We start from the raw sequence: 57,671 nt of genomic DNA on the forward strand, positions 1-57,671 counted from the left end.
GGTCTGCCCAGGGGTGATGCGCCATCCACAACTGGATGAGGACTTCCTGTTCAACCAGGCACATCTGTTCCATCCCTCGGCCCTGAGCGAGGAATTGCTGCAACACCTGCTCGATGCCTTTGGTGAAGACATGCTTCCGCGCAATGCCCGCTATGGCAACGGCGAGCCGATCGAGGCACAGACACTGCAAGCCTTGCGCGCTGCATATGCCGATAGCGCGGTGGATCTGCCCTGGCAGGCCGGTGACGTCGCCTTGATCGACAACGTCCAGGCAGCGCACGGGCGACGCAGCTACCAGGGTGAACGACTGGTGCTGACTTCGCTCCTGGAGCCCCATGTGCAAACGGTCACCAGCGAGGCCAGCCTTGAACGAGTGGCATGATCTGCCACTGCGCGAGTTGGCCGTCGCGGTAAGCCGCGGCCAGCTCGATGCGCTTGAAATCACGAGGGACTGCCTCGCGCGCATCGACGCTTGCGAAGACGATGTCCAGGCCTGGGCGGCGCAATCCCACGATTTCGCACTCGCACAGGCCAGCGTGGTTCAAAACTCACCGGGCAAGGCGCTATGCGGCGTTCCGTTCGGCGCGAAGGACATCATCGATACGGTCGATCTGCCCACCGCATACGGCTCGGGCTTGTATGAAGGCTTCCGGCCCGGGGCCGACGCCTCATGCATCACCCTGGCACGCCGCGCGGGCGCCTTGCTGATCGGCAAGACAGTCACCGCGGAATTTGCGCTCTCCGCGCCAGGGGCAACACGCAATCCCCATGCGCTGGAACACACGCCAGGTGGATCGTCGAGTGGCTCGGCCGCCGCCGTGGCAGCGGGCATGGTCCCCGTGGCGCTGGCGACGCAAACCGGCGGATCGATCATACGGCCAGCCGCGTATTGTGGTGTCGTGGGCTTCAAGCCCAGCTTTGGCCTGATCGACCGCACCGGCATCAAGCCCCTGTCGCCAAGCCTGGACACCGTCGGGGTGATCGCCCGACGGGTGGATGATGCGGCCTGTTTCAGCGAAATCCTGGCACGCCGTCCATGGCGCTCACAGGCATCGACGCGTTCCGTACGCATCGGTCGCTATGACACGGCGAACTGGGGTCGCCTGGCGCCCGCGGTCAACGAGGCCTTGCGTGAATCGTCGCAAGTGTTGACGCAACTTGGCTTCGCGCTCGACGACGTGAAGGCTTCCACGAATGAAAGCCAGCTCAAGGATGCGTACCAGACCATCGTGCTGTGGGAAATCGCTGCAACACTTGCGTATGAGCATGCCCGGGGATTCGATCGCCTGCGCGAACAGACCCGTGCCGTGCTCACCCATCCCGGCCCGACCCTCTACGAGTACGACACCGCGCAGGCACAGGCACAGATGGCTCGTACCCGACTGGATGCGTTGTTCGGCACCTGCGATGTGTTGCTGGCGCCTGCCGTACCGGACATCGCCCCCGCAGGTATCGCGCAATCGGGCGACCCATCTCATTGCCTGCTATGGAGCCTGTTGCACACACCGGCCATCACGTTGCCCGTGACAACAGGTCCCCTCGGGCTACCGGTCGGCGTACAGCTGATCGCCCGTGTTGGCAACGATGCCCTGCTGCTGGCCGTCGCCAACCGCCTGGAACAGGCATTGCCGCGCATCGGTGAAGCACGCGTCCAGGGCAACGGCGCAACGAAGGCCGCAGCCGGATGAACAGCCTGCCACCCACCATGCGAAACGCTTTCCTTCGGCTGCTTGGCGGCGATGCCTTGACCCAACTGGCCATGATGACAGGCCAGGTGGCCTTGCCATGGTGGATCACCGTACGCAACGGCGCGCACGACCTGGCCGTCTATGCCACGGTTTCGGCTGCGGTGGCCTGCGTTGCCATCCCCCTGCTGGCTCCGCTGGGTGACCGTCTCGACAAACGTCGCCTTATCGTGGGCGGCCTGATCACTTACGCCATCGGTGCATTGGCACTCGCCCTGCTGGCCACGCGCGACCACTACGACATCCGCTGGATTGCGCCATTCCAGGCACTGTCCATCGGCGCGCTGGCCGTGGTGACGCCATTGACCAGTACCGTCGCCGCCGAATTGTTGCCAGCCGCCCGGCTATCCCAGGGCCTGCAACGGCAAAAGCTGTTCCAGTCGGCTGGACAATTGCTTGGGCCAATCGTCGGTGGCGGCGCGCTGGCGATCGCCAATGTGGCACTCGCACTCTGGTTGCAACTGGCGCTTTCATTGGCCGCGATCGCGTGCCTGCTGCACCTGCCGGCCTGCACTGCGACACACAGGCGTGCACGCGGCCCATGGCTGACCGAACTGACCGCAGGTATGCGTGCGAAGTGGCACATCGGATTGGAGCGTTACTGGACGTTGATCAGTTTCCTGGTCGGCATATGCCTGCTTCCGTCGCTGGGCATGTTGCTACCGCTGAAAGTGCACTCGCTGGGCCTGGATGGACGCTGGCTCGGCATCTGCGAAACCACCGTTTCCTGCGGCCTGCTGGCGGGCGCCTGGTATGCCTCTGACGAAGCACGAGTGGATCGCCTGGGCCGTTATACCCTGCGCTTTGCCGCCATGAGCCTGCTCGGCCCCATGCTGGTGCTGGTCGGCTTCAGCGCGAAGCCATGGCTGCTGGCGCTTTCCCTGGCCATCGTTGGCGCCCTCAATTCACTGGTGGTCATGATGGGCTATTCGCGTCGCATCATCGCCACGCCGCATGCGTTTCGTACGCGCATGACGGCGGCCAACATCATGCTCACCCAACTGGCCGGATTGATCGGTCCAGCCCTCGCCGGCATGGGTTTGCGCCAGTGGCCGGTGGAATCGATCTATCTCGGTTTCGGTATCGCGCTGGCTCTATGCAGCCTGGGCTATCTCGTGACGCCGGATTTTCGTCTGTTCTTCCAACTGGATGATGCAGGCCTGGAGGGCTGGTATGCCCGTCGCTACCCCCAGGCATTCGGCGGCGGAGAATCGACAGTCCCGGACTGAGCGGGACTCCTTGCTTGACCATGTCGGCGCGAGGCCAGCAGCAAGTAGAACGCTGGCAGCACGAACAAGGTAAACAAGGTGCCGATGCCCAGCCCCGTGGCGATGACCAGGCCCATGACGAAACGCGACTGCGCACCGGCTCCGGTGGCAAACAGCAAGGGCAATACACCCAGCACCATCGCTGCCGTAGTCATCAGGATGGGGCGCAGGCGAACAGCACAGGCATGCTCGATCGCTTCGCGACGCGACATGCCCTGCGCGAGACCGTGATTGGCTACTTCCACGATCAGGATGCCATGCTTGCTGATCAGACCCATCAGCGTCACCAGGCCCACCTTGGTAAAGAGGTTCATGCTTGCCCCGCCCACACCCCAGCGCACGAAGATCAGCGCACCGGCGATCGACATCGGCACGGAGACCAGGATGATCAGGGGATCGATGAAACTCTCGAACAACGCCGCGAGCGCCAGATAGGCAATCACCATCGCCAGCACGAAAGTCGCGACGAAGCTTTCGCTCTCCTGCACATACTGCCGCAGGGGGCCCACCGTGTCGGTCGCAAAGCCCGAAGGCAGCAATAGCTCAGCCTGTCGTTGCAGGAACTGATAAGCCTGCGCCTGCGTAACACCACGCTTGGGCAGCGCGCTGATGGTGGTGGCATTCAACTGTTGGAAATGATTGATCGACTCCGGTGTTACCGTGTTGACCACGTGTGCCACCGCGCGCAACGGCACCACGGTGCCATGCACCGTGGTGATCGGATAGTCGAGCACCTGGTCGGCGTTGAGCCGGAACCTGCGTGCCGCCATCGGCTCAACCTTGTACGAGCGCTGGTCCGCGGAAAAGAAGCCGACAAAACCACCACCAAGCAAGGTGTTGAGGGAACTGCCCAGATCGTCCATGGTGAGTCCCAGCGCGGCGACCTTGGCGCGATCGATCACGAAGGTCGATTGCGGTTGATCGATGCGCAAATCCTTTTCCGCATAGGAAAACAACCCGCTGGCCTTGACCTTTGCCAACAATCTGTCCGACACCGCGTCGAGTTGCCGGTAGTCACCCGATCCCTGCAACACGAACCCGATGGGCAACCCTTGGGCACCGGGCAGGTACGGTGGCTCGTATACGGCAATATCCGCGCCGGCTACGTTACCTAGCGCGTGCTGCAACTGCTGGGCGATATCGAATACGCTACGTTTGCGATCGCTCCAATCCCGCAGCACGAGACCGCCATCGATCTCGGGGGATTCAACGATATGCCAGTAGTTCTCCTTTTCGCTCACAGCACGATAAGCCGCCTGGATCTGGTCGCTGTAAATCGCCAGACCGTCGGACGTGGCATTGGGACCACCCTGGCCGCTGGTCAGCAGGATGCCCTTATCCTCTTGCGGGGACAGCTCACTGCGAACACCTGCGTAAAGAACGCCGATGCTTGCCAGCACCAGCAGGCCAAACGCGAGCAACCATGCTTGCGCACGCAATGCGCGTTTGAGCAGTTCGACATAAACGTGTCGCAAGCGCGCCAAGTACCGCTCGATGCTGCGGCTCATCACACCCCGGCCAGTGGCCGGTGCCGTATCGAGCAGGCGTGACGACATCATCGGCGACAAGGTCAACGCCAACAGCGCCGAGATAACCACCGATCCGGCCAGCGTAAACGCAAACTGGGTAAAGAGCGCTCCGGTCAAGCCACCCTGCACTCCCAGCGGCACATACACCGCGACCAGCACTACGGTCATGGCCAGGATGGGCTGCAACAGCTCCTTGGCGGCCAGTGACGCCGCCGCGAACGCCGCCATGCCATCGGCCAGGTGGCGATTGACGTCTTCCACCACGATGATGGCGTCGTCGACGACCAGGCCGATGGCCAGCACCATGGCCAGCAAAGTCAGCAGATTGATCGAAAATCCCAGGGCCGCCATCAACGCCAGCGTGCCGATCAATGACAGCGGAATCGTTACCAGAGGCACCAGCATGGAACGCACCGAGCCGAGAAAGGCAAACACCACCAGCGAAACAATGACCAAGGCCTCGCCCAGCGTTTCCAGGACCTCCCTGATGGAGGCACGGATAAAACCGCCAGTGTCGTGCAGCACGGCGATATGCAGCGTATCGGGCATCTCCTTGCGCAGCATGTCCACCTGCTCGCTCAGTGCATGCGTCAGCGTAAGTGCATTGGCCGACGGTGTCGGCTTGATCTGGATGAATACCCCAGGTCGACCATTGTTCATGACCACCAACCCCGCCGGGTCGCGCCCCAGTTCCACGCGGGCGACATCGCCCAGCCGCACGATACGGCCGTTGTCATGCCGTAGTAACAGTTCGCGAAATTGTTCGGCCGTATGCAATCCCGATGTCATGTCCAGGTTGACGAAGGTCATGCTGCCCTCGGTCTGGCCCGCGCCGGAAACAAAATTGTTCGCCGCCAGCGCTGTCTGCAACTGCGTCGGTGACATGCCGATCGCGGCCAGCTTTTCCGGATCGATCCACACGCGCATCACCACGTGCGGCGCACCCTGGATGTTGACCACCTGCACACCGGGTACCGCCTGAAGACGCGGTGCCACGAAGCGCTCCACGTAGTCGCTGACTTGTCCTGGACTCAGTACGTCGCTATCCACGGTGACATTCATGACGCCGGCACCCGAGCTGAGCGTGATGCTCGACGCCTGCACGCCAGCCGGAAACTGCGAAGTCGCTGCCGTGACGTAGGACTGGATCTGCGCCAGCGCGCGCGCGGGATCGACATTGAGCTTGAGGTACACGGTAATCGACGACACCCCGGGACTCGAACTGGATGTCATGTAGTCAATGCCTTCGGCCTGGCTGATCTTTCCCTCCAGTGGCGTCGTGACGAATCCAGCCACGGTCGCCGGATCGGCACCGTAATACTGTGTAGTGACCTCGATGGTGCCACTGACGGTATGTGGAAATTGCTCGATGGGCAGGGATTGCCAGGCGCGCAGGCCCGCCACCAGCACCAGCAGCGAGAAAACACAGGACAACACCGGGCGTTCGATGAACAAATCGGTCAGGCGCATGCGGTATCTACTCGTCAGCGGGTTCGGGTTGCCAGTGCGATGCGGTCGGCACGTCGTTGTTGATGCGAACGACAGCGCCGTTGCGCAACTTGATCTGGCCAGCCGTCACCACTTGCTCACCATCGGCAAGGCCATCGAGCACCACCACCATGTCGCCCTCGTGCGTGCCCAGCCTGACAGCACGCATGGTTGCTTTGGATCGGCCCTGCGCTGCGCCGTCAGGCTTGAGCACATAGACATAATCACCGTGCGGGCTATAGCTGACCGCCGACAATGGCACAGCCAACACGTTGCCCGGCTTCGCCACGGGTACTTGCACAACCACGAACATGCCCGGCAGCCATCCTTGGACAGGGTGCTCGATCAAGGCGCGTGCAGCTCCCATGCGACTGGCGGCATCCACGCGATTATCGACAGCCAGAATTGTTGCAGTCGCCTTGCGATCGGGAGCTCCCGCCAGCTGCACCTGCACGGATTGGCCTGTCGCGAGCCGTCCGAGCTGTTGCTGCGAAAGATTGAAATCGATGTACAACCGGTCCAACGCCTGCACACTGGTGATCGGCGTCCCTGGCACGAGGTATTGACCACGATCCACCTGACGGATGCCCACAGTCCCATCGAATGGTGCGCGTATGATCTTCTCTTCCATCAGGGCGCGCTGTGCGTCAACCTGGGCCTGGAAACCATGCAGATTGGCCAGGTCCTGGTCCAAGGTCGCGCGACTGACAGCTTGCAACGCAAATTGCTGGCGATCACGGTCAACGTTGGCTTTCCAAAGATCGACACTACTGCGCAACGCGGCCAGCTTGGCCGCATCATCGTCACCACGCAGGCGAACCAGTACCGTGCCAGCTTTGACCTGCTGCCCGGACTCAAAGGCAATCTCGTCGACGATCCCCGCCACCTCCGAGGAAAGGTCCGCGCCTTGCACGGCGCGGACTTGTCCAAACGCCTTGACTCGCTCCTGCCAGGACACGGCATGCACGGGCGCCGCCGAGACTACGGGCACATCATCATCGTCGGCGGCAGCCTCCTGGGATGCCTTCTCGTCGGTGCGATGGGCGGCATGCCACCAAAGCAAAGCCGCCAGCACGGTGACCAGAATACTCAGCGCAATCAGTCGCCGCGGCGTCATCGTGCCTCCTCCCTGTCGCGGCCGGCCTGCGCGACGTCCGCGTCGGCGCGGTTCCACCAACCGCCGCCCAATGCCTGATACAAGGCCACCGAATCGATGTAACGGGATGCCTGTGCGCGAACCAGCCCGATCACCGCCGTCTGATAGGTCTGCTGCGCGGCGAGCACACTGAGGTACGACACACCGCCAAGCCTGAATTGTCCGCTCGCCAGCGACAAGCTTCGGCCAGCGGCCTCCTTCGCCTCGATGGCGTAGTGGAGATTGTCGGCATCATCGCGCACGGCGCTAAGCACATCGGACACATTCTGGAATGCAGCGACGACCTGCGTTCTCCAGGCGGCATCCGCGGCCTCCATCTGGTGACGTTGCGCAGTTTCGGCATGCTTGAGCTGGCCGCCATCGAAGAGGGATTGCATGGCCTTCCCGGCGACCGACCACAGCACATTCGTCGGGCTGAACAATCCACTCGGTCGACTGGCATCCGAGCCATACGCGGCGCTCAAGGTGATATTGGGCAGCCGCTGGGCCACGCTGACACCCAGTGCCGCCGTCTGCGCATGCCACAACGCCTCGGCTGCACGAACATCGGGGCGCTGCGCGATCAGCGCGGAAGGCAGGCTGAGTGGCAAATCACCAGGAAGGCTGAGCGTGTCGAAATGAATATCCGGGATTGTCGCTTCCGCGGGTGTCACTCCCAGATAGGCGGCCAGTTGATGTCGCTGGACATCGCGCTGCGTGCGCAATGGCATCAGCACGGTATAGGCCTGTGCCACCTGCGCTTGCTGGGTAGCCACATCCGAGCCGGTAGCCGCGCCGAGCTCGAATTGACGCTGTACTGTATCGAGCTGCTTCTGCTCGAAGGCAATCAATTGCTCCTGCGCCTGGACCTGCTGCTGTGTGGAGGCCAGTTGGATGGCTGTGGTCACGACACCGGCACTGATGGCCAGATAAGCCGCCTCGAGCTGGAAATGCTGGTAATCGACCTGGGCGCGAGCCTGTTCCACCGAACGGCGATACGCGCCCCAGAAATCCGGCGTATAGGATAAATCCAACTGCGCGGACTGATCGTCGTAAAGAAGCGCCGGCGTGCGGCTGCCCACCTGGTAACTCTGCGGCTGCTTCTGCCGGCTGCTGCCAAGCGTGGCGGTGAGCGCGGGCAGACCACGACCGTGTTCAGCCTGTGCCAGCTCCTGTGCCTGACGCAACGTGGCCTGTGCCGCGTCGATATCAGGATTGTTGCGCAACGCGCGTTGCACAAGATCGTTGATGACTGGCGAATGGAACAGGGTCCACCACTCGCCGGGAATATCGCGCTCGATCCCCACCGACTGCGCCGCGACGCCGGGCGACGCGGCGAGCCTGCCAGCCTGCGATACGGCGGAAGGATCATATCCCTGCTCCATTTTCACGCCAGGGCGCTGCCAATCCGGCCCAACTGCCGCGCATCCGGCGACGGCCGGAAGCACCAGACAAATACACAGGCAAAGCCTGCCCATGGCCGCCCTCGCAGGCAGTCCTCGTTCAATGGGATACATGGCACACCTCAAGGCTGGCGCGGACCCAAAGGGCGCGCGTCATGGTCATTCATGCAAGCAGTACGCTACGCGGCGGCGTGATCAACCAGCCTTGCGCAGTTCTTCCTCGACGTCATCGGGCGTGTATTCGAGAATGTCACCCGGTTGGCAGTTCAGGTGTCGACAAATGGCTTCCAGCGTTGCAAAGCGCAATCCCTTGACCTTTCCGCTCTTGAGCAAGGAAAGATTGGCTTCGGTAATGCCGATCGCGGCAGCGAGTTCATTCGAACGCATCTTGCGCCGGGCCAGCATGATGTCCAGTCGCACCATGATCGCCATCAGACAAATCCTTCGCGATCACTTTCAATTTCATGGCCGAACTTCATTACTTGGGCGATGGTAAACAACACCAGCCCCAATACCAGCGCATCCACCTGGCGAATTTCCATCTTGAAGGCCGTGGTGGCCATGTCGGCGAAAAACAACGCGCCATGCGTCACGAACGGCACGACCGCATAGATCAATAGCGCGAACGCGATGCGTCGCATTTGCTGCGCGTTCCTGCGGGCAAACACCTGGCCGCACGAATAAAGTCGAAATAGCACGTGCAGGTGCCAGAGAATGAACAGGCCCGGCAACAATCGCAGCGTGACGAGGAAAGCGGCCAAGGTCGACTTCCACACAGGCAATTGCGAAATGGGCACGAATGCGGCACCGGCATCGCCCGAGAAAAACGCACTGGGCAGCATGAAGGCAAAGCCGCCTCCCTGCATACCGGCCACCGTACCTATTCGAAGCAGCATGGCGAGAAACGCGATGAAGATCTCCGCGCCCGCGACCACCAGGGCAGCAAGAAACAATCGCGACAACCAGCGACTCTGCCATTTCAGGCGCCGATCGGGCGTTGACGTGGGAACTTCCTCGCTGGCTTTGCGCCCCGCGAAAGCCAGCGTCGCATCAATGATGTTTGGCATGCACTACGCCCGGAAGATTGGCATGGACTTACTGTATCACGACCATTTTTTATCGTGCAACGATAATTTTGATAAATCCGTCCGTTTACGAACGTCCGTCTTCGCCTGGCCGCTTCTACCGGCGCGGCGGCGAGTATTGGCCACCGTCCGGACCCACCTGTGCATCCGGCTTACCGGGGCCATGCCCATGAATGGCGGGTGCGATGACGCGCACGGTCACGCGCCGTCTTCAGATGACTAACCTACGTGCCCATGGCGCCCGTTGCCCTACGAGTGATTCCTGGAAATGGACGCGCAACACTGAAAAATCCTACTGATCACCTGCCAATCAAGCATGCAACCATGGATCGGAGAACCACTATGATCGATCGCTTGAGGAGAATGCCTGGCATTCACGAGCAATGCCAGGATAGGCAGGGAATCGATCATGAACATCCGTGGACATCACGCGTCTTTTTTTTTAGGTTGCCTCATCATCATGGGGGTCGTGCTCACCGCCCCCGCCAGCCGGGCAGCCGAAGTTGACTTCTCCGTTGACTCGTTGCACGCAAGTGGCGCAGAACCGCATTTGCGCAATCTTCTTGGCTCACATTATCAAGCCTTTGCCGACAACATGACCTCACTGGCCTATGCCGTGAGATTAAAAGACGGTGGCCTTTTTCTAGATGGCTGGCGTGACGATCAGCAAAAACACGCTGCGGCATTTGTTCACTACGACGATGGCCGCACGATTGCCGCCTATTACAACCAGGAAGAGGGCAAGATCGTTTACGCTGGCGAAGGCACCATCCATCCCGCCATGAGAGTTTGGATACACCGGTTCGCTCCGCCTCTGTATGTTCTTCCTTCCTCGTCCGAACCGCTGTCACCTCACGAACATAACGAATCCACTGGATCACTGACACCTGAAGACAAGATCGAATTAAAAAAGGTCGCCATGTCCATTTGGCCAGGAGAAGTCTCCAAGAACTGGGAGATGAACGAGGCCGCAGGAGATATTCTGGGCACCGTAACAAAGCACATCATGGATTGTTCATCAGCATTCAGTTTGGTGCCAAAACCAGTTGGCTGGGTGCCCGGCTGGCTATACGTAGCAAAAACATCTGCCGCCATTGTGGCCTATGTTGCAGGGGTTTCTAAAAATCGCGTTTACAGCATTTGCGTAACCACCGCCGCCAGCAAATGGCGAACAGATATCGAACTTGCGGCCATAGGAATCTGACACCCGTTTTAAATGCATGTGGCAATCAGAGGTCGATCCAGATGATCGTCACACCACAAGCGAGCTATCCCATAGAAGAAAAGTCAGACAGACACTGCATCGCGTTCGATCAGGCCGAGAATCAGCAAATGATGGCCAGAGACCCGGCCACTTTCCACGGATCGGGCTTCAACGCAAATAGCTCCGCAAAACAGCCATGACTGGCTCAAGTTCACATAACGCCGCGGGATTGCTCGCAGCCACATGCTCGCGCAGGTGCCCCTCCAGAAGCTGACTCATCAGGCCCTGTACCGCACCACGAATCGAGGCGGCCTGTTGCAGCACGGTATCGCAGTCCACATCGCTTTCCAGCGCCTTTTCCAGTGAAGCGACCTGGCCGCCGATGCGGCGATCAGCGACCTGCATGTGTGGCGCGTCGGCAAGGGACGCTACGCCTGTATCCTGAGCCTGGTTAGCAGCAAGCCGCTGACGCCGGCGATCGTGCGCGGCTATCTGGCCATCCATGAGGAACTGGCGCACGTCACCGTTGAGATCGTGCAGGCCGGTGCGCCACAAATGGTGTTTTTCCCGCGCACGCAAGGCGCGTCGTAAGGAGCTGGAGATTCTTTCATCGAGGTCATCTCGCGGTACGGACCGGCGCGCAAAGCCCCAACCGCCTGGCCAAGGCGTGGTGGCATGCGCCATTTCTCAGTGCCGAAGGCTTGCTGCCCCGTATCTTCGGCATCGTGCTGATGGTCGCGACCGCCAACACGGCGTAGCCTTGCAGGATGATCGATTCACAAAACATGTGCGCCTTGGTGGTCATGGGCGTTTCCGGCTGCGGAAAATCCAGCGTGGCCCGTGCCGTGAGCCAGCGCACCGGTGCCTACTTCATCGAGGGTGATGCATGGCACCCCGATGCGAACATTCGCAAGATGAGCGCAGCTATCCCGCTGGATGACGATGACCGCCAGGGCTGGCTGCAACGCCTGGGTGAAGAAACCGCGCATCGGGTCGCCGCTGGGACGCCCGTCATCCTGGCGTGCTCAGCACTCAAACATCGTTATCGCGAACTGCTGCGCCGGGCAGTATCCCGGTTGGGCTTCGTCTACCTGGATATCGCGCCCGCCGCCGCCACGGCACGTGTCACCCATCGTCCTGGCCATTTCATGCCCGCGACCCTGATAGAAAGTCAGTTCCACGATCTGGAGCCACCTTCAGGCGAGCCGCGCGTATTGACCTTGACGGCCACCGATCCGCTCAACAGCCTTGCCGACCAGATCACTGCCTGGTGGCAACTACCCGATTTTGATTATCCGGTTTGTCACAAGTAGCATGATTCAGGCTTCCGTATGGGTCCATGCGGCCCCATCCAGCGTTCGGTCAAGCGACTAGGGGACAATCATGGAAAAGACCCAGGCATCACCAGGCCAGGCACAACACCAGGTTGCCGCGGCCGATGGAATGGGAGTCGCGATCGCCTCCCCGGCAGGCGGCCAGATCGCTCAATTGCAGAGCCTCGCCGACCGCCATCCACAGGCACAGCGATTCGATCACGTACGCGGGCAGGCGAACAACAGTACCCAGGCCATTGCCCAGCGCCAGGCAATGCACGCCATTGAGCACAGCCCGCGCATGGTCGCCCAGGCCAAGGCCGCACCTGGCATGCCCCAAGGCCACGGTGTGATCATGATGAAAAAGACGCTGCGCTTGCCGAACTCAAACCCAAGGAAGCAGGCTGGACCGCCACCAAGATCATCAAGCCCAAGAATGGCAGCAAGGGAATCTTCCGGTTTCCCATGAAAGGCGACAACATCGATACGTTCGTCGGCGCGAACAGCGTGCCATCGGGGCTCACCATTCCCTCGGAACACGCCGATGCCCAGAACCCAGGGAATCTGCATGTTGCGGTGGGTGATCATGACCTGTCAGGTAGCAAGTCCGGCGTCGATGCACTAAGCGCCTCCGACATTGCAAGTGGTAGTCGCGCACTGCATTTCCGACATGGTGATCAGTCCAATGGCAATCCTTCTCGTACAAATAGCCTGACCTGGCATCACAAGGCCAAGTTTGGTCACATGGAACTCATCGACATGAATGTGCACGGCGCGTTCTGGCATTACGGAGGCATCGCAGGCTGGAGCGCCAGCGAGCACAAGACCACCGATGGCGATGACGACGGCGAGACTTCTTGATCCGCTTTTTTGCTCCTGACCAGAGAGTGGTGCCACAAAACCGTGGCGTCCAAGCGTGGCAAAAGGTCGCTCTCATGGTCTCGAACTCTCCGGCAACGAGGCAGGCGAGCTCTGGCCAGCGCTTGATGCTTGCGGTGACCCATGAGGCATCAAATGTCATGTCTTGTAACCGGTGACTTTGCAGGTTGATTACGGAGACCGCCCCGCCACTTGATTGATTAGTGGATGATTTAAATAAAAAAATGCCAATCGCTGCACATCGTCAGTCAACAGGCTATTGCGATTGATTCTCATTTTTATATGATGTGCGCTCCTTGTCTGTCGATCGCACACGATGTCCTGCCAAGTCGGGCTACTGAACTCAGTACCCTCGCCCCTGCTCTGCGAGATGATCGGTGCTGCCGGCTACCAGTTCGTCATACTGGATCTGGAGCATGTGCTGGTATCACCGTCCGACCTTCAGCACTGCATCCGTGCATGTGAGCTGGGCGGCTGCGAAGCATGGGTCCGCGTTCCGGAAGCCGATGCGAAACTGATCGGCCGGGTACTGGATGCTGGAGCGCGAGGCGTCGTGCTGCCACAGGTGGAAAGCGCCGACACGGTGCGCCGCGCGGTTGCAGCGGCACACTTTCCGCCGTTCGGCAAACGTGGCATCACGGGTGGCCGAGTCACCGGTTTCGGCCGCGTGCCACTCACCGACTACATCGCTCAATCGCGTGACTCCATTCGCGTCGTTGCAATGATTGAAAGCCGTGCCGGCCTGGAGGCCCTGCCGCAGATCCTGGCGGTGCCGGGTCTCAGCCTGATCCTGGAAGGCGCGCTCGATCTCGCGCTCGACCTGAACCTGGGACCGCAACCGCTGCACTCGCGGGTGTGGGATGCCCTGCTCGAGATGGCCGCGCTCTGCGACAGCGTCGGCATCCCGTTCTGTGCCAATCCTCGTACACCCGAGCAACGCACCTACTGGCTGGGGCGCGATCCACGCTGGCTGCTTGCCGGTGAGGATCGTGGGCTTTTGCTTGCCGCGCTGCGTGAACGCCGACGCGAATTACAGATTTCGTTGCAACCTTGACTGCCTGAAGGATCCATCCGTGCGTGCGACACCCCGTCCCCTTTTGTTGAGCCTTGCCATCGGCTGCGCGTTGCTCACTGCCAGCCTCCATGCCGAGGATGCCGACCAGAAGAACCCGCATGACCTGCAGGCGATCACTGTGCAGGGCAATGTGCTGGGCGCTTCGAAAACCGGAGACGTGCGCACCTATGCCGGTAGCCGGCAGGTCATCTCGCGCAAGGACCTTGATACAAGCGCCTATCGATCCATCGATGATGCACTCCAGCATGTACCGGGCATCAAGATTTTTGACGAAACCGGCACCGGCGTACTGCCACAGATCATGCTGCGCGGCCTATACGAAAGCCGCTCAGGTCGCGTGCAGGTGCTTGAAGATGGCATTCCCATGTCGCTGGCGCCTTATGGACAGACCAGCCTCTCGCTTTTCCCTGTCACCATGAACCAGATCGACCGCATCGACATCGTGCGCGGCGGCGCGGCAGTGCAATACGGACCGAACAACGTCGGCGGCGTGATCAATCTGGTCAGCAAGCCCATCCCCGACATCTGGACCACCACACTGGGTGAAAAGATCACGGCTGGCGGTGCCGGCAAATTCCTCAAGGACACCACGGTCAGCACCGGCGGCTATCTCACCGCCAATTTCGGCATGCAACTGGATGCCGATTGGCTCAAGGGCCAGTACTGGCGCGACCACAGCGACACCGACGTGAAGAACGTGCGCCTGCGCACCGAATGGTGGCTCTCCGAAGACAAGGTACTGAAGGCTCAAATCGGCCGCTACGTGGCAAACATGGACCTGGCCGGCGCCTTGTCCGTACACGACTATCAGGTCGACCCACGCCAGGCCACGCGTCCGCTCGATCAATTTACCGGTCGCAGCACACGCAGCGCGCTCACCTATCAGCAGGACCTGGGAGCCTGGGGCCCGTTCGATCGGTCCCAGTTCGACTGGACCAGCTTCGGCTCGGAGAGCTCGCGCAACTTCATCGTCGGCATGCGCCGTGCCTCGACCGAAACCTGGCGCTCGGACCTGCCACCCCAACTGCTGCAGAGCGCTCCGCGTGGCTTCAGTGTCTACGGCACGGAACCGAAGCTGTCCCTGCACATCGATAACGGCACCGTGTCGCAGCAATGGATGCTCGGCATGCGTGCCGAGCGCGAGGACATCGACTTCCTGGTCGGCAACACCGGCCTGGATAACGGCCTGTATACCCTCGTGCGCGACTGGAAGTTCAAGGACCGCGCCTACGCCGCTTATGTCAGCGACGCCATCGGCCTGTTCGACAATCGCCTTACCATTACACCAGGCGTACGCTACGAACACCTGGACTCCAGCTATCACGACCTGGTCAGCGGCAAGACCACGCAGAACAATATTCGCAACGGCCTGCCGGGCCTGACCATCGGTTACAAGCTGACTCCCCAATGGTATATCTATGCCGACGCGCAGCGCTCGCTACGTGCGCCGCAGGTGACGCAGATCGTCTTTGGCGACAACCTCGATTCGGAGCTGGCCTGGAACTACGAAGCCGGCTTCCGCTTCCTGCCAAGTGAAGGAACCAGCCTGAACATCGATGCGTATCGCATCGACTTCGACAACCAGATCGCCCTGGACAACACCACGCGCACCTACGGTAATCTGGGTAAAACGCGCCACCAGGGTGTGGAAGCGCAATTCGAATGGAGCCCGCTGGCTGGACTGAAGCTCGATGCCGGCTATGCCTACCTGGACGCCACCCAGGAATCAGGGCAATACGAAGGGCTGCGCGTGCCCTATACCTCGCGCAACCAGTACAACCTCTCCGCTTCCTACGAGTTGGGCCAGACCACCTTCGTCGCCAACGGTTACTACTTCAGCAAGGCCTTCACCGATGCGGCCAATACGCCGGTGGAAAACGCCATCGCCTCGGTCGGCCCGCTGCCTTCGTACACGGTCTGGAATGCACAGGTCACCCACACGTTCATGCACGTCAACGGCAGCACGCTCAAAGGCTCGCTGGCGGTCAACAACCTGTTTGACCATCGCTATTACTTCCGCGGCATCGATACCAGTCCATGGGGCCGCGAACCGGCGCCGGGACGCACTTTCTCGGCAGGTGTCGAACTGACGTTCTGATGCCCGGCCTCCGTGCCGCGCGCGTCCCCGGCGCGCGGCACGGAGCACAACGTGAATCCCCCTCACAAGGTGAAACTGGTCATGGATACTTCCCCGCTGGTCATCCTCACCCACGTGTGTCATCCCGCCGTCACCGACGGCTTTCTCCCGGCAGCCCACCGCCTGGGCCTGCCCACCGTGATCCTTACCGATCATCGCTTCGATCACCTGAAATATTTCGACGCGCATCCGGACGACGCGCCGCGGCAAGTCATCGAGTGCGACGTATTCAATCCACTGGCCGTGATCGACGCCGTACGCAGTGCCGGTATCAGGCCTGCCGGGGTATTTTCCAACAGCGATCATTTGCAGACATCCACTGCACTGGTGGCCGAAGCGTTCGGCCTGCCAGGCAAGGATTGGCATGTCTGCTATGCCGCCAAGAACAAGGCCGTCATGCGCGAGCGCATGCGTGAACGCGGTTTGCCTACGCCCTGGTTCCACAGCCTGGCCACGGGCGACGATCTGCCTGCGGACATCCCCTGGCCCGTGGTTGCCAAACCGCGCGAAGGCGTGGCGAGCATGGATGTCAGCCTCTGCATGGATCAAATCGCGCTGGAAGACCATCTTTCTGGTTTCTGGCAACGGCACCCGGGACGAGCCGTACTGTTGGAGGCGTTTCTTGATGGCCCGTTGTTCACGCTCGAAACGATCGGCGATGGCGAACACGTCCAGGCTATCGGCGGTTTCGACGTCACGCTCTGCGATCCGCCACATTTCATCGAACTGGAAGCGCGCTGGAACGGTTCCGCCGTCATCCAGGGACGCATCGAGGCGCTGGCGCAGATACGCGCGTTCGGCATAGGCCTCGGCATCTGCCACAGCGAATTCATCCTTACGGCCCATGGCCCCGTCCTGGTTGAAATCAACTATCGCAGCATCGGTGACGGACGCGAATTCATGCTCGACCGCATGCATGGCGGCCGCTGGTTCGAAACCATCCTCGCTCCGCACCTGGGCCGGCCTTTGGACCTGCCCGATGCACTGCGACCGCATGCGATGGTTCGCTACATGGTGGCTCGTGAAGAAGGCCGGTTGGCGACGGCAAGCGGAAGTCAATCAGACATCGACACGCGCTGGTCCGCCGACTATCGCGCGCTTCGGCACCCAGGTGATGAGATAAAGCTGTCCTTCTCGAACAAGGACTACCTGGGCATGCTCAACATCGTCGCCGACGACGAGCACGCGTTGTTCGAAGGCCTGGATCGCCTGCAATCGGGCCTGCGCTGGGAGTGGGCGAACGGGGCTGGCGCATGAATCTTCGCCCCCAGGTCACGCGCGCCGACGAGGCCTATATCACCCGGCGCATCATCGACTGCTGCCTACGCGAAAACCTGCACGGATTGATCGATGCCGGTGCATGGGCAGAGCCCGATAAGGCAGGACTCGATGCCTGGCCTCATCCGCTTCCATCACGCTGGTGGCGTACCCGCCTGCCAGGCGGCACGCTGTGGCTTCCCGCCGAGCAGCGAGACTACATGCAGTCGGTCGGTGCAGCCAGCCACGCGTGGCTGGTACGCGACGATGAGGGCATGCATTACGAGGAAGGTGTACGCTCCTGGTTGCACCGGCTTGCCAGGGGCCAGGACGAAGATACCGTTACGCTTCACCACCAGTACGCCGACGAAGCCGAATGCGCGATCGTGCATCGCAATCTGGCTCGCGAGGGCTACGCAATCAACAGCGCATCGCTGGAGTGTCTGTTTGATCAGGCCGATCCATTCGAACGCGCCTTGCGCTGCGATCAGCTGGCCAGCTACCTTGATCATCCGTACTACCCTACCGCACGCGCCAAGTCCGGTTTCGCCGAGAGCGACCTGCGTGACTATGCTCCCGAGTTCGCGCCGACGTTTGCCTTGCGCTGGCTGGCAGTGCCTCGTGCAAGCCTGACCTTGACCACGAGGCAACCGGCGTTCTGGCCATCGATGGTCCAGGTTGGCCTGCCCCATGCGCTTGAATCCTCGCACCAGTTGCTACCCGTGCACCCATTGACCTGGGAACGGCTGGACAACTTCGAATGTCCGCAAGACAGCGTACGCGCTCCCATGGCATGGCTGATGGTGCGTCCCACGCTATCGGTGCGCACGGTGGCGCCACTGGAACATCCGCGCACACACATCAAGCTGCCCTTGTTGATGCGCACGCTGGGTGCCTTGAACCTTCGCCTGATCAAGCCTTCCACCTTGTACGACGGGCACTGGTTCGAGCAGGTACTTCGCCACATCGAACGCACGGACCAATCATTGCACGGACGCTACGTCCACGTGGATGAATCGCATGGCGGCCATGTCGCCCAGGCACGACATCTGGCGTATATCGTTCGCGGCTATCCCGCCTTGTCGGCCGACGATACGCTGCTTCCCGTTGCTGCGCTTTGTGCCTCGATGCCCGACGGCAGGCCCTTGGCCCTGCATCTGGCCGATCGCTTCCACGCAGGCGACGTGCTCGATTGGTGGCGCAGCTACGTCGCGCTGCTTTGCGATGTTCACCTGCGCCTGTGGCTGGTCCATGGCATCGCTCTGGAATCCAACCAGCAAAACGCGGTGTTGCGATACCGCGCTCATGGCGCACCGACCTTGTTGATGAAGGACAACGACGCCGCGCGTGTCTGGATGGACCGCCTGCATACCCGTCATCCGCTGTTACGCGATCTTGGCTTGCCACACGACGAACGCATCCAGGTAGCAGGCGACGATGCGCTGGCCCGCATGTTCTGTACCATCACCCTGCAATTGTGCCTGCTGGCCGTGCTTGAAGGTGTCGCCGCTCATGCACCTTCGTGGCGACAACCGTTCTATGCGGTGCTAACCGGCACCATGGAAGAAAGCCTGGCCCGGCTCGACGCCGATGGCGTGGATACGAGTCCGGCACATCGCCTGCTCGACGCTGAAAACCTTCCGGTGAAATACCTGCTCAGCGCCGGCAGCCTGCTCAGCAAGCAGGCGACCGGCGCAAGCGACATCAACAAGTTCTACGGCGACACCGGGCCCAACTTCATGCGCAATCGTATCTTGCGAGGCGAGAACGGCTGATGCGTATCCTTGGGCCCGTCCTGGCCGCGCATTACCTTGCGGCTTTCACTGCGCTGGGCATGCCGGTGTTCATGCCCCGGGTGCTTGCCGAACTGGCACCCGGCGCACCTGCGTGGCTTACCGGAGTGCTCTATGTGCTGCCGACGATATGCACTGCACTAACGGCCCCCACGTGGGGGCGCCTGGCCGATCGCTATGGCCGCCGGCTTTCGCTACTGCGTGCGCAGTTGGGACTGGTGCTGGGTTTCGCACTCGCCGGCTTTGCTCCCAACCTGGGCTGGTTCGTTGTTGCGTTGTTGATCCAGGGAAGCTGTGGTGGTTCCTTGGCGGCCGCAAACGCTTATCTCGCCACACAGTTCGGTAATCAGGCACCTGGCGCGCTATCACGGGCCCTGGACTGGACCCAGTTCTCCGCTCGTCTGGCGATGGTCACCGCGCCAGCGTTGCTTGGTGCGGCGATCGGCTGGGGCTCGGCACAGGAGCTATACCGTTACTTGGCGATGATGCCGTTGCTTGCGTTCCTGGTGACACTGGGTTTGCCCAAAGACCGGATAAACCAGCCTGGCCATTGCGCGGCTCGATCCATTTCATGGAGTCAAGCCTGGCAGGATTGGGCCGGCCTTCTCGGCGTGCAGTTCCTGTTCTGCTTCGCGATGGTCGTTACGTTTCCCTACTTCGTGCCATACAGCCAGCATCTGGGTATCGCCAACGACAGCGTTGCCGGCCTGCTCTACAGCCTGCCTCATCTGGTTTACCTGGTGGCGCTGCCTTGGTGGCGCGGCTCGACGTTGGGCCCGCAACGCCCCCTGCTGATCGGCCTGATCATGTTTACCATCGCCTGCCTCGCGCAAGCCTGGATGCGCGCTCCGTGGGGGCTTGTGCTGTCGCGATGCATCTATGGCGCCGGCATGCTGCTGGCCATCGGCGGCATCAACCGCGCACTAGGTGCGCGTGCCGGCAGCCATCGTGCGGGCCACGTCTTCGGCCTGTTTGATGCCTGTGGCAAATGGGCCGGCGCTGGCGGCGGCCTTGCCGCTGGTCTGCTGGTCTCGCGCATCAATCTATCCGCACCGTTTCTTGCCGCGGCCTTGGCCAGCGGCGCAGCCATCGCGATGGCCGCTTACGTCTTCCGTCCCCAGAAGAGGCAGCTCCATGTCCACGCAAGCGATACGTGATCAGTGGCACCAGGCCCAGGCCGAATCGCAGGCAATCGCCTGCTGGCTCAATTGCTATCTGCGCGAATTTGCCCTGCCCCGCGCGCAAGCCTTCTTCGATGATCGCAGCCACGATATTCCACCCGGCATGCGGCATGGCGAGGGGCAGTTGCTACGCATCGTGTTTGCCGAGCCGGGCCATGCGCTGTGTGTGCGCGTGCGCCGGGTCAGTCGGCTGGGGCGCTGCGAATATGTATCGGCGCCTTATCTGAAATCACCGGGCAGCCCCTGGCGTTGTGCAGACGCGCAGGTCACCGTGCATTTCCTGCTTGAACGCCTTGCTCCCGAAACCGGCTTCAATACCGAGTTGCTTGGCCAGACCTTGAACAGCGTCGCCATCATGCGCGGCGTGCTGGCTCGCTCGCTCGATGCACCCGAGACAGGCGATGCCCTGCTCGACGCCGAACAGGGCATGCTCTGGGGACACGCCCTGCACCCCACTCCGAAGAGCCGCGAAGGGCTCGCCATCGATGCCGTACTGGATGCATCGCCCGAGGTGCGCGCCAGTGTGCCGCTGTTCTGGTTCGCCATCGATCCATGCCTGTTGCAAGCACAGGGGCGTGACGTGCGTGACACGCTAGCGCGCGTGGCTGGCGGCACCAACCGGTATCCTTGCCACCCTTGGGAAGCACAACGACTGCTGGCGCAGCCATTGATGCACAAGGCGATCGATGCCGGCCTCATCACGCCCCTCGGGGTGCAGGGTGAGGCGCTCTATCCCACGTCATCGGTGCGCACCATGTATCACCCGGACCTGGATTACTTCCTCAAGCTTTCCATCCATGTGCGCCTGACCAACTGCGTGCGCAAGAATGCCTGGTACGAACTGGAAAGCGCCGTCGCACTGACCGGGCTGCTCGCACCGACCTGGCGCAGCGTGAAGCGCCAGGTACCGGGATTCGACGTAATGCTGGAGCCGGCAGCCACCACGCTCGATTTCGGGATGCTGTCCGACGACGCCGATGCGCTACGCGAGTTGGCCGAAGGTTTCGGCATGCTGTACCGGGAAAACCTGCCGCGCCCCCAACGCACGCGTTTTCGGCCACAGGTTGCCGGCGCCCTGTTCACCACGGATCGAAACGGCCTGAGCGTATGCCGGCGCATGGTGGAACAGCTTGGAGGACGCTACACGTCCACGGCGCTGCGCTGGTTCGAGGCCTATGCGGCCTTGCTGCTCGATGGCAACTGGAGTGCATTCTTCCACCACGGCATCATTCTTGAACCGCACTTGCAAAATACAGTGATCGGTTTTGAACAAGGCCTGCCTGCACGCGTGTGGATTCGCGACCTGGAAGGGACCAAGCTGGTCGCCGAAACGTGGACCGGCCAATCACTTGATGGCCTGTCGCCACGTGCGCGGGCGTCGGTACTGTATCCAGCGGATCTGGGCTGGAAGCGCGTGGCTTACTGCGCGCTGGTGAACAATCTCGCCGAAGCGATTTTTCACCTGTGCGGCGATGACAATGCCCTGGAAGACCGCATGTGGCAGGCAGTCGCGCAACGGGCTGTACGCTGGCAGGCGCGCCATGGCCGACAGGCACGGCTGGCCGGATTGATCCATGGCGAGGCCATCCCCAGCAAGAACAACCTGCGCACCCGCCTGTTCAAGCGCGCAGACCGGGAATCCGATTACACCGCCCTGCCCAGCCCCCTGGCAATGACAGCCCTTGCCGAGGTTGCGGCATGAATTTCGCCGCATCCCTGCCACGCATCCAGGCGGCCATCGGCAGCTTGCGCAGCCAAGCGAGCGAGCCCGTCTGCGCGTACGTCTACGATCTCGATGCCTTGGCCGCGCACGCTCGACACATGCGCGAGGCCCTTCCGATGGGCTGCGAGATCTATTACGCGGCCAAAGCCAATGCCGACGCTCCGATACTCAAGGCACTGGCGCCCTGGGTACACGGCTTCGAGGCGGCATCCGGCGGTGAACTGCGCTGGCTGCGCAGCCAACAAGCCAGCAAACCCCTGCTGTTGGGCGGCCCCGGAAAACTCGATAGCGAACTGGCCGAGGCCATCGCCGAACCGGGATGCACCCTCCACGTGGAGAGCCTGGGCGAGCTTCGCCGCCTGGGCGCCATCAGCCAGAACATGCAACGCCAGGTCACGCTATTCCTGCGCATGAATATCGCCGTGGAGGGCATGGGCGAATCGCGACTGGTCATGGGCGGCAAACCCACGCCGTTCGGCATGGACGAAAGCGATCTCGCCCAGGCCGTGGCACTGCTGCGGGAATACCCGCTACTCACATTCGAAGGTTTCCATTTCCACCTGATGTCCCACCAGCACGATGCCGCGTTGCAGTTGCGCCTGGTGGACGCCTACCTGGATATCGCGCAACGCTGGGAACACGAGCACGGCTTGACCGTACGCACGGTCAATGCTGGCGGTGGCTTTGGCGTGGATTATGCCCAGCCTGAGAACTCGTTCGACTGGACCTCGTTCTGCGAGGGATTGCGTGAGCGGCTTGGCCGCAGGCCTGGCGCTCCTGTCCTGCGATTTGAGCCCGGACGCTTTGTTAGCGTCGCCTGTGGCTGGTACGTCATGGAAGTGCTCGACATCAAGCGAAGTCATGGCGAGCATTTCGCCGTGGCTCGTGGCGGTACCCATCATTTTCGCACTCCGCCCGCACAGGGCCACGATCATCCGTTCCAGGTGATTCGTGGCGACAATGAACCAGTGTTGCGGAATGCGCACGTCACCCTGGTCGGGCAACTATGCACACCGAAAGATGTACTGGCGCGCCAGCAGCCGGTAAATGAGCTGGCCATCGGTGATTGCCTGGCGTTTCCCCTGGCCGGCGCGTATGCCTGGAACATCTCGCACCAGAATTTCCTCATGCATGCCCCACCCAGGATGATGTATCTGGGATCGGAGTAGCGGCCTGCAACGTCACATCATCATGCCGGCGCATCCATCGGGAGATACGCCGGCATGATTCGTTCCGTGAAGGGTGGTTACAGCCTGCGTCAGGTCATGGCCGATCAGTGCGCCGACGCCGTGGTTGAGTAATCCATCTGCTTGAGATCGTCGATCAGTCCCGGGCCGGTCGGCTCCCAGCCCAACTGCTTGCGCGTCTGCGCGCTGGAGGCTGGCAAGTCCATGCCGACGAAGAGCGCCAGCCAACCGAAATGCGCGCCAGCTTCCTCGGCTGTCATCGAGACCACGGGCAACTGCAAGCCCTCACCCACGACCTGGGCGATCTCGCGAACGGCAACACCCTCTTCGGCTACCGCGTGGTAACGCGCCCCCGCCCTGGCATGGTCGAGGGCCAGCTTATAGACCTTTGTCACATCCAGCACATGGGCACCCGGCCAGCGATTGCTGCCCTCGCCCACATAAGCCACGACACCCTTGGTGCGCGACACCTCAATGAAGGGAGAGATCAATCCCTGCTTGACCGGGTCATGCACTTGTGGGAGCCGTACCACCGACACATTGACACCGGCATCGAGCAATATCGCCCCGGCTTTCTCCGAAGCGGCACGCGGATTGGGATTGTCCGCGTTGAACACGTCTTCGGTCGCCATCTGGCCCGGCTGCATGCTGCCCATACCGGTACCGGAAGTAATGATCAGCGGACGCGTGGAGCCTTTGAGCACGGAACCCAAGGCATCGATGACGCGGCTATCTTTTTCGCAGTTGGCTACGAAATGGGCAAAGTCATGATCGAAAGCCGTATGGATCACGGCATCGGCCCGGGCCGCGCCAGCACGCAAGCTGTCCAGATCCTCCAACGTACCGCGATGCGCCTGCGCACCAGCCGCCTCGAGCGAGCGTGCCCCGGCATCCGAACGGGTCAGGCCAAGCACCTCGTGGCCCGCGGCCAGCAGTTCCGGCACGATCCTGGAGCCGATGAAACCGGTCGCACCGGTCAGAAATACACGCATTGCACCCTCTCCGAAGTGGTTTCGAAGAGGCTTTATCGCGCCCCTAGTTATCCTGTAAAAGACGTGTCTTTATCATGGTATAGAAACTACCAGGATGGCATAGACCGGAAAACACGGCGTGTTTCATGATGCGTCATTGCACCCCGGCAAAAAGCCATCGCCGCGATAAACCCACCTAAGGATTTCCATGTCGAGCCTGGACGCCAAGCACTATCTCCTGGACATCGCCTTGCGACACGATCGCGTGCCTTCGTTCGATCGATATCCGTTTCACCTGCCCGCCGTAAAGCATCTGGGTCGACTTCAATTCCATCCGGCCATTACTTTTTTCGTCGGTGAAAACGGTAGCGGCAAATCCACCCTGCTCGAAGCCATCGCCGTCGCCTGGGGCTTCAATCCCGAAGGCGGTACGCGCAACTTCAATTTCCAGACACGCGCCTCGCACTCTGCTCTGTCCAGTTGCCTGCGCCTGGGGCGCGGCGTAGCCCGGGCACGCGATGGCTACTTTCTGCGTGCGGAAAGCTATTTCAACGTGGCCACGGAAATCGAAAAACTCGACGAGGAGCCCGCTCCAGCTCCTCCAATCATCAACTCGTATGGTTATCGCTCACTGCATGAGCAATCCCATGGCGAATCGTTCATGGCCCTGGTGAAGAATCGATTTTCCGGTGGTAGTTTTTTCGTACTTGACGAGCCGGAAGCAGCGCTGTCTCCAACCCGCCAGATGACCTTGCTCCATCGCATGCACGAATTGGTGGGTGCTGGCGCGCAGTTCATTGTGGCCACGCACTCCCCCATCCTGATCAGCTATCCCCATGCCAAGATCCTGGAAATCGGCGATGAAGGGCTGGTCGAAACGCCTTACAAGGAGACCCAGGTGTTCCGCACGACGCGAGATTTCCTCAACGCGCCAGAGCGCCACCTACACCATCTTCTTGACCAGCAATAGGCAACAGACTGGCTACTTTTTGTCCGAAGCTCCCTTGTCCTCGGGGAGATGCTCGAAACTGGGGGCGTAAGCCTTGACGAAGGCGTTCTTGAGCACATTGATGATGGCTTCGCTTCGACTGAGCGATCGCTGGTCGATCCTGCCCTCGATAGGCACCAACGTGGCAAACTGATCCTTGTCATGATTCTTGAATATCCACGTCACGCCTTGTACGGTGGCCGACCAGGCAACTTGCAGTGGATTCTTGTGCTCCTGCTCGACGTCCTTTTTCCAGCTGAACACCTTCAAGTCATGGAAGATGGGCTTGGCGTACCCGTGTAATTCCTTATCGCGGGCGGCCAGTTGCATGACAAAGTCGCCGCGACCACCGGAAAAATCCACCCCGGCGTAGGCACGCGCAAAGTCGTTGGCCCGAGTCAGGTCAACATGCAACACCTTGAGATCAAATTTGAAATCGCCTTCCGCTTCCAGTGGATTGAACTCGGCATGCAGCGTCATAGGCGCTTGGCCCAGGATGTCGGATTTCAAATCTGCCGTAGCTACGGACCCTCCATTGGCGTTACTGAGATTGGTTACTGTCGCTTCCACATGCGTGGCGCGCAGATCGACCGGCGGATCGGAAACGAAATTGCGGAAAGTGACGGTGCTGTCATGCACAGTCAATTGATCAATGCGCACTGGAGTCAGATGCTCCAGTTCCGCGCGCCAGTCCACGCCTTTGCCGTTCTGCGATCCCCCCTTGCCCCGGCTATCGACGAAGTTGAGCTCGGCATTGAAGAAATCGATCTTGGTGCGAACCACACCCCGGCGCAATGCATTCCAGCTGAGCGCGATATCGATGCGAGGCGCGTTCAACAATGGCACGGGCTCGCGATCAACCATGCGATTTACCGTCAGTCCACGCAAGGTGTAAGCACCGCGCCATAGATGGATGTCGATATCCGCGATCTGGCCCTGATAATCACCCATCACGGCGAAGCGATGATTGAGATAACGCAACACCGCGCTGGCCAGGAGCAGCCTTGCCACGATCAGGACGATCACAAGCACGGCCAGGCTGATGAGACTGTAGCGGTATCTTTTTTTCATGAGGTGGCGGCAGATACGTGGGTTGGCGCACGCATCGCCACGGCTTTCCCTGCATCCAGGCAGCTTGGCGGGCGATCATGCATATGGGTAGTGCCGCAGCTAAAGCCCTGGCGCGTCAATAGCGTGTGAGTGCGGATGCCCAGGACACGCCCTGGCATGTTCGAGTCATGCTCATGGACGTGATGATTTATCGATCACCTACGGTGATTTCGGTGTCTATGACGTAGGAGACATGTCCGATGCAGGAACCATGCAACATGGACCACTTACTCGGTGGTGACCCATCATCCAATCGGCGATGTGCGTGGCGATGGCTGCGCAGATCCTTGGTTATGTATTGATCCACGTCGTGCTATCGGGCGATGCCGGTCTCGCGGTGCGACTGGAGGCACTACGTCCCTCCCTGGTCGGTAACTTACAGGCTCTGATCAAGAAATAAGACACTCGACCAGCTTGGCTTCATCCGCGCTACACGCTCAGGCGACCAACCGCCTCACCGACTACGTTGGCAAACAGACGCGGATTACCAAAGGCACGCGCCATCAGCATGGCGCCATAGATCGTCGTCAGGAACGACTCGGCTTCCTGGCGCGCCGATCCCTTCAATAGGAACTGCTGCTTGGCTGCCCCCTGCGTCAGCACGGTTTCGAGCCATTGCGAGAGATCAGCGAAATGCGTGCGCACTACATCGGCTAGCGCAGGCGGCAGGCTGGGAAGCTCGGTAGCGAGTATGCCAGCCACGCAGAATGGGTCGGTGGACGTACTGATGCAGCGCTCCCAGTAGGCCACATAGACGCCTAACTGCTCCTTTGGATCGAAGGCCCCAGCGGCGAGGGTCGCAATCTGCGCACGAATCACCGACAAGGACTGTTCCACGACAGCCTGCGCCAGATCCGACTTCGTCGGGAAATGATGGTGGATGCTGGCTTTACGGATATTCACCACGTCAGCCACATCAGCGTAGCTGAAGCCGTGATACCCACGCTCGATGATGAGCGTTCGGGCCGAGCTGATGAGTTTCTCTGCAGTATTCACGCGTCAAAGCCTACCACTTGGTAGGTAAAAAATCAATACAGCCATGGCGCTCTCGATTCAAGGAAGGGATTGACGGCATATTCTACCTACTAGTAGGATGAACTCCTACCCCAATCGAGGAATCTCCCGTGTCCACTCTTTCTCCAGGCAACACCGTCCTTCGTAATTTCTATGGCTTGCGTGCGCTCGTCGCTTTCTTGTGGGTCGCCGTGGTCGTGTTAACCCGAAGCTCACCGCTGATTGGAGCCGTGCTGCTGGTGATTTACGCCGCATGGGATGCCTTGGCGAACTATCTCGATGCGCAACGCAACGGCGGTCTTTCCGCTAACCCCGGCCAACGCATGAACCTGGGTGTTTCGGCAGCTATGAGCGTGCTTCTGGCCGTGGGCTTCGTGTGGGGTGGCCCTGCCGGCGCCGTGGGTGTATTTGGCGTCTGGGCCTTGCTGGCGGGCCTGTTCCAGTTGATTGTGGGCATTCGTCGACGCAAGCAGGGTGGACAGGTCTTCATGATGATCAGCGGCGCGCAGTCCGCGCTTGCCGGCGGGGCATTCCTGTTCCGCGCGTTCAGCACAACGCCGCACATCTCCGACCTGGCACCGTATGCCGCATTCGGCGGTTTCTACTTCCTGCTCTCCGCGCTGTGGCTGAGCTTTCGCCGGCAACCGCAGGTTGTGGCTCACTGAACGCCACGATGCTGATTCGCCCCCGCTCGCGCTTAGGGACGAATTCATTAGTGATGCATGGCTCGACATCGTCACGACTCAGCGGTTTTAAAATCTCCAATCTGCCACTGAATTGCAGATAGCATCGCGAATGAATTGGCTCCTACGAGGTGGCTGGGCCGGCGACCAAGCCGAGTTTCAACAGGCTTTGCGCGGTTGCCACGATCGCATCTTCGCGCGATCGCGGCGACCAGCCGAGCAGGCGTCGCGCTTTTTCGCTGCTGGCATTCATCGGTACGCCGAGCATGGGCACTATGGCTTTTATCGACGGGTCCTTGAGAGCGGCCAGGCGTACGATCCAATGGGGCAAGACCCGTGTCGTGACCTTGTTTGCCACATCGCCCATACGCTGACGCAATACCCTGGCTACATCGATCATCCACATGCTTTCACCGGCTATCGCCAGGAAACGCTCATTCTTGGCCGCCGGGTCTGTCATGGCGCGCAAGTGCAGATCGGCCACGTCACGCACGTCGACGAAACCGGAATTGATCTTCGGACATCCTGGCTGCCCGTCCATCAACCGCCGAATCAGGCCAATCGAATGCGAATAGTCGGCGCCCAGTGCGGGCCCAAGCACAGCCACAGGATTGATCGCAGACAGTTCAAGACCTTGACCTTCCCGCGCGATGAACTCCCAGGCGGCCCGCTCGGAAAGCGTCTTTGATTTCTGATAAGGCGCGATACGGCCATCCAGTTGGCTCCAATCAGTTTCATCGAATGGCCGATCACGCGGCGGGTGGCCCATGCCGACCGCGCCAAAAGCCGACGTCAGCACCACACGCGACACCCCGCCATCGCGAGCGGCACGCAATACCCGCACGTTTCCATCCACGGCAGGCCGGATCCATGCATCCTCGGTGGCATAGTTGCCCGAAGGCGTGGGGGAAGCGCCGTGCAACACATAGCTGCAGCCTTCCACAGCCTGTGCCCACCCGCGGTCGGCAGTCAGGTCGGCCACAAAGAACGACAAGCGATCGCCAGCATCGATGCCGCCCTGCTTGAGATGCCTGCGCACCTCGGGCTCTCGATCCAGCGAGCGTACCGTCGTGCGCACATGATAGTTCTGCCCCAACAAGGCAAGCATGCAATGCTGCGCGATAAATCCAGTGCCGCCAGTGACAAGGACGGTCGATTCTTTCATGAGAATCTCCTGCAAGTTGATGGCCATTCAGCGGTCGATCGTGGCCATGATCCAGTCGGCATAGCGGTTGCCGGAGACCGTGCCGGACACCAGCGCATCGTCGAGTTGCTGCATGTCGTGGTCGCTGAGGTCGATAGTCACGGCAGCCATATTTTCTTCCAGATAGGTACGACGCTTGGTGCCAGGAATGGGCACGATGTCATCACCCTTGTGCAGTAACCACGCCAAGGCAATCTGGCCTGGCTTTACGCTCTTGGCCTGGGCCATGTCGAACACAATGCTGGCCGCACGTACATTGGCGTCGTAATTCACACCTTGGTAGCGCGGATCGATACGCCGCGTATCTCCTTGCGGATATTCCTCGGCGCGTTTGACACCGCCCGCGAGAAAACCGCGCCCCAAAGGACAGAATGGCACCAGGCCGATTTCCATCTCGCGCAACGCTGGAATGATCTGCGGTTCCAGATTGCGCTCCCACAAGGAGTACTCGCTTTGTAACACCGATACCGGATGTACCGCGTGGGCACGCCGGATGTTGTCGATACCCACTTCGGAAAGACCGAAGAACCGCACCTTGCCCTGCGCCACCAGATCGCCCACTGTGCCGGCCACATCCTCGATCGGTACGCTGCGATCGAGTCGATGCTGATACAGCAGATCCAGGTGATCGGTCTGCAAGCGACGCAGGCAACCATCGACCACACGCACGATATTTTCAGGCCGGCTATCCATACCTACGATCGTGTCTCCCTCAAAACGCGATCCGAACTTGGTGGCGATCACCACCTTGTCGCGGCGGTCCCTGAAAGCCCTGCCAAGCAAGGCTTCGTTGGTGAAAGGGCCATAATTTTCGGCGGTATCGAAAAAATCGCAGCCCAGTTCGATGGCACGATGCAGCGTTGCAATCGATTCGATCTCATCGGCCGGGCCATAGGACTGGCTCATGCCCATGCAGCCCAGGCCAATGGCTCCTACTTCCAGTCCCTGGCTGCCCAGGCGTCGCTTGCTCAATGTCATAAGAATGTCCTCAGATGCCGTGATATCGCCCTCTTTCACCGGTCGCAGCAGGCAACGCCAACGGCCGGATGATTGGCCGAATGTGAACATCGTAGGGAGACTTGATCGAATGATGAATGCTTGAGAGTGCGTTTTACTTGCGCGATAGTGCGAGCATGGCCGCAGACCCCTTCTCCGATATCCTTCGATTCACCCACGCCCAATCGCTGGTCACCGGAGGTTTCAGTGCAGGTGGCGACTGGTCCATTCGCTTTCCCGCGCCGGACAAGATCAAATTCTTCGCGATCGTGAAAGGGCGTTGCTGGGTGCACATCGACGGCGAGACCGAGCCGACCCGCTTCGAAACCGGCGATGTCGGCCTGTTGGCGGCACCTCGCTCGTTTGTGCTGTCCAGCGCACCGGGCCTTGAGCCGGTCGAGGCGATGAGCCTGTTCTCAGGTGCAGGCAGGAGCATGACCGTGCTGGGAAGCGGCGAAGACTTTACGCATGTGGGCGGCCATGTCTTGCTTGATCCAACCAGCGGAAGCCTGCTGGCTGATGTACTGCCGCCTTGGATCCACATCCCCGCGGCGTCGTCGCATGCACGCGTGTTTCGCTCACTGCTCGAACAACTGGTGGAAGAACGTGCCGAACAGCAATTGGGCACGCAACTGGCTTCGGCACAACTGGCGCAACTGCTGTTTATCCAGATCCTGCGCGCGCACATGAAAGCATCCGGTCCCATGCCAGTCGGCTGGCTGCGTGCCCTTGGCGATCCACGCATCGCCCCGGCCCTGCGCCTGATGCATGGCGATCCAGCCCGCTCCTGGCACCTGGATGACCTGGCCAAGGCCTGCGCCATGTCACGCACCACATTCGCCTTTCACTTCAGGACCAGCGCGGGCATCGCACCGCTGACATACCTTCTCGAGTGGCGCATGCGCCTGGCCAGCCGCAGCTTGCGTGATGAAGACACACCGGTGTCGGTGATCGCGCAGTCGCTTGGCTACACTTCCGAAAGCGCCTTCAGCCATGCGTTCAAGCGCGTGACCGGACAATCGCCCAAGACATATCGCCTAGCCGCGCGTGAGCCGACATCATCGGCTGCCGGTTACCTGTAACCGGTTGCCACCGGCTGCACATCCACGTTGATGCATATCGACTCGAGACAGGCAGTGCTGATGGATCAAGACCACATGGCAGGCTGTTGCTTGAAACATGGTATTGACTTGTCCATAAGCTCGATATGCCATGTGGGGAGCGCCAGAATGCGTAAATGGGCATGACCGTCGTGGTGCGCCTTGCTCATAGCCGAGACCTGCCGGCGCTGCGTGAGCTGTTTCTGGAGGCACGCCGGCGGACCTTTCACTGGCAAGCCGCTCACACGTTCCAACGTGACGATTTCGACAAGCAGACTAAGGGCGAACGGGTATGGGTTACCCTGGAAGGCGAGACGAAGCTCGTGGGCTTTATCGCGCTATGGGGACCGGAGCATTTCATCCACCATCTTTACGTCGACGCCGCGCATGTGCGGCGTGGCATCGGAATCACCTTGCTGCGCGCGCTTCCCGGCTGGCCCGGCACAAGCTACCGACTCAAATGCCTGTGTCGCAATGAAGCGGCACTATCGTTCTACCGAGCATGCGGATTCAATGCGATCGGTCATGGCACAGCCGAAGATGGTCACTACCTTCTGCTCGAACATGCCGGCAAAAATGGCGCCTGAGCACCAGCGGCATACTGGAGCGTTCCGCGACCCGGGGAACTCAAACGTAAGGCGTACCGACCGCCGCTGCCTTGACGCCCACCATGCCCTGGTCGACCACGTGCAGGAAAACCGCTTTTGCGCCCTTTTCATCACTGTCGCGACGATACGCCAGATGCGCCTGGGTAAAGGCCACCGCCCAGGTTGCCACAAGCAGATGGGCGAGCAGACAGGCTTGGGCATCCGACGAATCGCGCCCCACGCTCTGCGATAACGCCAAGGTAAGCAGCAGGACCAGCTCATCGCGTATCGCGCGTGCGCGTGCCTTGAGCGGCGACGTCCAGCGCTTCCTCATCGGCGTGATGACCGGCCTGGCGACACGCTATGACCTGCGATCACCTCACCCTATCGTCGGCACGCTGATGGGAGATCGTCCTATCGATTCCGATCATACGAATGCGTCGCTCTACGATCTCATGCAGAATGGCCATGGCGTGCTCCTCGATGGGTCCGCCCATGGCAACCCTTCGGCACTGGTGGCTTCCATGACGAATCAGGTGCACTGCGTACAGATCAAAGAAGGTCCATCGATGCTCCTCCGTCCTGACGCCTGTGTCGCCTGGGTGAGCGACCGCGATGACATCCATGGACTGGGCAACGCGCTGCAATGCTGGTTCGCATCCGCATAGCACCGGATCGTCGGCCATAGGTCACAGTGACCAGTAGCACTGGGCGATCCCCGGATACGCGGGAAGACTACCGGTCATCATCCAGGGAGAACGCGCATGATGGAAATGAGGCAATTTCGTGCGTTGATTGGATGCATCATGCTCGCCTGGGCCGGTTCCTCTGTCGCCGAAGAAAGTCGATTTCGCTTCACACAGGCACCGGGCCCCTTCCACGTCGGCTTCAAGGTCGTCGAGCAATACGATCGAACCCGCGATTTCGCGCCAGCTACCGATGACCTGGGCAAGTCATGGCAACAGGAACGCGCGCGCCCCATCCAGACGCTGATCTGGTATCCCTCCACGCAAGCATCCGGCAAGCCCATGACGGTCGGCGACTACCAGGCGCTGGCCGCTACGGAAACAAGCTTCGGCATACCGATTCATTCCGCGTCATTCACCAAATGGGAAGACCGGCTCAAACCGACGCAGGCCGAGCGGTTGTGGGCCATCCGGGATACGCCGATGGCCAAGGGACGTTTTCCCGTGGTCGTCTATGCACCCGGTGATACCGACAGCGGATGGGATAACGCCGACCTGTGTGAATACCTGGCCAGTCAGGGCTATGTCGTACTGGCCAGCGCCAGCGTCGGACCGCATACCCGCGACATGACCGATGACCTTGCCGGCATCCATGCGCAGGCGCGCGACGTCGCCTTTCTCGTTGCCTTTGCCGGCACGCTTCCGAACGCGGATACATCCAGGCTTGCCATGGTCGGATGGAGTTGGGGCGCGCTGGCACAGCTGTTCGTTGCGGCCGGGGACATCCACGTCGACGCCCTGGTCGCACTGGACGGCAGCCCGCGTTACTGGCCTGGTCTCGTCAAGGATGGGGGCGTAGATGCTGCGGCGATGACCACGCCGCTGCTCTTCTTCACTCAAGGTGACATCAGCATCGAGCGATTGTCCGAGGGCTTGATCACGCAACTGGCCAAAGGCCCCAACGTGCTCAATGCCTGGACACATGGAGACCTGCTGACCGTGCATATGCTGGGCATGACCCATCCAGAATTCAGCTCGATGAACCAACGACGCGTCGAATGGAGCTATTTCTCCGAAGACAGGAAGGCAGACTACGATCGTGAGGATGGCACGGCCTACTACGCCTGGATGACGCGATATACCGCCCGCTTTCTCGATACTTATCTCAAGCACGATGCCCAGGCGATGGCGTTTCTGAAACGTTCCCCCAGAGACAATGGCGTACCTGTTCATTTTATCGATGCGAACTTTCGCGCGGCTCACGGCGTAGCGGCATCGATCGATGGACTACGCGCCGAACTCGGTCGACGCGGATTCGAACATGCCGCTGATGTGCTTGATGCCATACGCGCAGACGACCCCACATTCAGCCCGGATGAAGATGCCATGGATGCCTGGGCATCCAGGCTGCTCGGCACAGGGCACGAAGCACAGGCCAAGGCCGTGCTTGAGCTCGACGTGCAAGCGCATCCGACATCGAGCCATGCCCATGAAAGCCTTGGCGAAGGTTATCGACGAATTGGCGAGGAAGCCAAAGCCAGGCAGGCCTTCATGAAAGCACTCGAACTTGATCCTGCCAATGCCGATGCCCGCGAACAACTGCATGCCACGCCGCGTTAAACCTTCACCGACATTGCATCGCTTCCAACCGGACACCATCCTGGGAATGGTCACGACTGAGGATGCGCGCCAGTTACCGACCATCCACAAACCTTACTCTTGATCGTCGCGACCAGCGTGCCCCGCCCCAGGGTCATGTCTCCTTTGCCCTGACAAAACTGGAGACCCTTGGTCACCATGCGTCCGGAGGCTTGCAAGTTGCAGTGGCCATGGGCATCTGACAACGGGCGATCCAACTGTGCGACCTTCAGCTTCAGCGCGTCGAACCTTGTGCTGGAAGCACCGCAGCGCGGACCGCCGCCGTACGGTGCCAATCACGGCAAACAACAAGCAGCAACAGAGATTTCACGGGCGAGGCATCTTGCGGCAAGGTCGATTCCTGGCAAGGCAGCGCTCCATGCAGCGGACCGGATGTGCCATCCCTCACGCATCGACCGTTATTCTCATGCCGTGACAAGCGAGCCCAATGACTTTCCAGGGATTTATTCAAGGTTTCCCCTGAGCACTATTCATCGTTTTTAAAATCAATAACCCACTCTAATTTCCGCAATGACAAAAATCACGCCCATCAATTTTGTGAGCTGCGCGACATAATCACCCAAACTCGAATGCTAGCGTAATAAACAGGCGCCACGTTAACGCGGCACCTGTAATGCAAGGGGCTGACAAGCGCTTCCGTGCGCCTGTTGTTATATCGAGACTCCAGGCAGTCCGATTCATTCACTGGATGGACCATGGCAAACCTGCCGCGTTGCGGTGACAGGTCAGCCAGGCGTGTGCGCCTGCCCGACTACTCGATAAAAGCGGTATTTGCTTTTCCATGAAGGTTCAACCTTGAGGGAGCACACATCCATGACCCATCCTGGATTCATGACGCTATGCAAGCTTGCACGCAAGCCTTTGACGGCCACCTTGGCATGGGGCCTTGCCATGCAATGCCTGCCCGCTGCCGCGGCTACGCAAGTGGCCGATACCACGACCTGGACAGCAACCCGGACTCACGCATTCGCCAGTAGCGATGCCTCCTTCAACGGCTACGCCGCCGACCAGGAGCCCGTATCGATCACCATTGCATTGAAGCTACGCAACCAGGATGTGCTCGACAGCTTTACGCACGAGCTATTTCGTCCTGGCAGCCTGTCATATCACCAGTTCATGAATACCGAACAGAGCACGGCAGCCTTCGCGCCAACGCAACAGCAGGCCCAGGCTATCGCCGATTACCTGACCCAACAAGGCTTCACTCATGTGCAGATTGCCGCGAACCGATTGCTGGTGACCGGCGATGGCACGGTAGGCGCGTCGCGCCGAGCTTTTCGCACCGAGATCGGACATTTCACGCGCAACGGGCATGACGGTATCGCCAACACCCTGGACGTGCAGATGCCTGCGGCCTTGAGCGGCTCGGTCGATCGTGTGCTTGGCTTACAGACGCTAGACCGGGCGCAGACACTTTCATGGCACGGCAAGATGCAACCCGTGCCCGTGTCGCCTGCCACCCCTCATGCGAATTACCACATTGTCACCAGTCCGGACGGCAATCCCAATGCTCACGGCTACTATCCGCAGGAATTCGCCACGGTCTATCACGCTGGCAGCGCACCTGCGGCAACCAATACGACAGCCGCCATCATCGGCTTCGGCAGCATGACCAATGCGGTCAATGACCTGGTTCAGATGGAGAACGGCCAGGGACTTTCCATTACACCGACCCAGGTCGTGACGATCGGCGGCGCCAGCTCCGATGACGGTGGTCAAGGCGAATGGGGCATGGATGCGCAGGCCATGGTAGGCATCAGCGGTGGCCTCAAGCAGCTCACCTTCTATGCGGTCGGCGGCAATGAAAGCCAGAGCCTTGCCTTGCAGACCATCAATCGTGTCGTCAGCGACAATACCGCCAGGGTCATCAACATGTCCTGGTCGTGGCCCGCCTGTGAGGATTCCACCGCGGGTTGGGCTGATTCGGCTTTTCAGCTCGGCGTGGCGCAGGGCCAGACTTTCTCGGCAGCCAGCGGCGACAACGGTGCGTTGCCCTGCAACGTCTCCGGAGGCAATGGCAGTTATGGCTCCACGCGCGGCGTCGAGTATCCAGCCAGTTCACCCTATGTCGTGGCTGTCGGCGGCACGACCTTGAGTACCACGACTGCCGATGCGTACCAGTCCGAGGCGTCGTGGCCGTATAGTGGCGGCGGCATCAGTGCACGCGAAGCGAAGCCCTCATGGCAAAGCGCCCTGACGGGATCCTTCCGCCAGTTGCCTGATGTGGCCTTCGATGCGGACTGGACCAACTCACCGATCGTGGTTTACTTCACCGCCAGTGCGTCCGGTGGCATCCCTGCATCGGGGTATTACACCAATGGGGGTACCAGCCTGGCTTCACCGCTGTTCGTTGGCGCCTGGGCACGTCTGGAAACGGCCTATAACAACGCGCTCGGCTTCGCCGCACCGTCGCTGTATGGCTACGCCGGCACATTTCCCTTCCACGACGTCGTCAGCGGTAACAATGGTTATTACGCAGCAACCGCCGGACGCGACAACGCCACAGGCTGGGGTAGCTTCGACATCCAGGCCGCCAACAGTTTCATTGCCGCCAACCCCGGCTTCATCTCGGGAACGACCGGGCCTGGGGCCTCACATGCAGGCATGACCTGGACGAGCCGGGCAAGCGTCGTGCATGTTGGCATCGACAGCGCCAGCAATCCTTATACGGGCGATACCGCCGTGACTACGGCGCTTCCGGTGCTGTGCTTCAATCCGGCCAACCTACCTGCACCAGCTGGCATCAACTTCGATTTTTCCGATGGCTGGGCTGCTGGCACGGTGGGAGTGACTTCCCCCGTGGCCGGCACACAATTGACCAGTCGCGCTGTCGCCGATGGACTTTGCGCATCCGCGCACGGCAGTGGATGGCGGATGGCCGAGTTCCATGACGGCAATGGTGGGTGGACGATATGGGCAGCCGGATCGATCCCTGCCGGCAATGCCCGCTTCTGGACCGCGATCAACGACCAGCCGGCCAATCCTTGGGATACCACATCCGGAAAGGCTCTTACATGGACTCCAATCGCCCCTCCATCCGGATCGTTGGTCCACGTGGGCAACGACAGCATCACCAATGCCTACACTGGCGACACGCCCGCCACCTCGGTACTGCCAGTTCTGTGCATCCATATCACCAATGCCGCGGCTCCTTCCGGCATCACCTACGATTACTACGATGGATGGGCGCCCGGAAACGTCGCTTTTACCTCGCCGGTGGCAGGCACGACGCTGACCAGTCGTGCTGTCGCAGACAGTGTGTGCTCGACCGCCTACGGCAGCGGCTGGCGAATGGCTGAGTTCCACGACGGCAATGGCGGTTGGTCGTTCTGGTCAGCTGGACTCACCACGGCCGTTAATACGCGCTTCTGGGTGGCGATCAACGACCAGCCGGCCAATCCCTGGAACTGAGCGATCCATCTCGACCACCCTGGCAGCCATCGCTGATCGCTGACCTGCGGCGCCGTAGCGATACGGCGCCGCTTTCCGTTCGCGGCGCAAACCAACAGAAAGGGCATCAAGGCGCCTTTTCATGTGCTCATTTTTATTTAAATGCGATTTTGTGACGCCACTCGCATTAGCTCAAAGATATTGCCATGCAACGCACAAATTAATCAGTAAAAACCTGAAAAATTTCATGTCCAACCCAATCGCCGCCCCATAGAAAGGAAAACAAATCACATAAAAACAAATATTTATCACAAATGACAACGATTACCAATTGCAACGAGAAAATATCGAATTTTTAATTTCACACCCTTTTGACATGAGCGATATTTAACTCCGACCCAGCGCGAAAATATCGCGTATTTGGAACGGGGAAAACGTGCAGCCGCATACATGGCCTCACCTCTCGGTGGTGGTCACGGATAGCTATACCCGATAGCGAATCGATGCACACACTTCGCTCCTGCAAGTGGTGTCGCCTCTTCTTCATGACGAGGTGGGCCACGGTTTTGCCACATCATTCCCTGACAAGGACGATTGCGATGAAACTCCCAACTCTTTTCTCCCCGAACCGGCAAAAACTTGGCCTCTTTCTCATCATCGGCTGCACATCGCTTTTTTCCCTGGCCCAAGCGCTGGATGCCGGCAAGACAAACGTAACTTCAACGGCACCGCTGCCAACGCTGACGCCCCAGATTCCGCTGGAAATCAAAGTGACCGGCTCGAAACCGACGCTGGCCTCCCTGCAACATGACTTCGACGTCTTTTCCTGGCAGTCGTTCATCGCGCTTAACTGGCCAGCCAATGCCGATGGAACGCCCAATACCACGATCACGATCGGGCAAGCCATAAATAGCCCAGTGGTCTGGGAAAGTTATCGGGAAAGCCGCACTATTTTCCTGCCGGGCGGCGCCGCGCCCGCACCCTGGGGGCAGGACAGCCCACTTCCAGCCGTATGCAAGAACATCGACCCCAAGCGTCTTCCCCCCGGCACCATGCACCTGACTCAGGTCGGCAAAACCGCCACCGTGCTCGATGAAAGTAGCGAGCCTTTCAAGACTGGCCCTCTTATCGACCAGAACGGCCAATACGCGCGCTTTGCCATCCTGACCAACGAAACGATGTTCAACTACATCGATAGCAACAAGCTCTACTCCAGGAGCGGGCAAAAAACATTCAACGCCGATGCCGACTTCCCCTCCAGCAATACGACCTCCCAGCAAGTGGGCTCCATCATGATCAAGACGGCATGGGTCAAGATGGGCGGGAAGTACGATCCATCGAAGTTCTATACCACCTACGCCCTGGTCTATGACAATCCTGCAGAAGAACCTGGGGTCAAACCTTCATGCGTGCTCACGCAAGTGGGACTTGTCGGTTTCCACATCGGCCACAAGACAGCCGATGAACCCCAGTGGGTGTGGTCCACCTTCGAACATGTAGACAACGTTCCCACCGCAGGCCAGAAGCCCACGCAAGCGGCGTACAACTTCTTCGATGCAAGCTGCAAGACATGCAAGGTCAACGAGCCTCCTGCGCGGCCGTGGAATCCCGGAACACCTTATACAAAGCCCAGTCAGGTCGAGCGCGTCATTGCCATCACTCCCGATGCACAGCAGCTCAATAACTCGTACCACCAGGCGTTGGCGGCCGCAGTGCCCGGCTCGGTGTGGCTGAACTACGAACTGGTCAGCACGCAGTGGCCAACCAATGCAAAAAGTCCGACAGATCCCACGGGTGTCCCCGCGCCGTCGTTCCTGGCCAACACTACCTTGGAAACTTACATCCAGGGACACGTCAAGCAGACATCAAGCAGTTGCATGGCTTGCCACAACAACGCTACCACCACCAACGGCAACGCCGCGGACTTCACTTATCTGCTTCAACGCGCTCAGTAGACCTCAAGGAAACCCGCCATGAGCAACGATATGGATAACTTCATCGGCCTTAGCGCCGTGCTGACAGGCTTCAACCAGAGCGTGCTTGCACCCGACCTGGATCCTGTGGACATCAAATCGGAATACCTGCCCTTCTTCACCCAGAAGATCGCACAGGAAAGCGGCGACCCGGCACTCGTGGGCCAGATCTTCGACAAATACGCCGCCCTCCAGGCGCAGAACCTGACGCCACAACAAATCGGCCAGGCCATGCTGGACCCGAGTAACGGCCCTGCGTTCGTGCTTGCCTGCCGCAAGCTGATCTTCATGTGGTACGCCGGCGCGTGGCCAACCATCATTCCCGCCACGGCCAGTACGCAGGCCACCACGGTGAGCGATCTGATTTCGGAAAACGCCTATACATCAAGCCTGGTCTGGCAGGTCATGCAATCCCATCCCATGGGTGACTCCAACTACCGCTACGGTTACTGGACCAAGCCCCCGGCTGCGCTTAGCGACTACACCGGTAATTGAGGAAATCACATCATGACCACACAAACCTATGACCTGGTGATTGTCGGCTCGGGTATTTCCGGCTCCATCGTCGCCTACCAGCTGGGCAAGCAGGGCAAGAAGGTGTTGATCCTGGAAGCCGGCCAGGAAGTACCAGTCGATCGCAGCGGCTACATGAGCACTTTCTTCAAGGCCAACGCAAAGACTCCGGAATCACCGTATCCGCCGACCACCCAAGACCCGAAGGCATCCACGCCGGACAATCCCCTGGGTCTGCCCAATCCGGCCCTGGAGAATGTGCCTCGCTACACAGTGTTGCAGGTCAATGCGTGGCGCAAGACGGATCAATGCTACTTCACCTATCCACCGCAGGCGCCGGGCCTCACCGGAGACGATCCGGAAACCGTATTCGCCTTTGCCAGCTCCTATGAACGCATCGGCGGCGGCACGACCTGGCACTGGCTTGGAACCAGCCTGCGCCTATTCCCGCATGACTTCGAGCTCAAGACGATGTACGGCCAGGGAGTGGATTGGCCGGGCGGCGCGACGTTCTATCAGGCACTTGTCCCGTACTACGAAAAGGCCACCAATGAAATCGGCGTGGCGGGTGACAAGACAGCCCTGGATAAAATCTACACTCAGTTCGACGTGGAGCCGTCGGGCACCTATGGCCCCAACTACAACTACCCCATGCCACCCATCGTGACGTCGATGGTGGATGGCGTGTTCGGCCAAGTCACTAATATCACCGTGGATGGCAACCCGCTCTACATCACTCCCACGCCGCAGGGACGCAACTCGCTGCCCGGTGATCGGCGCCAGTGCGCGGGCAACACCAATTGCATTCCCATCTGCCCGATCCAGGCCAAATACGACGCGACCGTCACACTGAACAACGCGCTACAAACAGGCAATGTCGATATTCGCTATCGCACCGTGGCCAACAACATTCGCGTCGATGATACGACCGGTGAAATCATCGGCATCGACTACATCACCTACGACGATCACTTGGGTCCGCAGACCGGGACCGGCACGGCGGTCGGCACCAAGTATCTGCTCGCCGCCCATGCCATCGAGACACCCCGGCTCTTGTTGATGTCGAACAAGAACACGAATTTCCCCAATGGCGTGGCCAACTCCAGTGGGCAGGTCGGGCGCAATCTGATGGACCACGTCATGTACCTGGCCTGGGGACTGGCCAAGGATCCCGTTTATGCCTACCGTGGTCCGCTATCGACTTCGGGCTTCGAATCGTTGCGTGACGGAGCATTTCGGAGTGAGCGCTCAGCTTATCGCATCGAGATAGGCAACGAGGGCTGGCAGTGGGCTGCCAACGATCCGTACACCACCTTGGCCGACTTCGTATTCGGCCAGAACAGCAGCCAGCTCAATGGCAATTCGGTCAACCAGCAGGGACAGCCGCTGCGCTTTGATCCCTCTTTGCCCGCCAACAGTCAGCTCTTCGGTGAGCAACTGGTCGATACGCTCAACGCCATCTACATCCGGCAGATTCGGCTGGGATATCTTATCGAGCAGCTCCCCGATCCAGACAACCGGGTGCAGATCTCCACCACGGAGACGGACCACCTGGGCCTGCCCCGTCCCTTGGTGACCTATCGCATCCGTAGCGACTACGAGCGCAATGCCTTTGTTTCCGCCAAGGCCGTCTCGACAGAAATCTTCAATGCCATGGGTGCGACGGAATACACCATCGCCCCGCCCGATCCGGTGCTTTATGGAACCCCGGACCAGGTAACCGCGACCAACTTCCAGTATCAGGGAAACAACTTCACCTTTTACGGTGCGGGCCATATCGTAGGCACGTATCGCATGGGCGACAACAAAGCCGACTCGGTGCTCAATTCACGACAGCAATCGTGGGATCACAGTAACCTGTACATGGTCGGCAGCGGTGTCTTCCCGACGGTCGCCACCGGCAATCCCACCCTGACCATTGCAGCACTCGCTTTCCAGGCAGCGGACAATATCCTGGAAGATCTGGGTCGGTCCGCCGCGTAGTTGAGACAAGTGCACGGCCGCTGTGTTCTGAGTGGAACGTCGCCGTGAAACCTCGCCTGTTCTGTTCGCTGGCATGCCGACAGGCATCGGATGCCAGCGAACAGACTGCAAACTCAGGTTCGGACGAACCATCTCCACGCGCTGGCGAGCGCTGCGACGTCAATCGGCAAAGCAACGATGACCATGAGGACCAGGATGGCTACCGGGCGGGCAAACCAGCCCTGTTCGGGCGTCTTCAACGCAGCCGCTCAACGCTGCAATCGCCAGGCCACAAAGAACGAGCAAAAGACCGTGCTTGACGTATTTCATGGATGAGTGTCCCTCGGCATGGAGTGGCTTGAGGACTTGCCCGAACACCAGCATTCGGCCAGGCCTCGTATGGATGTCGCTTTCATGCCGCCATATCGACGACATGTCTCCAAGAACGCCGAGCGCGTTTTAGCGCTGACCTGGTCAGGCATGCCGGGTAGGATGCTGTTCAGCAAAAACCTGCGGCATGTTCTTGAGTTCACGTAGCATCCTTCTTGTCTGAACCTTCTTCGTCTCCCGGCACCTTGCCAATCCATACATTCATGTTCGGGTTCGCCACGGCGATGCCAAGCTGCCTGAAGCGATCGGCGATACGTCGATTAATTTCGCGCTGCACACCCCAGCGCCCCTTGTCCGTACAGCGCACTTGTCCCACCAGCGTGATTCGCGAGCCATCGACGGCATCGACACCCCATACCTCGATATCTGCGAGTATCTGGGCCTTGTACGCGGGATCTTCACGCATCGAAGCGCCAATGCTTTTCAATTCATCCAAGGCACGATTAAGGTCAGTGTCGTAAGTCACATCGATGCGAACCGCTGCATTTCCCAGGCCACGATTCGTGTTGTTGACCGTGGTTACCGAGCTGAATGGCACGATATACAACGAGCCATCGCCTCCGCGCAGCCGCACCGTACGAATGGAAAGATATTCCACGCTTCCGGAGACGCTCCCCACGGTGACCCAGTCGCCGACCTGCATGGCGTTCTCCATGAGCAGGAAGATCCCGGTGATGAAATCCTGCACGAGCTTTTGCGAACCAAATCCCAGCGCCACACCGATGATGCTGGCGCCTGCCAGCAGCGGTCCGGTGTTGACCCCCAACTGGCTCAAGGCGGTCAAACAGACGATCAATACCATCACGACCAGCAGACAGGTACGCAACATCGGTAACAAGGTACGCAATCGCGTCGCTCTCACCACGTCGCCACTGTTGGACCACTGATCCAGGCGTCGCCCGATCGCGGTATTGAAAAGCTCCCATACCGCAATGGCAAAGATCGCAGCAATCAGAATGGTCAGTGTCGCTGAAGCCAGGCTTCGCCCGATAGTGCCGCGCGCAAACCAATCGATCGCGCCAAGCCCCCAAACCTGCAACAACGCAATGACAGTGGCGACCATGACGATCGCGGTCACGATGGCCCGGGTCAACGCATAGTATCGATGCAGGCTGCTGCGCGATCGGCTCGCAATCTCGCCACCGTGCTCAAACGTACGTGTGATACCGCCCAGAATAATTACTGCGGCCAGTCGCGCCAAAATCAGCACGGCCGCCGTGCTTCCAAGGAAATGCAGCAAGCGTGTAAAGCCATCTTCAACGCCCATGGCCCATACGACCCACAGCCCCATCACAATCGCGATCGCCGCGATAGCCCAGACCTGCGCCAGCCAGCGGCGAATGGTCGCGATAGGACCTTGCCCCATCGCGGCAGGGGCCAGGTGGCGACTCACGGGTAAGCGGACGTGAATGATCAACGCAACAGCCGTGAGGTGAACCAGCAGGGACGCCATCTTGAGGATAGCTTCCCGGTCGCTGGCATCACCGCCCAAGGCCTGCACCGCATCGGCGATTGCCAGACCGAATGCTCCAAAGATAAGCATGGCCCGAACGTAATGCATCAACGCCCGCCCCGTCGCTGGCGCCATCGGTATCAGGCGAAGACCATGTCCCTCTGGCGATACGAGCGCACGAACAATCGCGATCCCGGCGCGCAAGGCAACGTACGCAGTGACAAAGGATGTCACTACCTGATCCAACGCTTCGTCGCTGCCTTCCATCCACTGTGCCACCAACCCGGTAACAAGCAGAAACAGCGCAATCGGCAGGAGATCAATCAGCAAAGCCGCCAATGCATACGGCAGATGACGCAAGGTACGAAGATGTGCTTTCGACTTATCCACCAAGCTAGGCTGCGGGCTCGGTTCGGCGTTGGCCCGAGTCGACACATCTGCCGGACTGCCTCCTGAACCACCATCCCCCGACGGTACACTTACGGCCTCCGTTTGCTCGACGCCCTCTTTTTGTGTGCGAACCAGGGCCACATCGTCGGCAATAGCTGGCGCATCCGGCGACAAAGCCACGGGGTCACCAAGAGCGGGGGCTGACCCAGGCCGCAAGGCAGCCATATCGACGGAGTCAGCATGGGCGACCAGGGCTGTACGGGGGCGGCGCAACAACGCATATAGAGCCCCTTCAAGCACCAAGCCGGCGGCAAAGCTTCCTGCTAACGTCCCCAGTGCGTGGATCAACCAGGCGCGCGTATCGGGAGACTCCATGTCACTGGATGCGCGCGCCAATAACCGGGAGAGATTCCCGGTTGCGCCTTTTAATTGACGCAACTGCACACCCAGCCCATCGACCCAATGCTTGATATGGCGAAGTATGCGCGCCGTAAGCCCGTCTTCTTGCAACGGGATGGCTTTGTTGGTTGCTGCACTATGCGCCACCGCCGGCGCCGACTTTATCGGCGTAGACACGACATGAGACGTAGACGCGACCCCGGCAGGGGCTGCTTGTGCGATCACATGCAGCGTCTCCAGCGCCTGAGCACGCTGCTGATCGCTTTCCAGTACAGCAATAGCTCTCTGCGCCTCTTCCGGGGAAATCGAAGCCCGAGATATCGAACGGGAAGATGCTGGTGCGGTGAACGTTTGCGCGCTCACTGAAATAGGAAGCAGTATCAGATACACCAACGCGATAATGCGCGCGCGACGAGAAGACATGGCTTTGACCGTCGGATCAGGAGCTCATCACCCTCCGACATATCATCCGCCTCGTCAATCGAAAGCCTGTGAAATCATCGCAATGCGCTGCGCTACAGCGGATCATCCAGGGCCCGCAGCTTATCAACCGATCGTTACCAATAGCGCACGTATCAGGTGCTCCACCTGATCACGATCCCTAGCATCGAACGTAAAAACCGGAAGATCCCTTGCGGCATTAGGCAGGGCCTCTCTGACATGCTGGATTGAAAAATCCCGGTTCCTGTCGGCGTGCGTGATGCCTATCACAATAGCCAGTTGGTCATCGATACTACGCAGAATCTCAATCCATCGTGAACATTCGTAGATGAGATCGGGACTGTCGGCTCGAAGCAGCAAGATGACTCCCAGTGCGCCATGGAGCAAAATGGGGCGCATGAAGGAAAAGTGATCCTGCCCCGGCAATCCATAAATAAATAAGGGCGGCCCGTGATCCAGGGCCACTGAAGCAAAATCCAGCGCCACGGTAGTGGTGGTCTTCTGTCCGCCATCTGACTGGGTCATCGGCACGTCCGTGGAGATGACGCCAGCATCCCCCAACACCCCGATCGCAGTCGTCTTACCAACGCCGACCGGTCCTGCAAGCACGAATTTGAGTGACTTCTCCACCTGAGCTTCCTTAAGTTCGCCGCAACCCGTGACGGATCAGGCCAGACCAAATCGGCGAACCAGTCGTTGAATCAACGAGCGCTCCGGGGGCAGACTGCGAGCACGTTCCTGCGTCGCCACCTGAGTCTGCACCTCGATCAGGCCTGATGCTTGCAACCCCCAAAGGCAAGCGGAAACAGTCGCGATGGAGAGACCGCTATCGGCAGCCATCGCCGATGGTGTTGCTGGACCTTTACGCATGACGCGGATGAGTCGAAGCGGGTCAAGCAGATGGGGAGATGTCCCCAAGTCTGGCCAGGACCGCAGGCTATAGAGCGCATACGGATAGATGGGAAGTCTGTCGACACGATGAAGCGCACCTTCCATGTAGAACGCATCCAAGCTGGTACTGAATTCGCCAGGTGGGCGCATATGGCCACGCACAGGACGAAATTCCCAGTCTGATCGAAACAGGCGATCACGCGCGCTCAATTGATCGCTGAAGCTGACGCTGACGACGCGTCCCCGACTTGGCAACAGCCATAACGATCGACCATTGACCACAGCATGCAGATCGACCTTCCGGAGCGTCGGGTCTTTACCCAGGCGCACGATCGCAGGCAAGGCCTCGGTATCCACTGGCGGCGCACGCCGAGCGGATGTCGCCATGCAGAGCTGACTCTCCAGCGCCCTCATCAAGCGCACCACCCTGGCATCTTGACTGCTTTCCAGAAAAAAACAGGACTGTGAGCTAGCGCCAGATTCCGTGCCCTGCATACCAATCACCGCCATGCCTCCATGCACGGCGCTTTGCCAGACCAATTTGCCGTAACTATCGCGAGGATCAAGCACCACCACATCATTGAGTCCACCGTCCCACCGTCGCAAGTTTACCGGCAGTCCTTCGATCCACAACGCCTTGCACGCAGCAACGAGCGCCGCCTCATCCTGTCCGGAAAGCGCGGCGTAACTGACATCGATTTTTTCCATGGCGACATTCCGGACTTTATTCATTCCAAGACGATGAAGGAACGACGCGTTCACTCGATGAACAGGAGCATCAAGCAACTGGGCCTTCTCGCTATCTTGTGCTTTCAACCGAACACCCGAGCCGAACGCCCGAGTAAAGATCGTGACTGGCTAACCGATGAACACAGGATGCAACGCGGCGGTAGTTACACGATTCCGCGGACTTCCACAAATGCAAATCACCGGAGAAAGCCTGATGCCAGTTGTATGTCCTATCAGGAAAAGTCGACACTTTTCTCAAACGCTTTAAGCTCGTGGCGCGCCATGCCAAGATTGGATTTCGCACGATCCAATATCAGGTAAAAAAATAGATGATGGTTCGATTCCAAGGGCCGCAAGAGATGGTACTGCCTGCCCAAGCTGATCAGAATATCTTCGATCGCGTCATTGAGATTCAGTGCCGAAGCCACCTTGCGCTTTGCCCGAATAACCTCAGTATTGCCTGCGCCAGCTACTTCAAGATCGACACTTGCGCCATCTTGCGCAAGCAGCATCCCACTCTCGCTATCCACTAGCGCGGACGCCACGTAGCCGGCGATATCACGCAACGCTTCAAGACTGATTCTTGCCATATATTCCACTCCTTCATTTCTATCGGCATGCAAGCGGCCGGCCGCATGACCTTCAAGCAGGCAAAATCGCGCTACAACATCATTTCTTCAAGCACAGCGCAACATTTGGATGAAAGATCCAGGGCTTGCCGCAATGTCGTTGCAAGCACCTGACTTCCATCGGCACCGCATGACAAGCAGTAAGTCGCCCGAGCAGTGGCTACTTTGACGATGACTATGACGCCATCGCGCAAAGCTATAAGGCCATAGCTCCCAGAACTTCCCATGGTCTTATTGGCGAACGCGTCACCTAGTGCGAAGTAGGAACTGGTAAACGCACATAACTGCTGCGTAGAACCATCCTCCGGCGCGCCGGCGGAAGCCAGGAGATGGCCGTCCAATGTACCAAGACACGCAAAGCGCATGGATGAATGCGCTTCAAGCATCTTCACCAGTAGCTTAGTGCAATATGTTTTAGCCACTGTTAGGGCATGCTCGGCTTGGGAGTCCCCTGACGCATCCCGACCCGAAAGATCAGCAACAGTTCGCACACTCTTTCATCCAGATCGCGCTGCGTGAGCAAAGTTTACAAGCGACCTCAGCCTCAACAATTGACATGATGGACCTTGTCATTTGACTTGGCGGGTCCAACGTCGCAATTAAAAATCTAAATTTATCGCAAGCGCTTCAACTCGATAAACAGCAAGGACATCGACCGGCGCCAACTTGAAACGACGCTGTTCAATTGGCCGATACACATGTAACGTGTGCTACGCCTGGGAAGAACACCTATCAACAAAAACAACGCACAATCAAGCCATACGCCCGAGAATGCAAGAATTCACGGCGCTCGGCGTGCGCACTCCCCCTCCGAAGTGACTCATTCCCTCAAGATCAAGCAGGGCAATGTGATGGAACGAAACCGCAACAAAAGCACGCCCGTGCCGACCACCTCAGCGGCGTGGGTGCAGTCCACGCTAAATGCGCTCCGCCAACTTGGCATTGACGTCGACACCCTGGCCAAGAACGCGGGCATCGAACGCGACATGCTCAAGAATCCAGCATCTCGATGGCATACCGATAAGCTGAGCCACCTATGGATGCTTGCTTCCGAACACCTTTATCCGAGTTGGATGGCGCGAATTTACTCCCGAGAAGTCGAACCTATCCAGTACGGCGTCATCGGTTATGTGATGCTTTCCAGCCCGGACGCACTCACTGGATTCAGGCGCCTGGTCGACTACCTGGCTCTCATCAGTAACGCATCCATCCTGAAGCTACACGAGGAGGGGCGATTCTTTCGGCTTGAAAGCGAGCTTATAGGCAAGCATCTTCCGATTCCAAGGCAACGTTACGAGTACAACCTTCTTACCTTGTTCAAGATGGGCAAATGGCTGTACGGCGATGCCTTCGCCCCCATAGAAGTCACTACCCGATTTGGCAAACCGACTTACGTCGAAGATTTTCATGCCGTCTTTCGATGTCCCATTCACTTTGACCATTCGTACAATTCGATCCTTTACTCCAAGGACGCTTTCAAGATGCACCCGAGGCTGCCTATGCCTGAAATGGCGGGTGTACACATCAAGATTGCCGATCACATGCTCAGACAGAGCTTCGCTGGCTATTTTCCGATGGACGTGGAGACAGCGATTGAAGCCTGCATATCCCGGGGATTCATCTCGCGCGACCGCGTGGCGGCCGATCTACTGCTGAGCGAGCGAACTTTCAAGCGGCGCTTGAATGCCCATCAAATCCGATATACGGAAGTAGTCGATCAGGTGCGTCGGCGGATGGCTTTGCACCTGTTGGCCGACACTCAGCTTTCATTGAGCGAGATCGGTGAGCGTCTGGCCTATAGCGACCCAAGTACGTTCACACGCGCCTTTACTCGATGGATGGGCGTACCACCAAGCACCTTTCGCTCTGGCTCATCAGGTGGTCCACTTGATATCGAGTAAGGACGACAAAAGCACGGCAGCGATGCGGAGATACCCTAGTGCGCGCGCTTGAAATAAGCAGACTTCATCACCGCCATTCCGTTTTGCCCCGGATAAACTGCCGTCTCGACGAGATTATTACCATCGGGCGTGACCGAATAAATACGTGTGGACACAAGCGTGCCATCTTTATGAAGCGCCATGACCAGAACGTTCGGCGCAGGTTGCTTGAGTTGCACGTGGTCAGCCTCAGGGCTGCGATCGATCTGGGCAGAACTGCCATCCAAGGAAGCAATCGCCACGGAATGAACTTCCTGACCGGGTGCGTAGACGATATCCACATGCACGTTCCATCTTCCTGCGCCGGCATCGTCAAATGAAAACTTCACGCTCTTTGGACGTTGATCTGGCGGCATCGGAAGGCGCGACGTATCGAGTAACCAGCTACCCAGAAGCAGGGACTCACCTGCGTGAGGGGAGGAAACGCCTATCGTGCTTGCCGATGCCGATGTGGCCATCCATAGGGTCATCGCCAGGCCCGCGAATTTTGCAATCAAGTTCATCTCTCCCGTCGATAACTGATGACTTGCACGGAACTTTCGCAAGCTGGTTTGCACGATCATGCCTACAACAGCTTTTCGCTTGCGCGACCAGGCACCTGGTTTTATAGGTTTAAGGATATACCAGATGCCGACCCTCTCGGACAATACACACTGCTTCGTAAGTCCAAACCGAGCGATCGGTAAGTGATACGGATGTCAGGCGCAGCAGGAGGTTGCGATCCGACGAGTGAGGCATACCAACAGGACGTGTCAAAAGCCTCGGTCCTGCCGGGTTTCTTTCTATGGCAGGTCACGTCATGGCTTGGCTTGGCTTGGCTTGGCTTGGCTTGGCAGCCATGATGCAATTGCCCTCCCCTCGCGCCACCGCTTGCCTATGCTCCGGTCACGCACCGCCTATCGACTGTCCCAGTCTCCGACCGGGCCATTGCCAACACCGGCCTGTCCCTGGAGAAGCTGAGCGTGCGCCATCTCGTCACGTACCCACGCGAGGTATTCCGGATGTGGCATGGCGCATCATGGCAGTCTTCAACAATCAGATACGCCCCTTTCGTTCGCGACCTGGGCTACACCAGCAAGACCTCTCACGCAAAAGCTACGCGCACACTCAACTGGACACGCTGCGCTCCACGGGAAGCCATCATCGCGGCAGCGCAAAGCATCATAGAAAGCGGCTTGGCAATATAGCCGCCGTCTAGCCGTCTTCTCTCACGGAAGTATCTACCTAAGTCAGGCCGACAAGCCGTAACATCACTTGGCACCACCCTGGCATGAGCGAATCAGCAAGAAGCCGATAGCGATGGCATCTCCAGGGAAGAAGAATGCACACAACACTGCCACGCCTCAGCGCCAGTAAATGCCAGGGACGACAACCGTCGCAAATAGCTGCGACATCAAAATCCTGCCTGATTCTCTCCGCTGGGTGACGACCGGATCAGCCATAAATTCGCCGCGCCTCAGATCTGATCCTGCATTATCGTGCACGGTGTCGCCGCCAGGGCTTCCAGGTAGCGATCCATGGGGCACGCCATATCCATCAACGCAGGTTTTCCTACAGAGAACACGTGATGTCGAATAATCCGCTAAGCCTGAATACCGACCAGCTCGCCCAACGCTTCAGGGATCTACAAGAACCCGATCAAGCGGGATGGAACGACAAGAACAAACAAGCGCTTTATTTTACTTCCGCCGGTAGCGAATACCGGCTTTGGTATCCCGAATGGCGACCGACGGCCGGCCCCATTCCCCAGGAAGCCGTTACCCGTTACCTCGCAGCGCTCGACGAAGCCGAAGATTGGGTCAATGCCAACCTCACCGGCAGCGCACAGGCCGAACAACTCGTCAGGATTGCGGCAGCGCGCAATGAGCTATCCAGCGGCACCGATTTTCCCATACTCCAGATCAAGACGACCATCGACCACATCCGTGGTGGCGCCCTGGACGACCATGCCGCGGTGCAGATCGACGTGTTCTGGTCGGAAGCTTTGCAGACCTGGCTCCCTGCCGATATACAGATGGGTTTTACATGGGCGACAGCGACACAGGAAGTGCCGCCGAATTTGATGCAGCGGCTTCCGTTGCCGCCGCCATTCCCGATGCTCATCCGCAGCGTCCTGAAGAAGATACCCGTGGTGGGCTGGGTGATTCAATTAGTAGACATCACGCGGACGGCCATACGCGTCTGGAACGTCGTGGTATCGATCATTGCCAAGATGAGCGACGACGGCGGAAGGCTCTACTTTCCCACGGTTGTCAGCGAAGCCGTTGCCCGCATCCTGCAGAGCATCAACCCAAGTACCAGCGCACAGGAAGGCACGCTGACTACGCCTGATTTGATGCGCCTGAAGCGGCAATGGGTGGCGACCTATGAAGCATCCGTTTATCAAAGCGGCGGATCGTACCGCTACTTCGTCAGCCAGATTCCATACACCTATAATGATGGATCGTCCGATTACTACTCGGTGACGCTGCCGGACTTGATCTACCTGCCCGGCGGCGCAGGAACCTTGCTCAGCTTCAAGATGACGCTGGACGGCGAAAAGGTCTTTGCCGCGATCACCCTGTTGCTCTCGTCGGACGGTGCGCTCCAGATGGCATCGGGCACGTCGCAATTCAGCAATGGTGACACCTATACCGCAGAGCAGACATGGGTATCGCCCACGGAAAACGCGAGCCAGATTCTGTATTCGGTGGCGCAGACGCTGTTCAATGAAGACAACGTGCCCATGACTGGCCCGCGTGCGGGCGAAATAGCCATGAAGCAGGTTCTGTTCGATTACATGACGAGTCTTGTCAGCAGCCATCGGGCACTTTCCGTGTCTTCCGCCAATCCCTTCAGCGCGCTGCCGCCCCTGCCTTCGGTAAATTTCGGCAGTGCGACATCCATCAACACCGACAAGAAACGCCCTGCCGTCTACGTCGCCAGCTCTGGATACGGTGTGACGGTTTGTGTTGACACCTCCGGCGGGGATGCCTTGTACGAGGCCTCCATCTCGACATCGTCGACCGCCATAAGCGTCTACTCGAGGCAGACCAGCGCCTATCAGGGTGGACAGGATCCTGCCCTGTCGTCATCCAATGGCAGCACGATTGTTGAAGTCCACGGCGGCAACGGCAACAACAAACTCTATGACAACCTGATCAAGCTATCGGGAAGCTCGGTGACACTACCGGACGACGGCTCGCAGTACGACAAGGGTGAGAACCCGGCAGTCGCCGTGGTGGGCTCTTATGCCTATGAGTTCCATCGCGACCAGAATGCGGGAAGCACCACGCTGTACTACGAAGTCGGCAGCATTTCGAGCGACAGTATCGATTGGGGCAGTTCATCGAATTATGGCTCGGGCGACAATGTGTTCGCCTGCCCATGTCCTGGAAAATCCAATCTCGTGATAGCCCACGATCGTGGCGGCACGATCTACACCAGGAACGCCACCGTCTCCGGGAAGAGCATCAGCTTTACAAACGAAGCGGCACTTGGTGAAGGCGAAGTCCCCGCAGTGGCTGTATTGAGCAACAACTTCGTCTTGGTTTTCCATCAAGGCACGGGCGACTCCGATTCCACGCTTTGCGCAAGCATCGGGCTCTGGTCGACATCTTCCATCCAATGGATCGTCACAGGCGTCCGCGCATTCGCGGGTACCCATCCCGGCGCCTCGCGGCGTGCGGACGACACGACGGTCGTTGTTTATGAGAGTGGGGACGACATTTCAGGCAGAGTTGCCAGCCTGTCGATACCCGCTGGCTTCGTTTGACTGAATTACTTGGCCGTGGATTTCGGGCACTCAACGCGCCCGGAATCTATTTCATGAGCGATTGCGAAAGAGTTCATGGGACTGGCAGTAGTCATCCAGGGCTTCCACGGTTGCCTGCGAACTGGCCAACGCAACCCACGTGTCTGGCCGCAACAGGTACAAGGCATCGCGTTCGAAGCCTGCTTCGGCGTGGGCGCTCGTCCATGGGAATACATGCACGGCGATCCCGCGAACTGCGGCCCAGCGTTCGACATCAGACCGCCGCTCGCCATAAATATGAATCTGCCAGCTCAGGATCGTCAGCGTATCGTAGTTGTCCTGTCCTTCGGTCCTCACCCATGGCAATCGCTCACCGCCGCTGATGTGGCCCGCCTTACCCACGCTCAACGGGCTATCGGCATAGGCCAGGGATGTCTGCGAGACGATGCGGAACAGTAGTTCACGAGCGGAACGCACCTTATATATGGCGCTGGCGACCATCGGCATGACGTAAGACCGCATGACGTCTGCAAAGCCACCCTCGGCGGTCATCAGAGTAAATACCCGATCCGTGGTTTTGACCAGTTCGCGCGCAAAGGCCTGGCGCTCGATAGCATAGCTTTCGAGCAGGCGCTCAGAAGCTTGCCCGTCAAGAACGGCAGCAAACTTCCACGCCAGATTAATAGCATCGAGGATACCCGTATTCATACCCTGCCCGCCCGCCGGGCTGTGGACGTGCGCGGCATCGCCCATCAGGAACACGCGTCCCTCGCGGAAACGATCCGCGACACGGTGATGCACACGGTAGTGGGAGAACCAATGAACCTGGTCGACCACGACGCCCAGGCTGTTGATGGCATCCTTTCCAACATCCTCGAAAGTCAAACTTGCGCCCTGAACCAGGCGATCGTCGCGTACCGTGCCGATCAAACGCGCCTCGCCTTGGTCGCCATAAGATAGGACCGCTACGAAATCCCCGCCATCAAGCGCGATATGAGCCTCGCCACCCCTTTTCATATCTGATAATTGAACATCGGCGACATAGAAGACCTGGCGATACGTCCCACCTTCGAAGCCGATGTTCAACTGCTTACGAACCGTAGAGCTCGCGCCGTCGCATGCCGAAAGGAAGTGAGATTCGACGATCTCTTCCGTACCATCTTGACGGCGCAGCGTCGCTTCGATGCGGTCCCCATGATCGAGAAAAGAAACCAGTTCCGTCTGGCGTTCAACGCTGATACCAAGGGTCTGAAGCTTGTCGACTAGCGTACGCTCATGAAAATCCTGCGGGTAAAGCAAGATAAACGGATAGGGAGACACATCGCTTCCGGCCTCCTGAAAGGCCAGGCGGGCGCGATGCTCGCCCCGGGCCCAGATATTCATCGCTGGATTGCGATGGCCGGCCGCCACCACGGTTTCGCTCAACCCTAATTGGCGGTAAAGCTCCAGAGTGCGGGCCTGCACGGCCACAGCGCGGGACGTTGTGCCGGGCTCCGCCGTGCGATCGATGATACGCACCGCAATCCCCTGTGCGGTCAACCACAGCGCGTGAGCAAGCCCGGTAGGACCGGCTCCGACGATCAGGACAGGATTCATACCGCGCTCCAGAGATAGAGGACTATTGGTGATCTCGCTCCTGTAGATGGCATGCAAGAAACCGTTGCCAGAAGCCATCGGCAAGCATCTTCTCGATCGGATGGGGCATCGTATGCACTGAAATCCGTTCGACCGGGCAGATGCGAGGAAGGCAACAAGTGGCGCACATCCGCAGTCAAGCCACCGTCAACTCAATTCAGGGCATTCCCTATTGCCCGGCCGCATCATTAGGGCTGCAATGGCTTGGCGACATGGCCAACTCATATCGGTGCCGCGGGCATTGGGCGCTCACAGCAAGCGTCCACCTCAGGCATGACTTGGTGTAGGTACAGATCAACGAAGCCGGAAAGGTGAGGAACATGACTGACTATTGTTTGCGCATCGCGTCGCGATGCATCGTAGCTGCGTGCGCGCTATTGCCGTTTACGGCGATGGCACAAAATACCTTTGTCCCGCCCTTGAAAGCGGGCACACCCACCTCCTCGACTACACTGGACCAGCTGTACTACCTGCAACCCCATAACACCTATGCACATGGCAAGGACTTCACCGGATGGCTCGATACGGGCTATCGCGCTGTCGAAATCGACGTGATCGACCGGGGCGACTGGGAAAAGGACAGTCGCGGCCCGTATGTGGCCCACGATCTCAATCCCATGAAGGCCAACTGTGGGACAGCCCAGGAGACGCGCCTCAAGGATTGCTTCGATGCCATTCTCGGCTGGATGGCAAGCCATCCGAACGACACCACACCGCTGCTGGTCTTTGTCGACATGAAGGCAAGCTGGGATCCGGCCAGTGCCTGGAAAAGCGATGAAGTAGGCATGCTGGACCAGTACATCAGCAAAGCAATTCCCGCCGCCAATATCTACACATATACGGATCTGATCGGATATATCTCTGGCGCACCGGGCGCTTCGCCTCGCCTCAGACTGAAAAATCGCGGATGGCCCGCCATCGGTGCCCTGAATCGCAAGGTCATCGTGATGCTCACAGGCGGGCACATCGGCTCGGTCAACCAGAACATGAACGGTGGCCGCCAATGGCTCGCCTTGCAGGGAAAACGTCAAACCACCTTCTTCTGCGCTGATGTCGATGCCGGCGATCCCAGCGAAATAACCACCAAGATCGACGGCATGAGCGAAGCCGACTCAGGATATTTCTTCTGTGCCAACGTGAAGGCCGGCGACCACGATGAGCAAGTACTCAACCGATCGGCCGAATATCGGCAGCTTCTGCATCTATGGGGCAGCTCCGGCGATTTCAGCAACAAGGACTATGCATATGCCTATATCGGCGTCGCCCACGGCGTGGGTGCCCTTGGCATGGATGTCGATGAAAGCCTGACAAGCACGACCTACTTCACGCCCAGCTGGATCGGCAGCCTGCCGTTCGTGGGAGTTCGTCGCAGCCTTCCCGGCTACTTCATGATGCCCACCGAAATGAGCCAACAGGCCGGATGTGTCGATATCAAAGGAGGCTCGTACGGCAACGGCAAGGAAATCATCCAGTGGACCTGCACGAACGGCGCCAACAACCAGCAATTCGTGTATACCGCCGAAGGACAGCTTCGTCCTAAGGGTAACAACAAGTATTGCCTGGACATCAAAGGTGGCGCCGCAGGACAAGGCAAGGAGATGAACCTGTGGGACTGCGATGGTGGACGGTCGGAGAAATGGTACATCACATCCGACGGCCTCATGGCTAATCACGACAAAAACCAGGCGTATTGCATGGATGTGTATGGGGCATCACCGGCCAACGGCACACCGATGAAGCTATGGCAGTGCGATAGCAACGATCGCGCCCAGCGGCTTGATTTCCGCCAGGTACCGGACTGGTATCCCACCGACTTCTGATGTGCTTGACATGAGTCTCCGGGACCGCCATCGGTCCCGGAGATTGCCTTGAGTATCATTAATCGACGTGGGTTTCATCACGTATCTGACGCGGATCTGGCAGAACGCGGCAAACAGGAAGTCAGCCTAGTCCGTGCGATTGAATACCCAAGACCTTGCGCCTACGATCGGCCGTGGATCGTTGTCAAGGAAGGGGCATGAACGATGGATCGCGCAATAATTTCGATGCACTGAGACTGATCGGCGCCTTGCTGGTCCTGATCAGCCACCAGTTCGCCCTGTCCGGGCGCTGGGAGCCCCGATGGGTCGGCGACCACTCGTTTGGCAACCTGGGCGTACTCATCTTTTTTTCCATCAGCGGCTATCTGGTCACATCCAGCTGGCTGAAAGACCCAAACGTTCTGCGCTTCGCCGCTCGTCGCACCTTGCGAATGGGGCCGGCCCTTTGCGTGTCCATCCCGGTGACTGTGTTAGTGATTGCAGCACTCGGGTTGCAAGGGTTTCCGGAAAATCCCAGGCACCTTACCAACGGCTCTCTCTGGACGATCCCCTATGAGGTCTACTGCTACGCCCTGCTGCTCACGGCCGGAGTCACGACAAGGCGCCCTTCACTCGTGCTTGCCCTTGGCATCTTCGGCTACTTCGCGTTCTCAGGCTTGCAGCTCGGAGAGAGCATCCTGGCCTACTTCGGCTTGTACTTCGCGGCAGGAAGCCTGTTACGAACCTACCCTTTCCTGCGCGGCCCCCTGTTGACGTTGTTGTTCCTGATCACGGGTTGTGCGCTTGTCCTCCTGGATCAAACCAAACTCGGTCTCGCTTTCATCGTTGCGCCGTTGACGATTGCCATCGGGCTGCGGTCGTGGATCGGCCTCCGAGATGTCTCAAGCATCGGCGATCTATCCTATGGCATCTATATCTATGCATGGCCGGTGCAGCAGATCGAGGTGGCTCTCATGGGCCGCCAAACACCCTATCTTGAACTG

The 57,671-nt window shown here is 59.4% G+C and carries 47 protein-coding genes and 1 pseudogene (1 of these 48 running past the window's edge); 29 read left to right on the top strand and 19 right to left on the bottom strand.

From position 1 onward, the window contains the following. The 3 genes from VF436_RS17045 to VF436_RS17055 form a co-directional block, all read left to right on the top strand. The coding region (locus tag VF436_RS17045) for a TauD/TfdA family dioxygenase (RefSeq protein ID WP_330905234.1) at positions 1 to 382 on the top strand (382 nt) is incomplete at its 5' end. Further along, the gene (locus tag VF436_RS17050; RefSeq protein WP_330905235.1) at positions 366 to 1,688 is read left to right on the top strand and encodes an amidase; all 1,323 of its coding nucleotides are present in this window, start codon (positions 366 to 368) and stop codon (positions 1,686 to 1,688) included. The genes VF436_RS17045 and VF436_RS17050, both read left to right, overlap by 17 nt. Continuing rightward, positions 1,685 to 2,974, top strand: coding sequence for an MFS transporter (locus VF436_RS17055; RefSeq protein ID WP_330905236.1), 1,290 nt, complete (start codon positions 1,685 to 1,687; stop codon positions 2,972 to 2,974). Before VF436_RS17050 ends, VF436_RS17055 begins: the two co-directional genes overlap by 4 nt. On the opposite strand, the gene VF436_RS17060 is transcribed toward VF436_RS17055, so the two are convergent. From VF436_RS17060 to VF436_RS17080, 5 genes are all read right to left on the bottom strand, one after another. Next, positions 2,929 to 6,012, bottom strand: coding sequence for an efflux RND transporter permease subunit (locus tag VF436_RS17060; RefSeq protein WP_330905237.1), 3,084 nt, complete (start codon positions 6,010 to 6,012; stop codon positions 2,929 to 2,931). The two genes, VF436_RS17055 and VF436_RS17060, sit on opposite strands and share 46 nt — an antisense overlap. A gap of 7 nt (positions 6,013 to 6,019) precedes the next feature. Continuing rightward, positions 6,020 to 7,147, bottom strand: coding sequence for an efflux RND transporter periplasmic adaptor subunit (locus tag VF436_RS17065; protein ID WP_330905238.1), 1,128 nt, complete (start codon positions 7,145 to 7,147; stop codon positions 6,020 to 6,022). Further along, positions 7,144 to 8,682, bottom strand: coding sequence for an efflux transporter outer membrane subunit (locus tag VF436_RS17070; RefSeq protein WP_330905239.1), 1,539 nt, complete (start codon positions 8,680 to 8,682; stop codon positions 7,144 to 7,146). Before VF436_RS17070 ends, VF436_RS17065 begins: the two co-directional genes overlap by 4 nt. 81 nt (positions 8,683 to 8,763) lie before the next feature. Further along, on the bottom strand, positions 8,764 to 9,000 hold the full coding sequence (locus tag VF436_RS17075) for a helix-turn-helix transcriptional regulator (RefSeq protein WP_330905240.1): 237 nt from the start codon (positions 8,998 to 9,000) through the stop codon (positions 8,764 to 8,766). Then, positions 9,000 to 9,635: a DUF2975 domain-containing protein gene (locus VF436_RS17080; RefSeq protein WP_330905241.1), complete on the bottom strand. Its 636-nt coding sequence runs from the start codon at positions 9,633 to 9,635 to the stop codon at positions 9,000 to 9,002. Before VF436_RS17080 ends, VF436_RS17075 begins: the two co-directional genes overlap by 1 nt. Positions 9,636 to 10,062: 427 nt before the next feature. Between VF436_RS17080 and VF436_RS17085 the strand changes: the two genes are divergently transcribed. Beyond that, positions 10,063 to 10,857: a hypothetical protein gene (locus VF436_RS17085; RefSeq protein ID WP_330905242.1), complete on the top strand. Its 795-nt coding sequence runs from the start codon at positions 10,063 to 10,065 to the stop codon at positions 10,855 to 10,857. 168 nt (positions 10,858 to 11,025) lie between these two features. Here VF436_RS17085 and VF436_RS17090 read toward each other — a convergent pair whose 3' ends face one another. After that, the gene (locus tag VF436_RS17090; protein WP_330905243.1) at positions 11,026 to 11,262 is read right to left on the bottom strand and encodes a metal/formaldehyde-sensitive transcriptional repressor; all 237 of its coding nucleotides are present in this window, start codon (positions 11,260 to 11,262) and stop codon (positions 11,026 to 11,028) included. Between VF436_RS17090 and VF436_RS17095 the strand changes: the two are divergent. Together VF436_RS17095 and VF436_RS17100 are read left to right on the top strand one after the other, a co-directional pair. Further along, positions 11,248 to 11,448, top strand: a pseudogene (locus VF436_RS17095) (hypothetical protein); the annotation flags it as partial. The gene VF436_RS17090 and the pseudogene VF436_RS17095 overlap by 15 nt on opposite strands. 176 nt (positions 11,449 to 11,624) lie before the next feature. Further along, positions 11,625 to 12,170 carry a gluconokinase gene (locus VF436_RS17100; RefSeq protein ID WP_330905244.1) on the top strand — a complete coding sequence of 182 codons (546 nt, stop codon included), beginning with the start codon at positions 11,625 to 11,627 and terminating at the stop codon, positions 12,168 to 12,170. Between the two features lie 88 nt (positions 12,171 to 12,258). Here VF436_RS17100 and VF436_RS17105 read toward each other — a convergent pair whose 3' ends face one another. Then, positions 12,259 to 12,516, bottom strand: coding sequence for a hypothetical protein (locus VF436_RS17105; RefSeq protein WP_330905245.1), 258 nt, complete (start codon positions 12,514 to 12,516; stop codon positions 12,259 to 12,261). A gap of 119 nt (positions 12,517 to 12,635) precedes the next feature. Between VF436_RS17105 and VF436_RS17110 the strand changes: the two genes are divergently transcribed. From VF436_RS17110 to VF436_RS17145, 8 genes are all read left to right on the top strand, one after another. After that, positions 12,636 to 13,031, top strand: a complete 396-nt coding sequence (locus tag VF436_RS17110) for an HNH endonuclease (RefSeq protein ID WP_330905246.1) — start codon at positions 12,636 to 12,638, stop codon at positions 13,029 to 13,031. A 334-nt stretch (positions 13,032 to 13,365) separates the two neighbouring features. Next, a complete protein-coding gene (locus tag VF436_RS17115; protein ID WP_330905247.1) occupies positions 13,366 to 14,103 on the top strand; it encodes an HpcH/HpaI aldolase family protein in 738 nt (245 codons plus the stop codon). A gap of 70 nt (positions 14,104 to 14,173) precedes the next feature. Further along, a complete protein-coding gene (locus VF436_RS17120) occupies positions 14,174 to 16,222 on the top strand; it encodes a TonB-dependent siderophore receptor (protein ID WP_330905286.1) in 2,049 nt (682 codons plus the stop codon). Between the two features lie 81 nt (positions 16,223 to 16,303). After that, positions 16,304 to 17,518 carry a siderophore biosynthesis protein PvsA gene (locus VF436_RS17125; RefSeq protein WP_330905287.1) on the top strand — a complete coding sequence of 405 codons (1,215 nt, stop codon included), beginning with the start codon at positions 16,304 to 16,306 and terminating at the stop codon, positions 17,516 to 17,518. Next, positions 17,515 to 19,293 (top strand): IucA/IucC family protein, encoded by a 1,779-nt coding sequence (locus VF436_RS17130; protein ID WP_330905248.1) that lies wholly within the window; start codon positions 17,515 to 17,517, stop codon positions 19,291 to 19,293. The genes VF436_RS17125 and VF436_RS17130 overlap by 4 nt, the downstream gene beginning before the upstream one ends. Beyond that, the gene (locus VF436_RS17135) at positions 19,290 to 20,468 is read left to right on the top strand and encodes an MFS transporter (protein WP_330905288.1); all 1,179 of its coding nucleotides are present in this window, start codon (positions 19,290 to 19,292) and stop codon (positions 20,466 to 20,468) included. Before VF436_RS17130 ends, VF436_RS17135 begins: the two co-directional genes overlap by 4 nt. Beyond that, positions 20,446 to 22,194: an IucA/IucC family protein gene (locus VF436_RS17140; protein ID WP_330905249.1), complete on the top strand. Its 1,749-nt coding sequence runs from the start codon at positions 20,446 to 20,448 to the stop codon at positions 22,192 to 22,194. Before VF436_RS17135 ends, VF436_RS17140 begins: the two co-directional genes overlap by 23 nt. Continuing rightward, positions 22,191 to 23,384 carry a type III PLP-dependent enzyme gene (locus VF436_RS17145; protein ID WP_330905250.1) on the top strand — a complete coding sequence of 398 codons (1,194 nt, stop codon included), beginning with the start codon at positions 22,191 to 22,193 and terminating at the stop codon, positions 23,382 to 23,384. Before VF436_RS17140 ends, VF436_RS17145 begins: the two co-directional genes overlap by 4 nt. Positions 23,385 to 23,488: 104 nt before the next feature. Here VF436_RS17145 and VF436_RS17150 read toward each other — a convergent pair whose 3' ends face one another. Beyond that, positions 23,489 to 24,394, bottom strand: coding sequence for an SDR family oxidoreductase (locus tag VF436_RS17150; RefSeq protein WP_330905251.1), 906 nt, complete (start codon positions 24,392 to 24,394; stop codon positions 23,489 to 23,491). A gap of 187 nt (positions 24,395 to 24,581) precedes the next feature. Here VF436_RS17150 and VF436_RS17155 point away from each other — a divergent pair, with 187 nt between their 5' ends. Continuing rightward, complete coding sequence (locus VF436_RS17155; RefSeq protein WP_330905252.1) at positions 24,582 to 25,343, top strand: AAA family ATPase; 762 nt, start codon at positions 24,582 to 24,584, stop codon at positions 25,341 to 25,343. A 12-nt stretch (positions 25,344 to 25,355) separates the two neighbouring features. On the opposite strand, the gene VF436_RS17160 is transcribed toward VF436_RS17155, so the two are convergent. Then, positions 25,356 to 26,432, bottom strand: coding sequence for a DUF748 domain-containing protein (locus VF436_RS17160; protein WP_330905253.1), 1,077 nt, complete (start codon positions 26,430 to 26,432; stop codon positions 25,356 to 25,358). Between the two features lie 310 nt (positions 26,433 to 26,742). Here VF436_RS17160 and VF436_RS17165 point away from each other — a divergent pair, with 310 nt between their 5' ends. Further along, positions 26,743 to 26,871, top strand: coding sequence for a hypothetical protein (locus VF436_RS17165; RefSeq protein ID WP_330905254.1), 129 nt, complete (start codon positions 26,743 to 26,745; stop codon positions 26,869 to 26,871). A 29-nt stretch (positions 26,872 to 26,900) separates the two neighbouring features. Here VF436_RS17165 and VF436_RS17170 read toward each other — a convergent pair whose 3' ends face one another. Then, positions 26,901 to 27,467: a TetR/AcrR family transcriptional regulator gene (locus VF436_RS17170; protein ID WP_330905255.1), complete on the bottom strand. Its 567-nt coding sequence runs from the start codon at positions 27,465 to 27,467 to the stop codon at positions 26,901 to 26,903. Positions 27,468 to 27,595: 128 nt separating this feature from the next. On the opposite strand from VF436_RS17170, the gene VF436_RS17175 reads away from it, so the two are divergent. Further along, a complete protein-coding gene (locus tag VF436_RS17175; protein WP_330905256.1) occupies positions 27,596 to 28,150 on the top strand; it encodes a hypothetical protein in 555 nt (184 codons plus the stop codon). A 142-nt stretch (positions 28,151 to 28,292) separates the two neighbouring features. On the opposite strand, the gene VF436_RS17180 is transcribed toward VF436_RS17175, so the two are convergent. Together VF436_RS17180 and VF436_RS17185 are read right to left on the bottom strand one after the other, a co-directional pair. Then, positions 28,293 to 29,333 (bottom strand): aldehyde reductase, encoded by a 1,041-nt coding sequence (locus VF436_RS17180; protein WP_330905257.1) that lies wholly within the window; start codon positions 29,331 to 29,333, stop codon positions 28,293 to 28,295. Between the two features lie 27 nt (positions 29,334 to 29,360). Next, positions 29,361 to 30,350, bottom strand: coding sequence for an aldo/keto reductase (locus tag VF436_RS17185; protein ID WP_330905258.1), 990 nt, complete (start codon positions 30,348 to 30,350; stop codon positions 29,361 to 29,363). 155 nt (positions 30,351 to 30,505) lie between these two features. Between VF436_RS17185 and VF436_RS17190 the strand changes: the two genes are divergently transcribed. Together VF436_RS17190 and VF436_RS17195 are read left to right on the top strand one after the other, a co-directional pair. Continuing rightward, on the top strand, positions 30,506 to 31,450 hold the full coding sequence (locus VF436_RS17190; protein ID WP_330905259.1) for an AraC family transcriptional regulator: 945 nt from the start codon (positions 30,506 to 30,508) through the stop codon (positions 31,448 to 31,450). Between the two features lie 155 nt (positions 31,451 to 31,605). Next, positions 31,606 to 32,055: a GNAT family N-acetyltransferase gene (locus VF436_RS17195; RefSeq protein ID WP_330905260.1), complete on the top strand. Its 450-nt coding sequence runs from the start codon at positions 31,606 to 31,608 to the stop codon at positions 32,053 to 32,055. 40 nt (positions 32,056 to 32,095) lie between these two features. Here the strand turns inward: VF436_RS17195 and VF436_RS17200 are convergent, their stop codons facing one another. Continuing rightward, positions 32,096 to 32,389, bottom strand: coding sequence for a hypothetical protein (locus VF436_RS17200; RefSeq protein WP_330905261.1), 294 nt, complete (start codon positions 32,387 to 32,389; stop codon positions 32,096 to 32,098). A 7-nt stretch (positions 32,390 to 32,396) separates the two neighbouring features. On the opposite strand from VF436_RS17200, the gene VF436_RS17205 reads away from it, so the two are divergent. The 6 genes from VF436_RS17205 (at position 32,397) to VF436_RS17230 (ending at position 42,259) form a co-directional block, all read left to right on the top strand. After that, positions 32,397 to 32,723, top strand: coding sequence for a hypothetical protein (locus VF436_RS17205; RefSeq protein ID WP_330905262.1), 327 nt, complete (start codon positions 32,397 to 32,399; stop codon positions 32,721 to 32,723). 138 nt (positions 32,724 to 32,861) lie between these two features. Next, on the top strand, positions 32,862 to 34,361 hold the full coding sequence (locus VF436_RS17210) for a hypothetical protein (RefSeq protein WP_330905263.1): 1,500 nt from the start codon (positions 32,862 to 32,864) through the stop codon (positions 34,359 to 34,361). Between the two features lie 852 nt (positions 34,362 to 35,213). Beyond that, entirely contained in the window at positions 35,214 to 37,811 is a 2,598-nt protein-coding gene (locus tag VF436_RS17215) for a S53 family peptidase (RefSeq protein ID WP_330905264.1), read from the top strand. 578 nt (positions 37,812 to 38,389) lie between these two features. Further along, complete coding sequence (locus VF436_RS17220; RefSeq protein ID WP_330905265.1) at positions 38,390 to 39,745, top strand: hypothetical protein; 1,356 nt, start codon at positions 38,390 to 38,392, stop codon at positions 39,743 to 39,745. A gap of 18 nt (positions 39,746 to 39,763) precedes the next feature. Beyond that, positions 39,764 to 40,258 (top strand): hypothetical protein, encoded by a 495-nt coding sequence (locus VF436_RS17225; protein ID WP_330905266.1) that lies wholly within the window; start codon positions 39,764 to 39,766, stop codon positions 40,256 to 40,258. Positions 40,259 to 40,270: 12 nt separating this feature from the next. Next, complete coding sequence (locus VF436_RS17230; RefSeq protein WP_330905267.1) at positions 40,271 to 42,259, top strand: GMC family oxidoreductase; 1,989 nt, start codon at positions 40,271 to 40,273, stop codon at positions 42,257 to 42,259. A gap of 508 nt (positions 42,260 to 42,767) precedes the next feature. Here VF436_RS17230 and VF436_RS17235 read toward each other — a convergent pair. The 4 genes from VF436_RS17235 to VF436_RS17250 form a co-directional block, all read right to left on the bottom strand. Then, positions 42,768 to 45,047, bottom strand: coding sequence for a mechanosensitive ion channel domain-containing protein (locus VF436_RS17235; protein WP_330905268.1), 2,280 nt, complete (start codon positions 45,045 to 45,047; stop codon positions 42,768 to 42,770). A gap of 369 nt (positions 45,048 to 45,416) precedes the next feature. Further along, positions 45,417 to 45,941, bottom strand: a complete 525-nt coding sequence (locus tag VF436_RS17240; RefSeq protein ID WP_330905269.1) for a hypothetical protein — start codon at positions 45,939 to 45,941, stop codon at positions 45,417 to 45,419. A 36-nt stretch (positions 45,942 to 45,977) separates the two neighbouring features. Then, positions 45,978 to 47,018 carry a hypothetical protein gene (locus VF436_RS17245; protein WP_330905270.1) on the bottom strand — a complete coding sequence of 347 codons (1,041 nt, stop codon included), beginning with the start codon at positions 47,016 to 47,018 and terminating at the stop codon, positions 45,978 to 45,980. 146 nt (positions 47,019 to 47,164) lie between these two features. Continuing rightward, a complete protein-coding gene (locus VF436_RS17250; protein ID WP_330905271.1) occupies positions 47,165 to 47,521 on the bottom strand; it encodes a roadblock/LC7 domain-containing protein in 357 nt (118 codons plus the stop codon). A gap of 890 nt (positions 47,522 to 48,411) precedes the next feature. On the opposite strand from VF436_RS17250, the gene VF436_RS17255 reads away from it, so the two are divergent. Continuing rightward, positions 48,412 to 49,461, top strand: a complete 1,050-nt coding sequence (locus VF436_RS17255; RefSeq protein ID WP_330905272.1) for an AraC family transcriptional regulator — start codon at positions 48,412 to 48,414, stop codon at positions 49,459 to 49,461. 35 nt (positions 49,462 to 49,496) lie between these two features. On the opposite strand, the gene VF436_RS17260 is transcribed toward VF436_RS17255, so the two are convergent. Beyond that, entirely contained in the window at positions 49,497 to 50,063 is a 567-nt protein-coding gene (locus VF436_RS17260; RefSeq protein WP_330905273.1) for a hypothetical protein, read from the bottom strand. 1,004 nt (positions 50,064 to 51,067) lie between these two features. Here VF436_RS17260 and VF436_RS17265 point away from each other — a divergent pair. Continuing rightward, positions 51,068 to 53,254 carry a hypothetical protein gene (locus tag VF436_RS17265; protein WP_330905274.1) on the top strand — a complete coding sequence of 729 codons (2,187 nt, stop codon included), beginning with the start codon at positions 51,068 to 51,070 and terminating at the stop codon, positions 53,252 to 53,254. 51 nt (positions 53,255 to 53,305) lie between these two features. Here the strand turns inward: VF436_RS17265 and VF436_RS17270 are convergent, their stop codons facing one another. Then, positions 53,306 to 54,907: an FAD-dependent monooxygenase gene (locus VF436_RS17270; RefSeq protein WP_330905275.1), complete on the bottom strand. Its 1,602-nt coding sequence runs from the start codon at positions 54,905 to 54,907 to the stop codon at positions 53,306 to 53,308. 281 nt (positions 54,908 to 55,188) lie between these two features. On the opposite strand from VF436_RS17270, the gene VF436_RS17275 reads away from it, so the two are divergent. After that, the gene (locus VF436_RS17275; RefSeq protein ID WP_330905276.1) at positions 55,189 to 56,688 is read left to right on the top strand and encodes a ricin-type beta-trefoil lectin domain protein; all 1,500 of its coding nucleotides are present in this window, start codon (positions 55,189 to 55,191) and stop codon (positions 56,686 to 56,688) included. Positions 56,689 to 56,885: 197 nt separating this feature from the next. Further along, a protein-coding gene (locus VF436_RS17280) for an acyltransferase (protein ID WP_330905277.1) crosses the window boundary here: on the top strand, positions 56,886 to 57,671 show its 5' portion. It continues 141 nt past the right edge of the window; 786 of the gene's 927 nt are visible here — the first part of the coding sequence; it begins with the start codon at positions 56,886 to 56,888; the stop codon falls past the right edge of the window.

This window comes from Dyella sp., assembly GCF_036384435.1.
Classification (GTDB): Bacteria; Pseudomonadota; Gammaproteobacteria; order Xanthomonadales; family Rhodanobacteraceae; genus GSA-30.

What these genes read in the sequence shown, in the direction of transcription:
- VF436_RS17140 (WP_330905249.1), top strand. Translation starts at nt 20,446, where the DNA reads ATGTCCACGCAAGCGATACGTGATCAGTGGCACCAGGCCCAGGCCGAA.
- VF436_RS17155 (WP_330905252.1), top strand. Translation starts at nt 24,582, where the DNA reads ATGTCGAGCCTGGACGCCAAGCACTATCTCCTGGACATCGCCTTGCGA.
- VF436_RS17255 (WP_330905272.1), top strand. Translation starts at nt 48,412, where the DNA reads ATGGAACGAAACCGCAACAAAAGCACGCCCGTGCCGACCACCTCAGCG.
- VF436_RS17225 (WP_330905266.1), top strand. Translation starts at nt 39,764, where the DNA reads ATGAGCAACGATATGGATAACTTCATCGGCCTTAGCGCCGTGCTGACA.
- VF436_RS17165 (WP_330905254.1), top strand. Translation starts at nt 26,743, where the DNA reads ATGGCTGCGCAGATCCTTGGTTATGTATTGATCCACGTCGTGCTATCG.
- VF436_RS17145 (WP_330905250.1), top strand. Translation starts at nt 22,191, where the DNA reads ATGAATTTCGCCGCATCCCTGCCACGCATCCAGGCGGCCATCGGCAGC.
- VF436_RS17075 (WP_330905240.1), bottom strand. Translation starts at nt 9,000, where the DNA reads ATGGCGATCATGGTGCGACTGGACATCATGCTGGCCCGGCGCAAGATG.
- VF436_RS17210 (WP_330905263.1), top strand. Translation starts at nt 32,862, where the DNA reads ATGCTCGCCTGGGCCGGTTCCTCTGTCGCCGAAGAAAGTCGATTTCGC.
- VF436_RS17215 (WP_330905264.1), top strand. Translation starts at nt 35,214, where the DNA reads ATGACCCATCCTGGATTCATGACGCTATGCAAGCTTGCACGCAAGCCT.
- VF436_RS17195 (WP_330905260.1), top strand. Translation starts at nt 31,606, where the DNA reads ATGGGCATGACCGTCGTGGTGCGCCTTGCTCATAGCCGAGACCTGCCG.
- VF436_RS17260 (WP_330905273.1), bottom strand. Translation starts at nt 50,063, where the DNA reads ATGATCGTGCAAACCAGCTTGCGAAAGTTCCGTGCAAGTCATCAGTTA.
- VF436_RS17190 (WP_330905259.1), top strand. Translation starts at nt 30,506, where the DNA reads ATGGCCGCAGACCCCTTCTCCGATATCCTTCGATTCACCCACGCCCAA.
- VF436_RS17115 (WP_330905247.1), top strand. Translation starts at nt 13,366, where the DNA reads ATGTCCTGCCAAGTCGGGCTACTGAACTCAGTACCCTCGCCCCTGCTC.
- VF436_RS17180 (WP_330905257.1), bottom strand. Translation starts at nt 29,333, where the DNA reads ATGAAAGAATCGACCGTCCTTGTCACTGGCGGCACTGGATTTATCGCG.
- VF436_RS17205 (WP_330905262.1), top strand. Translation starts at nt 32,397, where the DNA reads ATGACCGGCCTGGCGACACGCTATGACCTGCGATCACCTCACCCTATC.
- VF436_RS17185 (WP_330905258.1), bottom strand. Translation starts at nt 30,350, where the DNA reads ATGACATTGAGCAAGCGACGCCTGGGCAGCCAGGGACTGGAAGTAGGA.
- VF436_RS17080 (WP_330905241.1), bottom strand. Translation starts at nt 9,635, where the DNA reads ATGCCAAACATCATTGATGCGACGCTGGCTTTCGCGGGGCGCAAAGCC.
- VF436_RS17055 (WP_330905236.1), top strand. Translation starts at nt 1,685, where the DNA reads ATGAACAGCCTGCCACCCACCATGCGAAACGCTTTCCTTCGGCTGCTT.
- VF436_RS17085 (WP_330905242.1), top strand. Translation starts at nt 10,063, where the DNA reads ATGAACATCCGTGGACATCACGCGTCTTTTTTTTTAGGTTGCCTCATC.
- VF436_RS17250 (WP_330905271.1), bottom strand. Translation starts at nt 47,521, where the DNA reads ATGGCAAGAATCAGTCTTGAAGCGTTGCGTGATATCGCCGGCTACGTG.
- VF436_RS17200 (WP_330905261.1), bottom strand. Translation starts at nt 32,389, where the DNA reads ATGAGGAAGCGCTGGACGTCGCCGCTCAAGGCACGCGCACGCGCGATA.
- VF436_RS17090 (WP_330905243.1), bottom strand. Translation starts at nt 11,262, where the DNA reads ATGCAGGTCGCTGATCGCCGCATCGGCGGCCAGGTCGCTTCACTGGAA.
- VF436_RS17230 (WP_330905267.1), top strand. Translation starts at nt 40,271, where the DNA reads ATGACCACACAAACCTATGACCTGGTGATTGTCGGCTCGGGTATTTCC.
- VF436_RS17150 (WP_330905251.1), bottom strand. Translation starts at nt 24,394, where the DNA reads ATGCGTGTATTTCTGACCGGTGCGACCGGTTTCATCGGCTCCAGGATC.
- VF436_RS17125 (WP_330905287.1), top strand. Translation starts at nt 16,304, where the DNA reads ATGGATACTTCCCCGCTGGTCATCCTCACCCACGTGTGTCATCCCGCC.
- VF436_RS17070 (WP_330905239.1), bottom strand. Translation starts at nt 8,682, where the DNA reads ATGTATCCCATTGAACGAGGACTGCCTGCGAGGGCGGCCATGGGCAGG.
- VF436_RS17275 (WP_330905276.1), top strand. Translation starts at nt 55,189, where the DNA reads ATGACTGACTATTGTTTGCGCATCGCGTCGCGATGCATCGTAGCTGCG.
- VF436_RS17110 (WP_330905246.1), top strand. Translation starts at nt 12,636, where the DNA reads ATGAAAGGCGACAACATCGATACGTTCGTCGGCGCGAACAGCGTGCCA.
- VF436_RS17265 (WP_330905274.1), top strand. Translation starts at nt 51,068, where the DNA reads ATGTCGAATAATCCGCTAAGCCTGAATACCGACCAGCTCGCCCAACGC.
- VF436_RS17130 (WP_330905248.1), top strand. Translation starts at nt 17,515, where the DNA reads ATGAATCTTCGCCCCCAGGTCACGCGCGCCGACGAGGCCTATATCACC.
- VF436_RS17100 (WP_330905244.1), top strand. Translation starts at nt 11,625, where the DNA reads ATGATCGATTCACAAAACATGTGCGCCTTGGTGGTCATGGGCGTTTCC.
- VF436_RS17060 (WP_330905237.1), bottom strand. Translation starts at nt 6,012, where the DNA reads ATGCGCCTGACCGATTTGTTCATCGAACGCCCGGTGTTGTCCTGTGTT.
- VF436_RS17270 (WP_330905275.1), bottom strand. Translation starts at nt 54,907, where the DNA reads ATGGCTTCTGGCAACGGTTTCTTGCATGCCATCTACAGGAGCGAGATC.
- VF436_RS17160 (WP_330905253.1), bottom strand. Translation starts at nt 26,432, where the DNA reads ATGAAAAAAAGATACCGCTACAGTCTCATCAGCCTGGCCGTGCTTGTG.
- VF436_RS17220 (WP_330905265.1), top strand. Translation starts at nt 38,390, where the DNA reads ATGAAACTCCCAACTCTTTTCTCCCCGAACCGGCAAAAACTTGGCCTC.
- VF436_RS17065 (WP_330905238.1), bottom strand. Translation starts at nt 7,147, where the DNA reads ATGACGCCGCGGCGACTGATTGCGCTGAGTATTCTGGTCACCGTGCTG.